We start from the raw sequence: 57,671 nt of genomic DNA, 5'->3' as shown, positions 1-57,671 counted from the left end.
GAACAGGCAGTCTGGAAGGTTCTTCCTATATTTCTCTGGATGGAAATCAGGTGACACTAATGGTAATAAATTCTTCCACAAACACTTATAATCTTAAGGTGGATCTTCCTTTTTATACCAATTCTGCGAACAGCATTACTACTTCTCAAACACAGAATATGACGTCGGCGCCGCTGACCTTTACTACCGATACATTCAGACCGCAGGTGTCTGTGGCACCGTCTAGTGTAATGACTTTTGTGTTTACGAAAAGTGGCGACCGACCTGTTTCTAACATGACCGGAACTGAAATTCATTACAACAAAATTGAAACTTTAGCGACGACAAATCCGACCTTTGGTACAGCACACCAGATTTCAGGGCAGACCGTGACGTTTTATAATTCAACACCGCTTTTCAGCCAGAATATGACGGCGGCCAACGGATATATTGCTTTGAATGATCGTTATAATAAATTGGTTTTAAATGTTTTAAGTTATACGACAACGCTTGGTCAGTCATCATCAAATACTACATTGTATTATGTTGATAATGATAATGTGGTAAGAAATTACAATTATGGAAGCGTGAATTTATCAGCACCCGGATCAGGAAGCTTTAATCTGGTCTTTGATCTTTCAAGGGCAACGCTTCCATTCGGATGCAAAGGGATTTTAGGGCTAAGAAGCGGAAATTACAGTTCGATCTTAACTTTAAACCTGGGTGATGTTTATTTTAATGTCGGAAACGAAAGAGCGGCAAAATTTACCGGAGCATATACCGAGACAGACAGCAGTCTTTTAGATGCGATGGAAAACAACCAATATACTTCATTAGATTTCCGTACGGCAACCGGCATCACGCCAACTTCAAGCTGGATCGCGGGTTCTGAGAATAAGAACAGTATTTTTTATGTTAACAGCAGTGTGGCAAATACCAATACCAATGTCATTTCAGGAACAAACTGCACGACACTGACGCTTTCAGATCAGGGCAAAGATTTCCAGGTTCCGTTTGATTTTACAGCGACTTCGGCAACCTACACCAGAAATTTCAACGGCTACGGAGTTGTTTTGTTGCCATTTCAGGCAGCAGTTCCGGCGAATGTAACGGCTTACACGATGATTCCCGGCTCAGGCAGCGTGGCATGTTCACCGATAATAGGAATGATTCCGGCCAATACTCCGGTATTGATCGCAGCGACAGGAACGGTCACTTTCACAGGAACCGGATCTGTATCAACACCAAAAGCGATTACGGTAAACCAGGTGAATGGCGTTTATCACCAAATTAAAGTTTACGCAGGGGCGTATGTTTTAAAAACGGAAAACAACGTGACCGGATTTTACAAAGTGGTTGCAGGGAGCGAACCGATGATTGATCCTTTCCAGGGATATATTACAGAAGGAAATCCGTATACTGCAGCATTTTTACCGTTGAGTTTTGCTACTTTGGCCACCTCAGAATCTGCAGTTAATGCTGATGAGGTACAGGTATATCCAAATCCTGTTAAGACAGAGTTTTTCATTGATGTTAAAAAAGGTAATGCCTTCTACACAATTTACGATGCGAAAGGAAGTATGATTATTTCGAAAAAAGAGCTTTCTTCAGGAAAAAACAAAATTGAAGCATCAAATCTGCCTTCAGGTCTGTATTTCGTAGAAGTAACGGTTGCAGGAAATACATCTGTGCATAAGTTAATCAAAAAATAAAGATTTGATTTTTCATCAACAGATTAAGTCATCAGATTTTTCTGATGGCTTTTTAGGCATAAAAAATTAAATAAATTAAGTGTTAATTATACATTTATTAATTATATTATGATATATTTGCTTTTACCGAATTGAAATATCATTTTATAGTGATTCCACAATAAAATTGATCAAAAAAAATTTTATCCCATGAAAAAACTTTTTTTCTCTCTGTCAATACTAATTTGTGCCTTTTCATCCGCACAAACTTTTAAATACCCATTCCAAAATCCCAAACTTCCGGTCGAGCAGAGAATCGAAAATCTTCTCGGATTACTAACCGTTGATGAAAAAATCGGGATGATGATGGATAATTCCAAAGCCGTTCCGAGATTGGATATTCCCGGTTACGGCTGGTGGAACGAGGCACTTCACGGTGTTGCAAGAGCAGGAACAGCCACGGTTTTTCCGCAGGCGATCGGAATGGCAGCGACTTGGGATGTCCAGGAACATCTCAAAACGTTTGAAATGATTTCCGACGAAGCCCGTGCAAAATACAATAGATCTTTTGATGAATCTCAAAAAACCGGACGTTACGAAGGTCTTACATTCTGGACGCCAAATATCAACATTTTCCGTGATCCTAGATGGGGAAGAGGGCAGGAAACTTATGGTGAAGACCCGTATCTGACTTCTGTTTTAGGCGTTGCAGCCGTAAAAGGCTTGCAGGGAAACGACCCAAAATATTTCAAAACCCACGCCTGCGCCAAACATTTCGCCGTTCACAGTGGCCCAGAATGGAACCGACATTCTTACAACGCCGAAGTTTCCAAAAGAGATTTGTACGAAACGTATCTTCCGGCTTTCAAAGCATTGGTTCTGGAAGGAAATGTAAGGGAAGTGATGTGTGCGTACAATGCTTTTGACGGTCAGCCTTGCTGTGCTAACAATACTTTATTGACAGAAATTCTTCGTGGAAAATGGAACTACGATGGAATGGTTGTTTCCGACTGTTGGGCATTGGCAGATTTCTACCAGAAACAGTACCACGGAACACATCCTGACGAAAAAACTACCGCTGCAGACGCCCTGAAACATTCTACAGATTTAGAGTGTGGCGACACGTATAATAATTTAAATAAATCTCTCGCAAGCGGATTAATCACTGAGAAAGACCTCGATATTTCGATGCGAAGAATTCTGAAAGGCTGGTTTGAATTGGGAATGCTGGATCCGAAGTCTTCCGTTCACTGGAACTCAATTCCATATTCTGTTGTGGATTCTGAAGAGCATAAAAAACAGGCGTTAAAAATGGCACAAAAATCAATTGTGCTGATGAAAAATGAGAATAATGTTTTACCTTTAAATAAAAACATCAAAAAAATCGCTGTTGTCGGTCCGAATGCTGATGACGGATTGATGCAGTTGGGAAATTATAACGGAACACCTTCTTCCATTGTAACGATTTTGGACGGAATCAAAACCAAATTTCCAAACGCAGAAATCATTTATGAAAAAGGGACCGAAGTTGCCGATCCGTCTTCCAGAACTTCGCTTTATCAAAACTTTTTAAGCCAGAAAAAAGGCGAAAAAGGAATGAAAGTTACCTTTTTTAACAATAATGAATTCAAAGGAACTCCCGCTAATGTTTCTGTAAATAAAAGCGGAATCAACTACAATAGTTTTGGCGGAACTCAGCTTGCCCCGAATGTCGGAAGAGAAAATACATCGGCTATTATTTCCGGCGTTTTCAAAAGCCCTTATACGGGCGATGTGATTCTTTCGCCATCAACTTCCGATGTTTATACACTTTTTGTTGATGGAAAAGAAATAGCAACCAGAAAAGGGCCTGATGCAAGACATCCTTCAGAATTTCCTGTGAAAATGGAAAAAGGAAAAGAATATCTGATAGAGTTACGCCACACCCAAAAAGGAAAATATGTAAGCATTACTTTTGATGTGTACAGAAAAGATCCTGTTAATTTTGCTGCAGTAAAGGAAAAAGTGAGAGATGCGGACGTTATTGTCTTCGCAGGCGGACTTTCTCCAAGTCTGGAAGGCGAAGAAATGATGGTGAATGCAGAAGGTTTCAAAGGTGGCGATAAAACGTCTATCGACCTTCCGAAAGTCCAGCGTGAATTGTTGGCTGAACTAAGAAAAACAGGAAAACCTGTCGTTTTTGTCCTTTGTACGGGAAGTTCATTGGGTTTATCGCAGGATGAAAAAAATTACGATGCACTTATCAATGCTTGGTATGGCGGGCAATCCGGAGGAACTGCCGTTGCAGACGTTTTGGCGGGAGATTACAATCCGTCCGGAAGGTTGCCGATTACATTCTATAAAAATCTGGAACAGCTTGATAATAATTTGTCTAAAACCAGCAAACATCAGGGTTTTGAAAACTATGATATGCAGGGAAGAACCTATCGTTATATGACGGAAAAACCGTTGTACGCTTTTGGACATGGGTTGAGTTATTCAAAATTTGTTTATGGAAATGCTAAGTTGGACAAAAGTACCATCAATGCTAATGAAAATCTGACGATTACAGTTCCTGTTACCAATAATTCGGAAAGAGACGGAGAGGAAGTGATTCAGGTATATGTAAAAAGAAACAATGATTCTTCTGCGCCAGTAAAGACTTTGAGAGCTTTTGAAAGGGTTTTAATTAAATCTAAGGAAACAAAAAATATCCAGTTAATGATTTCTAAAGATTCATTTAAATTTTATGATGAAAAAGTAGATGATTTGGCTCCAAAAGCAGGAAATTACACGATTTTCTACGGCGGAACTTCCGATGAATCAGGTTTGAAAAGTCTTCAATTACAGGTTAAATAATTTCTGAAACTTAATTTAATCAAAACCTTTTAAGCTTAGAATTATAAATCTGCAAAATCAAGATAATCTGCGAGAGTCTAAATGTATTCGTCTACAAAATACCAATCAATGAAAACAAAAACCAAAATATTCACAGCCGCTATTTCGCTAAGTGTTGCATTTTTTTCAGCCCAAAATAAAACTATTAAAACCCATTTCCTCGATTTGGACGGAACTTCCACCAACATCAAAATCCAGCCAACGATGTACGGAATTTTCTTTGAAGACATCAACTTTGCGGCAGACGGTGGATTATATGCTGAACTGATTAAAAACCGAAGTTTCGAGTTTGATGAACCTTTGACTAGCTGGAAACAACCCAACACAAAAACATTGTCTCCTAATTTAGATTCCGGCTTTTTGACGATTATAACCGACAAATCCAAATCCAATAAAAACTACGCAAGAATCACGGTCTGGAATGATAAAAATTATATTCTTGAGAACGAAGGTTTCAGGGGAATCGGTTTGCATCAAGGCGAGAAATATGATTTAAGCTTCAATCTGGAAAATGTGTCAGGAAATATTTCTGCCGTCAATACAAGTCTGATTGATGAAAATGGAACAGTGATTTCTTCAGTTTCAACAATCATCAAAGGCGGAGGCTGGCAAAAATACAATGCTGTTTTTGTACCTTCCAAAACCGTTGAAAAAGCTAAACTTCAAATCACTTTTACCGGAAAAGGTGTTGTGAATATGGATATGATTTCACTGTTTCCTCAAGACACCTGGAAAGGCAGAAAAGCTGGAATGCGAAAAGATTTAGTGCAGAGATTATACGATTTACAGCCGGGATTTCTTCGCTTTCCCGGCGGATGTATTGTCGAAGGAAGAACTCTGGCAGAACGTTATCAATGGAAAAAGACGATTGGTAAAGTGGAAGACCGAGAAAATTTGATTAACAAATGGAATAACGGATTTGCTCACCGTCTCACTCCGGATTATTGGCAGTCTTTCGGGCTTGGTTTTTTTGAATATTTCCAGTTGGCGGAGGATTTGGGAGCAGAACCGCTTCCGATTTTAAGCTGCGGAATGGCTTGTCAATTCAACACTGCAGAATTGGTGAAAATGGAAGATTTGGATCCATATGTCCAGGATGCTTTGGATTTGATTGAATTTGCAAACGGCGATTCCAAAACAAAATGGGGAAAAATTCGTGCTGAAATGGGACATCCAAAACCTTTTAATATGAAATTCATCGGTGTTGGAAATGAGCAATGGGGTGCAGATTACATTGAACGCTACAAAGTTTTTGAAAAAGCGATTCACGCCAAATATCCCGATATCAAAATCATTTCCGGAAGCGGACCGTCTCCCGATGGTGAATTTTTCGATTACGGCTGGAAAGAGCTTAAAAAACTGAATGCACAGATTGTTGACGAACATTACTACAATTCACCGGAATGGTTTTTAAAAAATGCTGACAGATACGATAAATACGATAGAAGAGGACCAAAAGTTTTTGCCGGAGAATATGCCGCACAATCGGTTGGTGTTGTAAAACCTGACAATAAGAACAATTGGTTGACCGCACTTTCGGAAGCCGCTTTTATGACCGGACTGGAACGCAACGCAGATGTCGTGACAATGACTTCTTATGCACCGCTTTTCGCCCACGCAGACGGTTGGCAATGGACGCCGGATTTGATTTGGTTCAATAATTTAAAATCTTATGCTACTCCAAATTATTACGTTCAGAAATTATTCTCCAACAACAAAGGAACGGATTTAATTAAAATCTCAGAAAACGGAAAACCGTTGAAAGGTGAGAATAATCTCTATGCATCGGCGGTTCGTGATCTTAAAAAAGGAGAAACCATCATTAAAATTGTTAATGCTGATCCTCAGGAAACCTCAGTTGAAATCAATCCGGAAAATAGTAAAATGGGAAGTCAATTCACCAAAATTGTACTGACTTCTGCAGGACTTTCCGATGAAAATAATTTCCAATTAGAAACCATTACACCAAAAGAAGAAACGCAGGCCATTAAAAAAGGAAAGATTTCGGTTGAAATTCCGGCAAATTCTTTAGTGATTTTAAGAATAAAATAGCTTCAAACTACCATAGATAAAGGATAATTTAAAATTAAGTGTAAATATTACATTTATTTAAAATAGAATCTTATATTTGTTTTAGCTCTTAAACAGAAAACGGGAGAATTCTTTAAGGTAAATGAAAACTTAATGAAAAATCTTTGTAGAATGTAATCCATTGCATCAATTATTTTAAAAAGAGCTAAAAACAATAATCAAAATAAATCACTTTCGTTAATGAAAAAATACGTTATCGGCTTAGACTACGGAACAGACTCTGTTCGGGCCGTTTTGATTGATACGGAAAACGGGGCAGAACTGGCAACTTCCGTAAGCTATTACCAAAGATGGAAAGAAGGAAAGTTCTGCAAGCCGGAAGAAAACCAATTTCGTCAGCATCCGCTCGACCACATCGAAGGTTTGGAAAAAACCATTTCAACCGTTGTCAAAGAAAGTGGCGTTGCGCCGGAAAATATCGCCAGTATTTGTATTGATACGACAGGTTCGTCACCGCTTCCCGTGAATAAGGATGGAATTGCCTTATCACTTTTGCCTGAATTTTCAGAAAATCCTAATGCAATGATGGTGCTGTGGAAAGACCATACTTCCATCAACGAAGCTGAGGAAATCAACCATCTGGCAAGAAACTGGGGCGGTGAAGATTATACAAAATTTGAAGGCGGAATCTATTCCTCCGAATGGTTTTGGGCAAAAATTCTTCATATTAACAGAGAAGATGAAGCGGTGAAAAATGCAGCATACAGCTGGATGGAACATTGCGATTACCTTACCTTTTTACTTTCCGATAACCAGGATTTAGCAACATTTAAAAGAAGCCGTTGTGCAGCTGGTCACAAAGCAATGTGGCACGAATCGTGGGATGGACTTCCTTCCAAAGAATTTCTCGGTCAGCTGGATTCTTCACTGGCAGAACTTCGCGACAGGTTGTACGATAAAACCTACACGTCCGATGAAGTTGCCGGAAATCTGAATGAAGAATGGGCAACAAAATTGGGCTTAACGACCAATACGGTAATTGCTGTCGGAACTTTCGACGCTCATTCCGGAGCGGTGGGAGCAAAAGTAGAGGAAAATACACTAATCAGAATTATGGGAACGTCAACCTGCGATATTATGGTCGCTCCCAACGAAATCATCGGCGACAAAACGGTTAAAGGAATCTGCGGACAGGTCGATGGTTCCGTGATTCCGGGATTGATGGGATTGGAAGCGGGGCAATCTGCATTTGGTGATGTTTTGGCGTGGTACAAAGATATTCTGACTTGGCCTACACACAATATTCTGATGAATTCCAATCTCATTGATGAAAATCAAAAGCAGTTGCTAAAAGAAGAAATAGAGAACAATCTTATTCACAATCTCACTTTGGAAGCGGAAAAAATTCCACTTTCGGAAGTTGTTCCGATTGCGTTGGATTGGATTAACGGAAGAAGAACGCCAGATGCCAATCAGGAACTGAAAATGGCGATCAGCAACCTTTCATTGGGGACAAAAGCACCGCATATTTTCAAAGCTTTGGTGAATGCGATTTGCTTCGGAGCCAAAAAAATCGTTGACCGTTTCGAAGAAGAAGGCGTAAAAATCGAAAAAGTAATCGGAATTGGTGGCGTTGCCAGAAAATCCCCTTTCATTATGCAGACGTTGGCCAACGTTCTTAATATGCCGATTGTAGTGGCGGAATCAGACCAGGCTCCGGCTTTGGGTGCAGCCATTTATGCGGCTGTTACGGCTGGAATTTACCTGACTGTTCAGGAAGCCAGTCAAAAAATGGGCTCCGATTTCGAAGCAGAATATTTTCCACAAGTGGAAAAAGTAGAAAAATATGCAGAATTTATGAAACAATATCAGATTCTCGCAGATTTCACAGAAAACAATATCAAATCAAAGAAAAAGTTGACGGTTGAAAGTTTATAGTTGATAGAAGTTAAAGCAGAAAAGCTCCGTAGGAGCGCCCTGTTAATAGCAAATATGTAAATATTATCATCACAAAGAGAGCCTTGTAGAGGCGACCTGTTAAATAATTACAATCATTTAAAAACCATCAACCAACAACTATCAACCAATAACTAAAATTATTATGGCAGCTTTATCCGTCTTCCGCTCCCAATCTTTTTTGCCAGGGCTTTTCCAATGCAAAAAAGGATTTCCGCTCAAGCCGGGCTGCAGATTCAGCGTCAAATAGGAGAAGATTATAACCAGGACGTTTGTCATTCCGTAGGAATCTAAGCAAGCTTTGTAGAGATTCCTACGGAATGACAAACGAAAGTTTAAAAATTAAATAAATGAGCATCTATAAAGAATTAAAACGAGAATGTTACGAAGCCAATATGCAGCTCGATGCATTGAAGCTGGTCGTTTACACATTCGGGAACGTAAGCGCCGTTGACCGTGACAAAGGAATCTTTGCCATCAAACCGAGCGGTGTTCCTTACGAATTATTGAAACCGGAAGACATTGTGATTTTAGATTACGATGCCAATGTGGTGGAAGGAAATTTAAGACCATCTTCCGATACCAAAACCCACGCTTATCTCTACAAAAACTGGGAAAACATCGGTGGAATCTCACATACACACGCCATCTATTCCGTAGCTTGGGCACAGGCGCAGTTGGACATTCCGATTTTTGGAACAACCCACGCAGACCATTTAACCTCAGATATTCCATGCGCACCGCCGATGCGAGACGATTTAATCGAAGGAAATTATGAATACAACACCGGAATCCAGATTCTGGATTGTTTCAAAGAAAAGAACTTGTCTTACGAAGAAGTGGAAATGGTACTCATCGGAAATCACGGACCGTTCACTTGGGGAAAAAATGCTGAAAAAGCCGTTTACAATAGCAAAGTTCTAGAAACTATCGCCGAGATGGCTTATCTCACAAGGCAAATTAATCCGAACGCACCTCGTTTGAAAGATTCATTGATCAAAAAACATTACGAACGAAAACACGGCAAAAATGCCTATTACGGACAGTAGTTTGGCTTCTGGCGAATGGCTTTTAGCTTTTGGCAATTGTCATCATTCCATAGAAGACTACGAACCCGAAGGGTTCAATATCAGTAGCCGTAGGTGAAACCTATGGAAAAAAGTTACAAAATCCTACAGAACCCGAAGGGTTCAATTTAAATAGCTTAAAAAATATAATTAAACATCAATAATCATTTATAAATCATCATTTATAACTATGTTAACACCTCTCAATACGAAAGAAATCTGGTTCATCACCGGAAGCCAGCATTTATACGGCCCTGAAACATTAGCACAGGTTGCGGAACATTCAGCGAAAATCGTAGAAGCGTTCAATGCTTCATCACAGATTCCTGTAAAAGTGGTTTTGAAGCCAACCGTAAAAACGACAGAAGAAATCTTTGAAACACTTACAGCTGCCAATTTTGCAAAAGACTGCATCGGAATCGTAACCTGGATGCATACGTTTTCACCCGCAAAAATGTGGATTCGTGGACTGACCGCATTACAAAAGCCAATGTTGCATCTTCATACGCAATTCAACCAGGATATTCCGTGGTCTACGATGGATATGGACTTTATGAACCTGAATCAGGCAGCGCACGGTGACCGTGAATTCGGATTTATGGTAAGCCGTCTGCGCAAAAACAGAAAAGTAGTCGTAGGACATTGGGCGGAAGAAAGAGTTCAGAAACAGATTGGAGAATGGACTAGAGTTGCGGCTGGTTGGGATGATTGGCAAGGTGCGAAGTTCGCCCGTTTTGGTGATAATATGAGATTTGTAGCCGTTACGGATGGCGATAAAGTAGAAGCGGAAACCAAATTTGGATTTTCGGTAAACACTTGGGGAATCGGGGATTTGGTAAGCGTTGTCAATTCGATTGGCGATGGCGAAATCAAAACCTTAATTGAAGAATATGAAGCTTCATACAAAATGGCAGAATCCCTTCTTTCCGGAGGTTCAAACAGAAAATCTCTGGAAGTTGCCGCAAGAATTGAATTAGGTTTGGAAAAATTCCTGAAAGACGGAAATTTTAAAGGTTTTTCAGATACTTTCGAAGATCTTCACGGCTTGGAACAATTGCCTGGAATTGCCGTTCAAAGATTAATGGAAAAAGGGTATGGATTTGCCGGAGAAGGCGATTGGAAAACTGCCGCTTTGGTTCGTGCGATGAAAACGATGGGACAAGGTTTGGATGGCGGAAATGCCTTTATGGAAGATTATACGTATCATTTGAATCCTTCAAATCCTTCAATTCTAGGTTCACATATGTTGGAAGTTGACCCTATTTTGGCGATTGACAAACCATCTTGTGAAATTCATCCACTGGGAATTGGCGGAAAAGCTGATCCGGTTCGTCTGGTTTTCAATTCGAGAGGAAATATCGATTCTTTAAATGCAGCCTTAATGGATTTCGGAAATCATTTCAGACTTTTAATCAACAAAACAAAAGCATTGGAAATCACCGAAGAGTTGCCGAAACTTCCTGTTGCGAGAGTTCTTTGGAAACCGCTTCCTGACCTGTACACAGCAGCTGAAGCGTGGATTTTGGCAGGTGGAGCGCATCACACGTGTTATAGTGAGAACATCAGCGTAGAACAATTGGAAGATTTTGCAGAGATTGCAGGCATCGAATCGCTTGTTATTGATGAAGATACAAAAATCCGTGATTTTAAGAACACACTTCGCTGGAATGAAATATATTATCGTTAAACTTGCAAAACTTCTAAAAAATGAGAAAAACAAGTATCAACCTGATAATTCTTTTTGCCGTTTTATGTATTTTCGGGTGCAATAAAAAAGAAAATCAATCAAAAACTCAACCGGAAACAATGGAAAACATACAGGTTTCAGATTACGGAGTCACTTCAAAAGGCGATTCCATCAAAAAATATACTTTGACCAATAAAAACGGAATGAAGCTGGAAGTCATTAACTTCGGTGGAATTATTACTTCACTTACCGCTCCCGACAAGAACGGAAAATACGAAGATGTCGTTTTAGGATTTACCAAGCCTGAAGATTATTTCAACGGAAATCCTTACTATTTTGGGGCATTGATTGGCCGTTACGGAAACAGAATTGCCAATGCCAAATTTACTTTGGAAGGTAAAACCTATGATATCGATAAAAACGACGGACCAAACAGTCTTCACGGAGGAAAAGAAGGGTTTCATACCAAATTCTGGAATATTGAACCTGTAAAAGATGCAAAATTCCCGACTTTGAAACTGACTTACACAAGCGCAGACGGTGAAGAAGGCTATCCTGGAAAATTAACGACAACTGTTTTGTATACTTTGACAGATGATAATGCTTTGGAAATTTCTTACGAAGCGGAAACCGATAAACCGACTGTGGTGAATTTGACTCAACATTCGTATTTCAATCTTTCAGGGAATTTTTCAAAAACTATTCTTGACCACGAATTGCAGATTAATGCGGATAAATTTACACCAGTTAATGAAACTCTGATTCCTACAGGTGAGCAAAAAGCGGTGAAGGGAAGTGCATTCGATTTCACAGCTTCAAAAACAATTGGAAAAGATATCAATGCAGATGACGACCAACTGAAAAAAGGAAAAGGCTACGACCACAACTGGATTCTGAACGGAAGCGGATTGAGAAGCATTGCCAAAGTTTATCATCCTGAATCAGGAAGAGTAATGGAAGTTTTGACCGATGAACCGGGCGTTCAATTCTATTCAGGAAACTTTTTAGATGGAAAATTCAATACCAAAACGGGCGGAAAAAATGAATTTAGAACAGGCTTTTGTTTAGAAACACAACATTTTCCGGATTCTCCAAATCAGGTTTCTTTCCCTTCTCCAGAACTAAAGCCGGGACAGAAGTATCATTCAAAAACAATTTATAAATTCTCAGTTAAGAAGTAGAGTATGGGAAATTTAGCAACTATAGATATCATCATATTTCTTATTTATTTTGTGGTGGTAGCGTCTTACGGAATCTGGATTTACAGAAAGAAAAAATCCGCAGCAACAGGCAGTAAAGATTATTTTCTTGCGGAAGGTTCACTCACTTGGTGGGCGATTGGAGCAAGTTTGATTGCTTCCAATATTTCTGCGGAACAGTTCATCGGGATGTCCGGCGAAGGATTTTTCGTTGGTGTAGCTGTGGCAGCTTACGAATGGATTGCTGCATTGGCGCTCATCATTATTGCCATTTGGTTCATTCCAATTTATCTTAAAAACAAAATTTATACGATGCCGCAATTTCTGGAAACCCGTTACAACAAATCGGTTTCCCTGATTATGGCGGTGTTCTGGCTGTTTTTATATGTGATTGTCAATCTTACTTCGATTCTTTATTTGGGTGCCTTGGCAATTGATACGCTGTTGGGTGGCGGTCATCTTCATATCATTATGATTGGATTGCTTCTAATGGCATTATTAATCGGTCTTGGCGGTATGAAAGTAATCGGTTACACCGACGTAATTCAGGTGGCGGTTTTGATTATCGGAGGTTTTGCTACGGTTTATATGGCACTTCAGATTGTTGACCAGAGAATCAACGGAGCGGCTGTAGGAAATGCTTTTGCAGGTTTTCAGACCTTGATGAATGAAGCACCGCAACATTTCAAATTAATGCTTGAAAAACCGGTTAAGACAACAACGACTTTAGCAATGCCTGAAAATCTTGATGTTCAGAAATATGTGGTTCTTCCAGGATTGGCAATGTATTTTGCAGGACAGTGGATTGTTAATTTAAATTATTGGGGTTGCAATCAATACATCACGCAAAGAGCTCTGGGAGCTGATTTGAAAACGGCGAGAACCGGAATTTTATTTGCAGGATTCCTTAAATTATTTATGCCGATTATCGTTATGCTTCCAGGAATTGCAGCTTACGTTTTGTATACAAAAGGTCACTTACCTGGCTTTAACGGAGTGAAAGACGGTGCCTATTCCGCAATATTAGGATTTTTGCCGATTGGTCTGAAAGGTCTTGCTGTAGCGGCTTTGACGGCGGCAATTGTTGCTTCTTTGGCAGGGAAAGTGAACAGTATCTCAACGATTTTCACATTAGACATTTATAAAAAATATTTGAAGGCTGATGCAACGGAAATCCAGATGGTGAGAACCGGGAGATGGGCGATTATCATTGCGATGTTCGTTGCTTTGGCTTTCACTTGGACAGATGCTTTGGGAATCGGCGGTGAAGGTGGATTTACCTTTATTCAGAAATATACAGGATTTATCAGTCCGGGTGTTTTTGCGATGTTCCTTTTAGGAATGTTCTGGAAAAGAACAACCGGAACTGCAGCTTTGGTAGGCGTAATTTTAGGATTCGTTCTGGCGATTTTCTTCAACAGTTTTGCTGTGGATATTTTCGGGAAAGAAACTTGGTTGTACACAGCTTTCACTTATGAAAAACTGGAAAACGGCGTAGTTCACACCATTACTGAAATTCCGTTTTTGATTAATATGGGTTGGTCATTCTTCTTCACGGTTCTGACGATGGTTGGGATAAGTCTTGCCGGTCCGAAAGTGAACCCGAAAGCATTTGCAATCGATGCATCAATGTTCAAAGTAGACAACAGAACATTGGTTTTAATTGTTGTAACGTTACTTTTATTAACTGCACTTTACGTGAGATTTTGGTAAACTTAAGGTATTATAAAAAGGATGTCATTTGAGGCATCCTTTTTTATTTTTTTTATAATTTTGATTGTATTTTGAAAACCTATTTTCTTTTCATCGATACCGAAACTACAGGAATCCCGAAACGATGGAGCCTGCCTTATTCTGAGAAAGATAACTGGCCTTCCGCAGTTCAGGTGGCCTGGGTTATTTATGACGAAAATGCTCAGGAAATTAAACGTGAAAATTTTTATATTTTTAATGAGGATTTGAAAATCAGTTCGAAGTCATTGAAAATCCACGGGATTACCAAAGAATTTCTAAGTAAAAACGGACAGGAAAGAACTTTGGTTTTAGAAAAGCTTTCAACGGATATAAAAGAATTTCAACCCTTGATTACGGGACATTTTACAGAGTTTGATATTCACACACTGAGCGCTGATTTTTACAGGGCAAACCTGAAAAATCCTTTTCTGCAGAGTCATTTCTACTGCACAATGCTTAAAAGTAAAGAGTATGTCGTTAATCCTGAAGCTGATTATTTTAAATTGCCTAAGCTTTACGAGTTTCTTTTTAATGAAAAAATGGAACATCTTCACAATGCGATGATCGATGCAGAAATAACTGCAAAATGTTTTTTTGAGATCCGGAAACGTGGAGAGATTTCAGAAGCTGACTTTCAGAATATTCATCAGAAAATCGAATCCGGTTTAAAGTTTTTAACCCATAAAATGAAATAACTATGATGCAGGAAAAAATTATTTCACTTTTAAAAATAACAGAACCTTTTCATCTTTTACCCGAAACCGTTCTTGCAGAAATCTCGGAAACATTCACAAGAACCGAGTTTTCCAAAGATACCTTGGTCTATCGCCAGGAAGTAACGGAAATGAGAGGGGTAGACATTATTGAATCCGGAGAATACGAAACATTTTTTTTCGATGCAGCGGAAAACAAAAGATGTATTTCGATACACCATTCGCCTTATTGTTTTGGGGGAATATCTGTGGTGCTGAACAGAGTACGTGCATTGAAATCGGCGATTGCCAAAAAGGGAACCGTTGTTTATACATTACCGAAAAAGGAATTTTACGAGTTGTGTAACGCGTATGAAGACTTTTTCCATTATTTTACATCAGATTTCGGCAAAAAAATGCTGGATGAGGAATTTTCTCATTTCGTAAAAACGCCCGCAACGTTTGAAGAAAGTTATTTTGCGGCCGACCAGCTTTATTCCAGAAAAATAAAAGGAATCACCTATAAAAGTATCGTTTCCTGCGAAGAAAATACTCCTGTTTTTGAGGCGGCTCAAATGATGGCCACTCATAAAGTAAGCTGCATCTTTGTGAAAAAGTCAGCAAGTGAGGAAATTATCGGCTATGCGACAGATATTACCTTGCGAGATAATGTTATCGCCCACTGCCTGGATTCCAGAATTGCAATTTCAGAGGTGATGGATAATCCCATTGTAAGTATTTCCAGCGACGCCTATCTTTATGAAGCGGTTCTGATGATGTTTAAAACCAAATCAAGATATCTTCTTGTAAAAGATAATGGCGAGTATGTAGGTTTTCTGAGCAGAAACCGCCTGTTGAGCGAGCAGGGGCAGAGCCCGCTTGTTTTTATCCAATCGGTAAAACAGGCTGAAAGTGTAGAAGAACTTAAGAAAAAATGGAAACAGGTTCCGGATATTATTACCCAATTATTGGGAAGGGGAGTGCACGGTGAAATTGCCAGTCAGGTCATCACAACAATTGCCGATACAATAACAGTAAAAGTAATAGAAAAAGTTATCAGGCAGATAGGAAAACCTCCCGCAAAATTTGCATTTATCGTGACCGGGAGCGAAGGCCGGAAAGAACAGACTCTAAGCACAGACCAGGACAACGGAATTATCTACGAGGATAAAGCCAATGAACACCGCGAAATGGTAAGGGAATATTTTCTGGATTTTGCCAAAAAAGTTTCGGATGATCTCAATACCATTGGCTTTGAATACTGCAAAGGAAATTTTATGGCAAGTAATCCCAAATGGACCCATTCTCTTTCTCACTGGAAAAGAAATTACAACCAATGGATCGAAGAATCGGTGCCGGAAACCGCAATGAAGCTTTCCACTTTTTTCGATTTCCGTTTTATTTATGGTGAAGAAAGTATTGTGAAAGACCTTAAAAACTATATCAAGGAAAAATTAGCTTCACCCAATCAGCTGTTTTTTGCTCATATTGCCAAAAATGCTTTACAGTACGAACCGCCTTTGACTTTTCTGAAAAGAATTAAAACCCAGACCATCGGGAAATCAGAGGTTTTTGATATCAAAACTGCGATGTCGCCAATTGTAGATTTGCTTCGGGTGTATGCATTGAAAAACCAGTTGGAAATAGAGAATACCGGCGAACGAATGAAAAAACTGACGGAAATAGGAGTTTTCACCCAGCAGCAATACAACGAAATGCATCAGTCTTACTATTATCTGATGGCACTTCGGCTAAAAAATCAGGCAAACCAGATTAATATTGATAAAAAGCATCCTGATAATTATATCGAAATCAGTAAACTTACCAAAATAGAGCGTGTCACTTTAATCGAAATCTTTAAAACCATTGCTAATTTCCAGCTGGGAATCAAAGTGAAATTTACAGGAAGTTTTTAAGTTTAAATCTTAAACATAAACCCTTCCGCAATTTTCTTATTGTATTTTTCTTCATCGAAAGTGTAAAGAAAAGACCCTTTTTTAGACGAACTCATATCTTTTCCTTCCGTTTTCACAAGAATATCCAGCGCATTGATTTTGCTGATGAAATTCCGCTTGTCATACTGTTCGTTAAAGATGGCTTCGTATAAAGTCTGCAGATCTTTCATCGTGAATTTTTCCGGCAGAAGCTCAAAACCGATAGGTCGTGTGGAAGCCCTTCTTCTCAGTCTCAGAACCGCATCTTTCACCATTTCATTATGGTCGAAAATCAGGCTCGGAAAATCCTGCAGATCAAACCATTTTGCGCTATATTTTTCATTGATCTGAATATTTTTTTCAATATTGATCAGTGCATAATACGAAATCGACATAATTCTCGCCGTCGGTTCGCGGTCGATTTGAGTATAGGAATTAAGCTGTTCGAGATAAATATTTTCCAGCCCGGTAAGTGTGTTCAGGACACGCTGTGCCGCTTCATCAGAGGTTTCTTCGTCCCCGATAAAACCACCCATTAATGACCATTCTCCCATTTTCGGTTCAAAATTCCTTTGTACCAGAAGGATCTTGAGATTTTCACCATCGAACCCGAAAATAATGCAGTCAACAGCTACCAGATGTCGTGGAAAATGAGAATAGTCTTGTGTCATCGATTATAATTTTTATGCAAAGTTAATGCTTTTAGGCTTTGATTCTACAGTTGAAACCATATAAATGTATTTTATACACTTTATTTTATTTTTTATTTTTAAAAAATCCAAATTTCATCATTTACCTTAATATTTTGGGAGCAATTAATAGCTCTGAAGCTTATATTTTATTCATTAAAAACATTAAAAACAGATGAACTCAACGTTAAAAATATGTTAAAATTAAGTTTCCTTTCATTTTAAATTTACCCAAAAACTATAGTTGAGGCTTAGTCTTAAAAATACGATAAGTTATTTATATAAATTACGGACGCCTTCACTCGGTATTCCGTATTCATTTTTATACAAGCGATTTAGCCGTATGGTTCTGATTATCGCGATTTTTAATAATCTTAATTTTTATGATAAGTCCTTGCCGTTTTCAGCTTTTTTCTAAGACTTTAAAATATACTTTTTTTTGATTCCATCGGCTTATTCTGCAAAATTCTTTGTCATATTGATTCTTTCTTTTATTTTTAGAAATGTTGAATAGACATTTATTAATGAATAAAAAATCGCTGATAGTATTTTTAGGTTTAGGTACGCTTGCTTTTGGGCAGGTGAGCAAAACGGTCAGTTATTTTCCGCTGAATAAGGTTGCTTTGTCTGAAAGTGTTTTCAGCAGGGCGATGCAGACGGATAAGAACTACATTATGTCGATGGATGCCGACCGTTTACTGGCGCCTTATCTGAAAGAAGCAGGACTTAATCCTAAAAAAACAAATTATCCCAACTGGGAAAATACAGGATTGGATGGTCACATTGGCGGCCATTATATTTCAGCTTTGGCGTTGATGTACGCTTCAACAGGCGATGCCAAAGTAAAACAGCGCCTCGATTATATGATCGATGAGCTGGAGCGTTGCCAGAATCTTTCAGGAAACGGCTATATTTCCGGCGTTCCGAATGGCAAAAAAATCTGGAAAGAAATCTCTGATGGCAATATCCGCGCATCGGCTTTCGGATTGAATGACCGTTGGGTTCCTTTATATAATATTCACAAAATATATTCAGGTTTACGAGATGCTTATTGGTATGCAGACAGTGAAAAGGCAAAGAAAATGCTCATCAAGCTAACTGATTGGATGGCGGATGAAGTTTCCGGACTTTCCGATGAGCAGATTCAGGAGATGCTGAGAAGCGAACACGGCGGTCTGAACGAGGTTTTTGCCGATGTTTATGACATTACCAAAAATGAAAAATATCTCAAGCTTGCGCATCGTTTTTCACATCTGGCCATTTTAAATCCTTTGCTGATTCACGAAGATAAACTGACAGGAATTCACGCCAATACACAAATTCCTAAAGTAATTGGCTTCAAAAGGATTGCCGATTTGGAACATAATAAAGAGTGGAGCAGTGCGGCAGATTTTTTCTGGACTAATGTTACCCAAAAACGTTCTGCAATTATTGGTGGAAACAGTGTCAGCGAACATTTCAATCCAACAACCGATTTCAGCGGAATGATTAAAAGTATTGAAGGTCCCGAAACCTGTAATACCTACAATATGCTGAAACTGACCAAAGAACTTTTTGCCACAAACCAGAAGTCGTCTTATCTGGATTATTATGAAAGAGCTTTATACAATCATATTCTTTCCACGCAAAATCCTGAAAAGGGTGGTTTTGTGTACTTCACACCGATGCGTCCCGGTCATTACAGGGTGTATTCTCAGCCGGAAACCAGTTTCTGGTGTTGCGTAGGTTCAGGAATGGAAAACCACGCGAAGTATGGCGAAATGATTTATGCACATTCGAATAACGATTTGTATATCAATCTGTTTATTCCGTCTGTTTTAAAATGGTCGGAGAAAAAATTAGTTTTAAGACAGGAAAATAATTTCCCACAGACACCTTCCACAAAATTAATTTTTGACCTTGCCCCAAAATCCGAAATCAATTTAAAATTAAGAGCTCCGGAATGGACGAATGCTTCACAGATAAGCGTTTCCATTAATTCAAAAAATATCAGTATTCCTGTCGATTCCGAAGGTTATATCAATATTAAAAGGAAATGGAAAAAAGGCGATGTCATCGAGATGAAAATGCCGATGCATCTTTCCGCAGAACAGCTTCCCGACAATTCAGATTATTATGCATTCAGATACGGACCCATCGTTTTGGCAGCCAAATATGGCAAAGAAAATCAGCAGGGATTATTTGCCGATGACAGCCGTGGCGGACATATTGCGCACGGCCCACAGATTCCTCTGAATGATATTCCGACGATTTTGGGATCTTCGACAACTGTTTTGAATCATTTAAAGCCTGTTAATGAAAAAGATTTGACATTTAAAATTAATGGTCTTTATCCTCAGAATAAATTCAGTACTGGATTGGAACTTGTTCCTTTTTATAAGGTTAAGGAAGAGCGTTACATCATCTATTTTCCTCAGGCAACTCAGGATAAAATCGAAATCATTCAGCAGAAAAAAGCTCAGGAAGAAGAAGCTGTCCGAAAACTGGATAATATCACAACAGATAAAATTCAGTTAGGCGAGCAACAGCCGGAATCTGACCACTTTTTTGACAGCAAAGATGCTTACGATGGCTATATGGAAGACCGTCATTTTAGAGATGCCAAAGGTTGGTTCAGCTATCAGATGAGAAATAAGGATAAAAATGCAAAATATCTTTACCTATTGTATTTCGATGCCAATAACAATCGTACATTGAATGCCGAAATCAATGGAATTAAAACATTTTCAAAAGATTTTGAAGGGAAAATGGGAAGTTCACCACAAACATTGTTAATCCCGGTTCCCGAATCGGAAAAGAATAAAGAGACACTCACCGTAAAATTTATTTCAGGCGAAAAATCTCTGACTCCAAAAATTATTGAAGTGAGGTTACTGAACGAATTACCAAAATAAAAACTAATATGTCAAATAATATTTTCACTAAAATTCTGGGCTTATTCCTCTTGATTTGCAGTCTTTGTGTTGAAGCTAAAATCAAGCTTCCTGCATTGGTTTCAGACGGAATGGTTTTACAGCGCAACCAGAAATTAAATATTTGGGGAAAAGCCGATGCCAATGAAAAAGTGGAAGTTAAATTCCTCAACAAAAGCTACAAAACCACTGCAGACCAAAACGGTAACTGGAAAATCGTGCTTCCGGAGCAAAAAGCAGGCGGTCCATACACAATGACCATCAACGAAATTACTCTTAAAGATATTCTGATTGGCGACGTTTGGCTGGCTTCAGGACAATCGAATATGGAATTGCCGATGCAAAGACTGACACCTTTGTATGCTAATGAAATTAAAAACGCAAATAATCAGAATATCAGGTTTTTCACAGTTCCTCAAAAATATAATTTCAAATCGCCACAAACCGAATTAGACGGTGGAAAATGGGAAGTGACAAATCCTCAAACCATTCTGAATTTCTCTGGTGTTGCTTATTTTTTTGCTAAAGATATAAGTGAAAAAAATAAAGTTCCTGTAGGAATCATTCACTCCAGTTTAGGAGGTTCGCCAATTCAGGCTTGGATGGATGAAAATTCTTTGAAAAAATATCCTGAATATTTGGAAGAAGCCAAAAAATGGCAGAATGATGATTTGATAAAATCTACAGAATCTTCAGAACAGGCGCTTAGCAAGGCTTGGTATGCGGAATTAGACCAAAGCGATATTGGGCTCAATCAACATTGGGAAAAATTTGATTTAAATGATTCCGACTGGAAAACGATGCAGATTCCCGGTTCTTGGGAAGACAAAGAAGGTTCTTTCGATGGTTCTGTTTGGTTCAGAAAAGAAATTACTTTAACCAAAAATCAGGCAGGAAAATCAGCATTTTTAAATCTTGGAAGAATCAAAGATGCAGATGTAACGTACATCAACGGAACAAAAGTCGGAAACGTAACCTATGAATATCCGCCACGTTGGTATGACGTTCCAGCAGGAATTTTGAAAGAAGGTAAAAATATAATTGCCGTAAGAGTTTCCAACGGGAGCGGAAAAGGGCAGTTTATTGCAGACAAGCCGTATTACCTTGAAATCGACGGACAAAAAATAGATTTAAAATCCGAATGGAAATATAAAATAGGGGCAAAAGTCGACAGAATGGCTCCCGGACAAACCTTTATACGTTGGAAACCGACGGGATTGTACAACGCGATGATTAATCCTTTAATTAATTATAATATCACAGGTGCACTTTGGTATCAGGGCGAAAGCAACACCGGAAAACCAAAAGAATACGGCGATTTATTAACAACGATGATTACAGACTGGAGAAATAAATTCAATAACAAAGAAATGCCGTTCATCACCGTTCAATTAGCCAATTTTATGGAGTCAAAAGCACAGCCGATAGAAAGTAACTGGGCGGAACTAAGAAACCAGCAGCGTAAAGTTTCATTACAAGTTCCGAATGCCGGACTTGCCGTAATCATCGACATCGGCGAGTGGAATGACATTCATCCGCTGGATAAAAAAACAGTGGGAGACAGGCTGGCTTTGCAGGCGATGAAACTGGCTTACGGAAAAAACATCGTTGCAGACGGCCCGGTTTATCAGTCGATGAAAGTTGACGGAAATAAAATCGTTCTTACTTTCAAAAAAGAAACCGATGATTTTGCGCCAGTTTCAGAATTGAAAGGTTTTGCCATCAAAAATGCCGATGGAAACTGGTCTTGGGCAAAAGCAAAAATCGAAGGTAAAACAATTGTAGTTTGGAATGATTCGGTAACAAATCCTGTTGCAGTCCGTTACGACTGGGCAGACAATCCCGATGGAAACCTGAAAAATAAAACCGGACTTCCCGCATCACCTTTCACAACGGAATAACTCAAGGCTTAAATTCCTTAATTTAAATAAACTTGTTTATTTCTAATTTATTTAAACATTAAGGATTTAAGAAATTTAATAATAAGTAAAAATTTTAAGAAATTAACAAGTCAATTTTATTTAAGAAAAATTAAGCCTCTTAAATTCTTAATGTTTAAAAAATCTTTCATCTATCAGTCTATTATCTATTTATCTAAAAAACAACCATAAACTATATGAACAATCCATCTCAGAAAATATCTGTCGTTGAAAAAATCGGCTACAGTTTGGGAGATTTAGCGGCCAATCTGGTTTTCCAGACTTTGGTGACTTACTTAGCTTATTTTTACACCGATATCTACGGATTAAAGCCGGAAGACGCCTCCATCATTACTTTGATCGTCGGGCTCATTGCCGGTTTCGGGTTCAATCCGCTGGTCGGCGCTTTGGCAGACAGAACACGAACCAAATGGGGGAAATTCCGTCCTTGGATTTTATTTTCTGCCGTTCCGTTGGGTGCAGCAGCACTTTTTGCATTCAGCACGCCCAATTTTTCGTATCAGGGAAAAATGGTTTATGCAGCAGCAACTTACACAATTTTATTACTCTTGTACGCCGCTAATAATTTACCTTACGCAGCACTGAGCGGCGTGATTACAGGCGATATGGGCGAGCGAAACAGCATTTCCTCTTACCGTTTTGTGGCGGTGATGTTTGCACAGTTTTTTGTTCAGGTATTTATGTTGCCTATTATTTTATCGGCAGGGCAAGGCGACAAAGCAGCCGGAATCGAAATTGTAATGACGTGGTTAGCCATTATCGGAACGATTATGTTGCTCATCACATTTTTCACCACCAAAGAAAGAGTCATTCCAAAACCGGAACAGGAATCCTCTTTGGGAGCCGATTTAAAAGATTTAAAGAAAAACAAGCCGTGGATAATAATGTTGGTAGTTACAACCTTGATTTTCATTACTTTAGCAATGAAAGGCGGTTCGTACGTTTATTATTTCAACAATTATGTCGATGAAACTTCTTTGAAAAATTTCATTTCGCCGATTACCGCTTTTTTCAGTTCAATCGGAATGAATTTCTTCGGTGAAGACCCTCGTTCAGCAGGTTTCGGGCTCTTCAATGCCGGCGGAATCATTATGATGATTGTTGGGATTACCTTCTCAAAAAGATTTGCCGACAAATACGGGAAAAGAGATGCGTTCATCGCTTCCCTGTTTATTTCAACTTTATTTATTGTTGCATTCATCTTTTATCCGCCAAAATCGGTAGGATTAATGTTCCTTTCCCAGATTTTACACGGCTTTTTCTACGGAATCAGTACACCGTTGCTTTGGGCAATGATTGCCGATGTAGCCGACTATTCCGAGTGGAAAAACAACAGACGCGCCACAGCAATTATTTTTTCCGCAATGATGGTGGGATTAAAAGTTGGGTTGAGCATCGGAAGTTCGTTGGTTTCTTCCATCATTGGTCATTACGGCTATATTTCATCCGAAGGAACCGAAAATGTTATCCAGCCGGATTCCGTTGCAAACGGCGCTCAGATGCTGGTCAGTATTTTTCCGGCCATTCCGTTCTTTGCGGCGTGTGGATTATTAATGTTCTACGAAATCAATAAAAAAATGGAAACCCAAATCGAACAGGAACTCAAAGAAAGAAGGAAAAAAGAAGATTAGTATTGGTTTATTGTTTGAGCAGCTTAATCCGTCTTCCACTCCCGCTTTTTTGTTCCGCTTTGCTCCACAAAAAGAGCTCCGTTCAAGCCGGGCTGCGAGATTCAGCATAAAAACAAATTTTACCCTTAAAGACAATATGGGTCATTCTTTAGATTTAGAATTTTAATAAAGAAAAGCAAAATAGCAAAAGCTCCGTAGGAGCGAACTGTTAATAGCCAATATATCAGATAAGCCATCAAGCCTCGTAGAGGCGACCTGTTAAAGTTTCAGGATAATTAATAAAAAAATTAACAATGAAAAAAATAGCCGCATTATTAGGAATTTTAGCCTTGACCGTTTCCTGCAAAACAGCAAGTTCGGCATCACCAAAAGATTCCCTGAAAGATGCCTACAAAAATAAATTCTACATCGGAACCGCAATGAGCCTTCCGCAAATTGACGGAACTGATGTAAAATCGGATGAAATCATCAAGAAGCAATTCAGCTCCATTGTTGCGGAAAACTGTATGAAATCAATGTTTATCCAACCTCAGGAAGGACAGTTTTTCTTTGGTGATGCCGATAAATTCGTAGAATTCGGGGAGAAAAATAAAATGTTTATCATCGGTCATACCTTGATTTGGCATTCTCAATTACCAAGATGGTTTTTCGTAGACAAAGACGGAAAAGATGTTTCGCCTGAAGTTCTGAAACAGAGAATGAAAAGTCATATTTCAAAGTTGGTCGGCAGATACAAAGGCCGTGTAAAAGGTTGGGATGTCGTAAACGAAGCGATTATGGAAGACGGAACGTACCGCAAAAGCAAATTTTACGAAATTCTGGGTGAAGAATTTATTCCGCTTGCTTTCCAATATGCGCAGGAAGCTGACCCGAATGCCGAACTTTATTACAACGATTACAACGAATGGTTTCCGGAAAAAGTAAAAACCGTTACCAAAATTGTTAAAAATCTAAAATCCAGGGGAATTAGAATTGATGGGGTTGGAATGCAAACCCACGTAGGATTAGACAATCCAAAACTGGAAGAATACGAAAAAGCAATCACCGATTACGCAGCGGCCGGAGTAAAAATCAACGTTTCCGAAATGGAAATCAGCGCACTGCCTTCACCGTGGGGAACTTCAGCCAACGTTTCCGACAAAGTAGAGTATGAAACCAAAATGAATCCTTACACCAAAGGATTACCTGAAAATGTGACAAAAGAATGGGAAAACCGTTATCTGGATTTCTTCAGACTGTTCCTGAAACATCAGGATAAAATCAGACGAGTGACTTTGTGGGGCGTTACCGACAATCAATCCTGGAAAAACGATTTCCCTGTAAAAGGAAGAACCGATTATCCGTTGCCATTCGACAGAAATTACCAGGCAAAACCAGTTGTAGAGAAATTAATTCAATTAACGAAAGAAAAATAATTATTAAACCACAAAAGTAACAAAAGACATACTTTATAGCTAAGAACATCAAAAGAACAAAAAAGCAAAACGTCTACTGCAGCTTCCTTTTTTGAACTTTTGATTAGCTAAAATTTTCATTCATTTCTTTTGTGACTTTTGTGGTTAAAAAATAAAATCTATTACCTAAAAATCTAAACTCTAAAATGAACAAAGCAAAATACCTTTTCCCGAAAGATTATATGGCAGACCCTTCCGTACACGTTTTTGAAGGGAAACTTTACATTTATCCATCTCACGACCGTGAAAGCGGCATTGAAGAAAACGACAACGGCGACCATTTCGATATGAACGATTACCACGTTTTCTCCCTTGATGATGTGGAAAATGGCGAAGTGACGGATCACGGTGTTGTTCTTTCGGTGAAGGATATTCCTTGGTCGGGAAGACAGTTATGGGATTGCGATGTAGCTTTCAAAAATGGCAAATATTATATGTATTTTCCACTGAAGGACAAAAACGATATTTTCAGAATCGGGGTTGCGGTGAGCGATAAACCTTATGGACCATTCATTCCTGAAAAACATCCGATGATGGGAAGTTACAGCATCGATCCTTGTCTTTTTGAGGATAACGGAAAGCATTATATGTATTTCGGAGGAATCTGGGGTGGACAATTGCAACGTTACAGAAATAACAAGGCCTTCGAATCTGCCATTCTTCCTGCCGATAATGAACCTGCCATTTCATCAAAAGTGGTAGCTTTAAGGGATGATATGCTGGAATTTGGTGAAGAACCGAAAGATGTTGTGATTTTGGACGAAAACGGAAATCCTTTGCTTCACGGCGATAAGCATCGTTTTTTTGAAGCATCCTGGATGCATAAATACGACGGAAAATATTACTTCTCTTATTCCACTGGAGACACGCATTTGATTTGTTACGCAACAGGCGATAATCCTTACGGTCCGTTCACTTTCGAGGGTGAAATTTTGACGCCTGTTGTGGGTTGGACCACCCATCACAGCATTGTAGAATTTAAAGGAAAATGGTATCTGTTCTTCCACGATTCTGTTCCGAGTGGTGGAAGAACGTGGCTGAGAAGTATGAAGGTTGTGGAAATTGAATATGATAACGACGGTAAAATTAAAACCATTGAAGGGCTGGAAGACAATAAGTAAATCTTTTTGTTATTTATGCTTAAATTGTTTTCATTAAAGGGAACCCGAAGGGTTCAACAAAAGTAGCCGTAGGTGAAACCTATGGAATTTAAAGCAAAAATTTAAAATAATGCAACATTTCCGACATTACATATTACTGTTTCTAATCATTCCGTTAATGGCTTTTGCTGAAGACGGAAGTCAGTTATGGCTGAGATATCCGGTCAATCCGAAGCCAAGAAATATTGTGAATTCAAACAGTAAAAGTCCGACTATTGAAATCGCCAAAAAAGAACTGAACCAACATTGGGCAGGACAAGCTATTGATTTAAAGATTGACAGATTGCCGGAAAATTTTAAAGACGGATATAAAATCGTTTCTACTCCGAAAAAAATTAGCATTTTGGCGAAAACAGATTTAGGATTGTTATACGGAAGCTATCACCTGTTGAATTTACAGCAGCAGAAAGCCGATTTTTCTAATCTGAAACTTGAAGAAAAACCTTCCTATGATGTAAGAATTCTTAACCATTGGGACAATCTCGACGGAACCATTGAACGGGGGTATGCCGGTCATTCGCTTTGGAAGTGGGAAGACTTACCTAATAAAATTTCGCCGAGATACGAAGAATATGCAAGAGCCAACGCATCCATCGGAATCAATGCAACAGTATTGAATAATGTGAATGCTTCACCAAATATGCTTCGTGAAGACTATCTTAAAAAAGTCAAAGTTTTAGCTGATATTTTCAGACCTTACGGAATCAAAGTTTACCTGTCTGTCAATTTTTCTTCACCAAAAGTTTTGGGTGGATTACAGAATTCTGACCCGTTGAATCAGGATGTTCAGAAATGGTGGAAAGATAAAGCGGCAGAAATTTACAAACTGATTCCTGATTTCGGAGGTTTTTTGGTAAAAGCCAATTCCGAAGGCCAGCCCGGACCGCAGGATTACGGAAGAACGCATGCAGATGGAGCGAATATGATGGCAGATGTCCTGAAACCTTACGGTGGAATTGTGATGTGGAGGGCATTCGTGTACAGCCCGAGCAAAGATGACCGCGCAAAACAGGCGCATCTGGAATTTGTTCCTTTAGACGGAAAATTCAGGGATAATGTGATTATTCAGATTAAAAATGGACCTATAGATTTTCAACCTAGAGAAGCCTTCAACCCGCTTTTCGGAGCGTTGAGAAAAACTTCTGAAATGGTCGAATTTCAAATTACCCAGGAATATTTGGGACAGGCCAATCATCTGGTTTATCTGGCGCCGTTATTCAAAGAAACGTTGGACAGCGATACTTTTTCGGATGGAAAAGGTTCTACGATTGCTAAAATCACGGACGGAACGTTACGACCTGCAAAACTGACGGCCATTTCAGCAGTTGCCAATATCGGGGAAGATAAAAACTGGACGGGACATCACTTCGCACAGGCCAATTGGTACGCTTTCGGACGTCTGGCCTGGAATCACAATTTGTCATCAGAACAGATTGCAGATGAATGGATTAAAATGACTTTTACGGATGATAAAAACTTCATAAATCCGGTCAAAGAAATAATGCTTACTTCACGTGAAACTGCCGTAGATTATATGATGCCGCTAGGTCTTCACCACATTTTTGCCGGCGGACACCATTACGGTCCGGAACCGTGGGGCGATTACAAAGGCGGAAGACCCGACTGGTCGCCGGTGTATTATCATCAGGCCAATGCAGAAGGAATCGGATTCGACAGAACAAAAACCGGAAGCAATGCCGTTTCGCAATATTTTCCACCGCTTAACGAAATATATAATAATATTAAAACAACTCCAGAAAATTTGATTCTATGGTTTCACCACGTTCCTTGGGATTATAAAATGAAAGACGGAAAAACACTTTGGGATGAGTTGTGTTACAAATATGATTTAGGTGTTCACAAAGTGAGAGATTATCAGAAAACCTGGGACAAAATGCAAGCTTATATTGATCAGCAAAGGTTTTCTGAGGTTCAGGATAAGCTGAAAATTCAGGCAAAAGATGCCGTTTGGTGGAAAGATGCGTGTCTCTTGTATTTTCAGACCTTTTCCAAAAGACCAATTCCGTCTGATATCGAAAAACCTGTTCACGAGCTGGAAGATTTAAAAAAAATCAAGCTCAATATGGGACATCACAATTAATCAATCTATTTAAACTTAAACAAATAACTTTCTGAATCTTTTTAAGACAGGAAGTTGTTTGTTTTGTAAATTAAGTGTAAATTTAACACTTAAATAAAATTAATAATATAATCTATGAAATTTTTTATTGACACTGCCAATCTTGATCAGATAAGAGAAGCTCAGGATCTGGGAATTCTTGATGGCGTTACCACCAATCCGTCCCTGATGGCAAAAGAAGGAATCAGCGGAAAAGAAGCTATTTTGAAGCATTACAAAGACATTTGTGAAATTGTAGACGGCGATATTTCGGCAGAAGTCCTTTCCACAACTTATGAAGAAATGATAAAAGAAGGCGAGGAATTGGCAGCTATTCATCCGAATATCGTGGTAAAAGTTCCGATCATCAAAGACGGAATCAAGGCGATCAAATATTTTTCCCAAAAAGGAATCCGCACCAATTGCACCCTAATTTTCTCAGCCGGACAGGCTCTTTTAGCGGCAAAAGCAGGAGCAACTTACGTTTCTCCGTTCTTAGGAAGGCTGGATGATGTTTCCACAGACGGTCTTCATTTAATCCAGGAAATCAGAACCATTTTCGATAATTATGGATATGAAACTGAGATTTTGGCAGCATCTGTTCGCCATTCTATGCATATCATCAACTGTGCAAAAATTGGCGCCGATGTCGTAACTTGTCCTTTGCCTCCGATTTTGTCATTGCTTAATCATCCTTTAACAGCAAGCGGTCTGGAGCAGTTCATCAAAGATTCACAGAAAATGCAGTAATCTAAAATCATCAAATTTAAATATTATATCAAAGCAATATATTTCAGGTTGCTGTTAACTTGAAGAATTTGATAACCAAATTGGGAGATAATAATATATTTGAACAATTAATAAATAAAAAATATATCGTTATCTTTACGAATCAATCAAAAAGAACAATGCAGTTATTGATATGCAGGAGAAATTAATCAATTATACCAAAGAGGCTTTTCAAGCAGCTTTCAGCTCAGACCCAGAACGGATTTTTCTTGCTCCGGGAAGAATTAATATCATTGGCGAACACGTAGATTATAGTGACGGTTTTGTGCTTCCGGCTGCCATTGATAAACATATTTGCTTTGCGGTAAAAAAAACGGATGATTCCAAAATCACTTTTTTTGCGAAAGATTTTAATGATTCTTTTAGCTTTGATGTTAATAAAAAACAGTTTCCGGTTTCACAGACCTGGGTCAATTATTTGTTGGGCGTTTTTAATGTCATTCAGGAATCAGGAAAAGTGGTCGGAGGTCTGCAGATTGCTTTCAGCAGTACGATTCCGATGGGTTCCGGTTTATCATCATCGGCAGCTTTGGAATGTGGTTTTGCTTATATTCTCAACGAAATTTTTGATTTACATTTAAATAAAAAAGAAATAGCAGTCATTGGTCAGAAGTCCGAGCATACTTTTGTAGGCGTAAAATGCGGCATTATGGACCAATTTTCGTCAGTCTTCGGAAAAGAGCATAAAGTGATCATGCTCGATTGCAATTCTTTGGAACATCAGTATTTTGAAGCCAATATCGATGGATACAGCTTGGTTCTTTTTGACAGTTGCATGAAACATACTCATCTTACTTCCGGTTACAATGAGCGAAGGAGGGATGTTGACAACGGCAAAAAAATATTGTGGGAAAAGTTTTCTGAAATACAAAAATTCAGGGATTTTAGTTTTGAAATGCTTGACGAAGTAAGAACAGAAATGGGTGAGATTTCCTATAAAAGATGCTTTTATCTTCTCAAAGAAATCAAGAGGGTGGAAAAAGCCGCAAAAGCTTTGTCAGAAGGTGATGTCGAATATCTTGGTCAACTTTTGAATGAAACCCATTCCGGACTTTCTACTGAATTTGAAGTAAGCTGTGATGAGCTCGACTTTATGGTTGAGGAAACTTTAAAAGAAAATGGTGTTTTAGGGTCAAGGATTATGGGTGGCGGCTTCGGAGGCTGCAGCATTAACCTTATTAAAGATGAAAATGTAGATGATGTGATTTCAACAATTACAGATAAATATAAAAAGGCTTTTGACATCGAAATGAAAGTCTACAGAGTAAAAATATCGGACGGAATTAATGAATACAAAGAAAATGAATTCGTCATTTAATCAAAAAAATCATCCTCACAGAAGATATAATCCGCTTTTGGACGAGTGGATTCTTGTTTCTCCACAAAGAGCAAAACGACCTTGGCAGGGGCAAACAGAAAAAACATCAGAAGAACAGCTTCCTGCTCATGATCCGGATTGCTATTTGTGCTCAGGAAATGTTCGTGTTAACGGCGAGAAAAATCCTGATTATAATGGTGTTTACGTGTTTGATAACGATTTCGGTTCATTGATGAAAGATGAAGTTGATTTTTCTGAGCAACCGTCGGATTTTTTTACGTTGAAACCCGAAAGAGGAATCAATCGTGTAATCTGTTTCTCTGAAAATCACAGTCTTACGTTGCCAGAAATGGAGGTTGATGATATTAAAAAAGTTGTTGATGTTTGGCAAAATCAATATAAAGAACTGGGAGCATTGGATTACATCAACCACGTTCAGATTTTTGAGAATAAAGGTCAGGTGATGGGTTGCAGCAATCCGCATCCACACGGACAGATCTGGGCGCAGTCTTCTATTCCGTCCAGTGTTCTTAAAACCCAGGAAAACCTTAAAAAATATTTTGACGAAAAAGGAAAGTCTCTTTTGGAAGATTATGTGAAAAAAGAGCTGGAAATCAATGAAAGAATCATTCTTGAAAATGAGGATTTTGTCGCATTAATTCCGTTCTGGGCAATCTGGCCTTACGAAACAATGATCGTGAGCAAAAGAAAAATTGAAAATCTGATTGAATTTTCTGAAGGAGAAAAGCTTTCTTTAGCTTCAATTTTAAAAGATTTAACCACAAAATACGACAATCTTTTTGAGGTTTCATTTCCATACTCGGCAGGAATCCATCAATCTCCAACCGACGGAAAACCACATCAGGAATGGCATTTTCACATGCATTTTTATCCGCCGTTGCTGAGAAGTGCGGAAGTGAAAAAATTCATGGTTGGTTATGAAATGCTGGCAGAACCGCAACGTGATATTACACCGGAGCAGAGTGCAGAGATATTGAAAGGTCTTTCGAATATTCATTACAAATTATAATAAAGATCTTGAGGAAAAGGATTCAGTTTTTAATGGATCTTTAGGTAATTTTAACAAAATAATGTGAATCATTTGATGAAGGTTTTATCTGTACATTACCATATCAGAGATGAAGGTAGTCCGTCTTTTTAAGTGCAAATTTCGCAAGGTAATTGGATAGCACTGTCTGGAATCTTGTTACTGTTTTTCCCTGACAGATGGTTGCTACGATTTATAAACTATCTTTTATAGAACCTAACGGAATATTCTAAAATAGAATAGAAAATAGAAAATATGATTTCATAATTCAACTCATCTCAATTTTCATCATATTTTAGCTTAGTTATAAAGTTCTTTCTTAGATAGTCTCTTCGGGTGGAGAAATATGGACCGCTCATTGACTTCATGTTCAAAATAGCCGTAAGATTATGTTTCAATAGATAGTCTTCATGCATAAATATCACAAACTCTTTTCAGCAAACTGTAAATTACTCCTTTCAATACTGTGGAGAGGCTTTATAAAAACCGGTGATCCATTGTTGTGATCCTACTTTGTTTTGCCATACAGCATATGGCCTGATTTTATTTTCTTCAACACAACCTTATAAAAATATCTTGTGAATTTGTCTTCTCCAGCTACTATGTTATAGGAACTTTGCAAGTGGTAAGATTGGGTAACGGATATTTTGGCATTTCAAATCCAATTTTTCTTGAAAAGCTCCGTAATACTTTTGTTATGGTTGTTTTCTCCATGCTTTAATGTTTATAAAAAATTAGTTTACGCAGCCTGAATTATTAAATATTGAAAGTACCATGAATTTACATTTTCGTAATTCTGTGCTAATCATTCGCTGAAATGGGCTACTCGTTCCTTCTTTGCATCTGTAATTTTGCTTCAGGAAATAACAAAAAAATAAAAACAATTAAAAATGTTTACTTATGAAAACACTAATAAACTTAGCAGCTAAAACGCCAACACAATACATTATTGTAAACGGAACTACTTATGCATACCGCAGATTTGGAAATAAAACAGGAATTCCTGTTATAGGATTTCAACATTTTACCGGAACATTGGATAATTGGGATCCTGTAATTATTAATGGTTTAGCAGAGCATCGTGAAATCATTATTTTCGACAACAAGGGAATAGGAAACAGTGATGGAGAAACTCCGGATAATGTTCTTGATATGACGAAAGATGCGATAGAATTTATAAAAGCGTTAGGGGTTGAAAAGTTTGATGTGTTGGGGTTTTCTCTGGGAGGATTTATAGCACAGTATCTTGGAGTACACTATAGTGAGATGGTAAGAAAAATCATTATGGTAGGAACGGCACCACAAGGGGCGAAGGTGCTGGAAGGATTTTATGATTTAATAGCACGAGGTTCACAATTAAGTCCGGCAGAATTGTTTTTATACATATTTTTTACAAAATCCGAAAACAGCAGATCAAAAGGTAGAGAAGCCTTACAGCGTTTGTTTGAAAGATCTGAGGACAGAGATAAAGATACTGCTGAAAAAGCCGTAGTAGCACAGGCAAAGGCTATTACCGGTTGGGGAGTAACTTCCGATATTGATGTAGCGGAGATTAAGCATCCTGTTCTTATCATTCAAGGGAGCAATGATGAGATGATGGATTCTGATACTTCTTATGAATTATTCAAGACTATCCCCAATGCTATTTTGAGTTATTATCCGGATTCTGCACATGGATCCTTCTTTCAGTATCCTGAGATATTTGTACAACAGGCAAATGACTTTTTAGACAAATTTGAATAAGTAAAACTATTATAATTCCCAAAATTCTTTCCTAAATTTCTTATAGGGTATTTATTGAAGGTTTTGTGGTAAAAATCAATTTATACTAATCTTGTGGAGATGATCTTGAAATAGAATCTTAGCAAAAGTTTCAACACTTAATAAACAATGTTGGCTGAAGTCTCACATACAAAATTAAGAACCTGTTTAAATTTTAATCAATAATAATTTTTTGCAGATAATTTGATTATATTTTCAGCAATCTCCATAAGAAATTCACAATTTCTACAGAGTCTTCTGCGGCTCTCAAACCAAGAAAAAGTACGTTCAATAATCCATCTTTTATGAATTGGCTCAAACCCATTTTTTTATTATTTCGCATAATAACTTGGATTACATATCCGAACTTTATTTTTATTTTATCTTATTAAATATTTTTTATAATTGAAGTTTCTGGCAATTTACCTTTAATAATTTAAATAATGAATACTAGGTTTCTAAGTCTTTACTTGTCCATAAATTGTCTTGCTCCATAACTTAATAAAACTCTATAAAGTTATTTTTCGGATTTTTTGAAGTAGATCGTTGAGGTCAAAAGGTTTAGAAATGTAATCATCAGGCATACAAAGTTTTCTTGTTTGATCAATTTTTACATTAGCACTCATAATGATAACCGGAACCTTGTTATTGCTTTGACTCTTTATTTCATTGCAAAGATCAATTCCAGAGCCATCAGGAAGCATTACATCAAATAAATAAAGGTCGGGGAAGATTTCTGTATTTCTTTTTTTGAATTCTTTTACGTTTCCAAAGGCTAGCACACGATAGCCCTCTGCTGTAAGAAAAATAGTTAATATTTCTCTTATATCCTGATTGTCTTCAACCATAAAGATGTTTCTCATAATCTTACTAAGCAATATTGGAACCAATTAACTTTCAATTTATTAGTTAATCACAAAAAGTACTCTGATAGCTTTATTTAAATGAATAATATTTTTATAAATATAGAATAATCAGATATATTTCTCTGCCTTCTCATTTAATGGATTAAAATCTCTTGAAAATTAGATTAAATGTAATTATAAACTAATTGCTATCTTCTAAATAAATGGTATTAAGTATTTGAGGAAAATTTATAATGTAAAATAATAAAGTATAAGTCAATTTTCGGCACAACTTTTAATCTATTACTATTTAAGATTGATTAATAAAAATATTGATATGAATAGGAATTATATACTAATTATGGGGATTATAGGGCTTCTTTTTCCGTTAAAAGGATCAAGACAGCAAATAGTGCAAAAAAAATATTCATTATTTAATCCGGTTCCAAAAGAACAGATGCGAGAAATGGAGACCGACCGTCCTGATGTAACTGAATCGCCATATACTGTAGATGCAGGGCATTTTCAGCTGGAAACCGATTTAATCAGAACAATCAGTGAAAAAAGTGAATCCATAAAAACAAAGACCTTACTCATCAATCAGATGAACCTTAAAGTGGGACTGACAGGTTCTACTGCAGTACAAATTGGATTTCAAGCATATGGCTGGCAACGTGAGACCGAGTTAGATTCGGGTAATAAAACAGTAAATGACGGTCACGGCGATCTCACATTTAGAATTAAACAAAATCTAATCGGAAATGACAAAGGCAACTTTATAATGGCTTTGTTACCTTATGTGAAGATTCCGACGTCAAAATATGAAGAAAGTCGGTTTGAAGGCGGCTTGATCGTTCCGATGCAGTACAAATTTTCCGGAGAATGGAATTTAGGATTTCAGGTAGAATTGGATAGACTTAAAGATCAGAATGATAACGCAATGCATACTGAGTTTCTGCAGACCTTAACTGTTAGTCATCCGATTACTAAAGGCTTGGACGGTATCGCCGAAACTTATTATACCTATGATTTTAAGGCACATCAATTCTCAAATTACATCAATGCGGCCATTCAGATTGATGCAGCTAAAGATTTTAAGTTGGATGCCGGATTGAATATCGGATTACAGCATACAGCAGCGAAACATTTTTTTATTGGCGCGTCATACAGGCTTTAGAGTTTATCATTTTGATATTATTCTGAAATTCCTGCAAAACTAAAAGACTTTCCTGATGGACGTGTCTTTTCAGGCTTTTGGGATCTGGAATGTCCCAAAGGCCGCTGTGGTGCCAGATGTCGGGAAAATCCCAGTCCGGACGATCGATGATAGGGTTGATGCAGGAACCGTACAATGGCAAATCACTTTCAAGAATTGCTAAGCACTCCTCCGTGATCATCTTCAGCCAATCATATCTGTCATTTTCAGGAATGCTGGTCTCCGATAAGACAATTGGTCTTCCATACTTAACAAATACCTCTTCCATCAAGGAGTGCAGACTTTGCCAATATGGATTTGGGGGCGTTTCGTTCCACGGTATGAATTGCTGTTCAGGATATGTCCACTGGTTATTGAAATAAAAATTAATACCAAGAATATCAAGATATTCTGGTTTTCCTCTCAGTTCGGGACACAGTTTCCCTGTTAAAATTTCTAAAACCTGAAATTGTTCCTGATGCTTTTCATTAGCTTCCAAAACTAAAATTGGATTTGATGGATCTTGCGTAGTAATATTGATCAAAGGCTCGGTTGTCATAATTTTGACTGTCGGATCTATTTCCTTCATCATTTCAATGCCTTCGATATAGGCTTTCATCAGCATATATTTCACTTCCCATCCCTGATCTACACAGTAGGGACTCGTTCCCCTGACCTCCCCACCCAGCCAGGATAAAAAGCTGACCTCATTGATGGGCGTGATGATTAATTCGCCTTCGGGAACCAAGCTTCGATATTTTATAACAAAAGCCCTGCATAAATGGGAGAATCTTCTTGCAAACATCGGATGTAAAGGCGTCAGATCATCCGGGAATCCAAAATGGCATATATCCCAGATAACCTGGATGTCATTGTTTTTTGCATTAAAGATGATTTCTTCAACTTGTGACCAATCGTAGTTGAATGGCATTTTTTCTACAAAACTCCAGCGAATTCCTTCTCGAACTGTTGTAATTCCGATTTCCGTTAATCTTTGATAATCTTCATTAATGAAACGATCGTGGCCGGTTAATCTGATGAGGTCCACACGTTCACCGAATGCATTCTGCTGATCTGCACATTCAAAACCTGCCATCAGAAAAGACTGGAATGGGTTTTTAAAATTGAAATAATTACTGTTGTACTGCATTTTCTTCTTTGATAATCTTTCGGAATAATGCCAACGACTGTGCTACAACCTGATCCATATTGTAATATTTATAAGTTCCCAAACGGCCTGTAAAATAGACGTCCGGTGTTTCTTCAGCCAATTTTTTGTATTGATTGTAAACTTCCTGATTTTCTTTACGCGGGATCGGATAATAGGGATCGCCTTCTGCAGTAGGATATTCGTAAACTATTGCCGTTTTGTGATGCTTTTGTCCTGTCAAATGTTTGAACTCCGTGATTCTTGTGTAAAGATTAGAGGTCGGGTAATTGATCGTTCCGGTTTCCTGATAATTTTCCTGATCCAGAGTTTCAAATTTAAAATCGATTGAACGATAAGGCAGTTTGCCAAATTGATAATCAAAATAACCGTCGATTGGTCCTGTGTAGATCAGTTTTTTATGAGGAATAATACCCTCTATGTCTTTATAGTTGGTGTTCAGCATAATGTGAATGTTCTCGTGAGAAAGCATTCTCTGAAACATTTCAGTATACCCGTTTTTTGGCATCGCCTGCAAAGTATCGGTGAAATATCGGTCATCACTGTTCGTTCTGGTCGGAACCCGTGCGGTTACCGAAGCGTCCAATTCTGATGGGTCCAAATCCCATTGTTTTTTGGTATAACCACGAAAGAATTTTTCATAAAGTTCTTTTCCGACAACATTTAGAACAACATCTTCCGAGGTCAAAACGATTTTACGGGCTTCAGCTTTTGAGGCTAAGAAATCAACCACTTCATCAGATGTCAGATTTTTTCCATAGAGTTTATTGATCGTGGTTAGATTGATCGGAATCGGGACCAATTGACCGTCAACACTTCCCAAAACCCGGTGTTCATAGGGGCGCCATTTCGTGAATTTACTCAGATATTTAAAAACATCTTCCGAGTTGGTATGAAAAATATGAGGACCATATTTATGGATCAATATTCCTTCTTTGTTGTAATAATCGTAAGCATTTCCTGCAATGTGATTTCGTTTATCAACAATCAGAATCTTTTTTCCTTCATTAGCCAATCTTTCTGCCAGGACAGCTCCTGCAAAACCGCAGCCTATAATTAAAAAATCATACATAGATCCCGTTGGTTTTTTTAACGTTATTAATTAATAAGTTCATCTTTTCAAAAGTGTTGTCCCAGGATTCATTCGCAAGGAAATTATCAACTTTTTTCATCCAGTCTTTACGGGATGTTTTCGCAAGTTCTTCTTCTCCGTATTTAATAAAACTTTCAGCGTCTTTGGCGATGTAAACAAGGTTTTCCTCACCATACGGTCTTACCACATCTTTGATAGGTGTGGAAATAACAGGAAGTCCGGCTGCGAGATACTCCGGTGTTTTTGTGGGACTTATAAATTCCGTGGACTCATTGATAGCAAACATCACCATTGCAATATCCCATTGGCTGATGTATTTCGGAAGTTCGTCATATTTCTTAGAACCGAGATAATGAATGTTGGTTCCTCTCGGAAGTTCATTGGCATCAATTTTCACCACTGGACCAATGATTACAAACTGCCAGTCCGGCTTTTTTGCTGAAACCTCTCTTAATAATTTGATATCGAATCTTTCATCAATGACGCCAAAAAAGCCAAACCTTGGAGTAGGGATGTGTTCCTGATCTTCAGGATCTTCGGTGTAATATCGGGAAGCCTTAAAATGATGCTTATCAATACTGCTTGGAAAAGGATGAATATTGTGGTGGCGGTTCTTCTTTGCCTGATAAAGGGTATAACCGCCTGTAAAAACCACATCGGCTTTTTTAAACAATTGCTCTTCTAATTCCAATAATTGCGGCGGCGCAAAACGAAACGCAGAGAGCTCATCCATAGAATCATAAATCGTTACCTGAGGCGTGAGATGTGAAGTGTACTCCAAAGCCATTGGTGTATAATACCAGCAGGAATAGATGCTGATGTTTAAATCTGTTAAAACTTTGCTTACTAAGCTTTCAAGTCTGGAATTGCGGGCTTCAGGTATATCATTAATGAATATTTTAACGATAAAAATAGCGTCCTGTACATCGATTTCGTAGAAATCAGAATCACTATTACGAGGTTCTTCAAAGTAAAAGACCTGATTTTTTTTGGCAAATCTTGTTAATAGATGCTGTGGACGCTGGTACACGAAGTCCCAGTGTAAATGGCTGAAACATAAAATATTTTGCATAAATTTTGGTCACAAATTGAAATGGAAAGTTTTTCCAGGCTCTGCTAAAAGAAATGATCTAATCGGATTTATGAGCGGTTGTGAATGGTAAAGCTAATCGTATTAAAATGGTTGAAATATGATTCCAATCATAAGGTAATAGATTGATACAGATATATTTTGTTAACTGTGTTCTATACTAACTGACGTTAATTGATTGAAGTGATCCGGGATTCTGCGCTTCACAGCTTAATGCCTACAGATGCAGGCTAATAAAAAATTTTACCTTTTGTAATCACAAGAAGACCTTCATTTTCCAACTGCTTGATTGTTCTTATGACAGTTTCGACTCTTAAACCGGTAAGTGAGGCGATCTCCTGTCTTGTAAGTAATACTTCATCCGGATTGGTTGAAGCATTTGATACTTTTAAATATCGAAGTAAATTAATAGTTTTCTCTGCGGGATTCTCTAAAGCAAATCCCCTCATCATGTAGGTATAGTGCAAGCTTTCGGCAATACTTTCATAGAGATCTCGTAAAATCGTTGGATAATCCTTTAGCATTAGATCAAAATCCGACTTTTGCAAGATGAAAATCCGACAATCCTCCATTGCAATAGCACTTACAGAATACTGATGTTTTAAGAACAGGAACAATTCACCCAAGCAATCTCCCTGATTAGACACATGGTGAATAAACTCACGACCGGGCTTTTTCTGGCTAACAATTTTTACTCTTCCGGTTAGAAGCTGAAAGTAGGAAATTGCTTCTGTATTTTCCTGAAATACAAACTGATTTTTGGTATAATTTACAATTTTAGCACCAGAACTCATCAGAAGGTCTTCGTTTATCAGCATACGTCACAGCTCTAATCATTCAGGTCAAGCTTCCTGATTTCTAGCTGATAAAGCTAAGAACAAATTTTCTGTAGCTTTATGACTGGGAGCATAAGCCGTTATAGCTTAAGATTTATCAAGACCATTTATCGTTGCGGTCATCCCTTTTAATTTCTCTATCTACCTCGTCTACATATGGCAGTGGCAGAAGATAGGTTTCATCAATATACTGTAAAATGCTCTGATTGGTGTCATTGTCAATCTTTCTGATAAAGAGCTGGTTGCTGTTTTTTAATGATTCAATAAAAGAAGTATGGTAAGAATTTTTATTAAAGATTATTTTTTCAATAGATGCCCTTTTATCATCATTTACCACAATATCTTTAAAAACAGTATTCATAAGAACCGTCTGAAAAAATGATTCTGCCGGTAAAAGTGTATGCAGGTAATAATCTTCAAAGTCCATCACCCGTTTATTGTTGGTCAAAAAAGAACAGGTTTCTCTTGTGAAAATAAACCATTTGCCTCCGATGTACGGTGTTACCCCTTCCATAAATGTCCTTCTATAAATTAATGACGATATTTTATGGCTTAGTTCGGTAAAATGATTCTGTATTCTCTTAAGCGTATCAGGTCTGTAAAATTTTTGGTCGTAATAGAACAAATAATTCCTGCCGTTATTAGCGGTAAGAAACTGGCGAATAATATTCTGCGATTTTAGCGGATAATCTTCGCCACTTAAGTTGATGAAATAATCCCATTCCGCAGTTACATTGAGTAAATATTCCATAGCATTGAGCTCTGCCTGAATAATACTGAAGCCTCCTGCCACAATATTCATACTCTCAAGAATATAGACATTGGGAAAATGGATGAGATATTGTTGAATTTCCTCAGTAAACTCTTCTTTGGCTTTTCTGTCTATATGAATAAGATAAAACTGATCACGGGTGTAGATTTTCTCAAACATTGCCTTAAAAACATCGGGTTTATGATGGATCATGATAAAATAAGCAATTCGGATCTGAGAAGACGGTGGACTGTCTGACTTTCTTGTAAGGGGCTGGATTTGGGATGCTAAAGTTTGCATAGGCTGGAATTTTAAAATCATCCGCACTTTGCAAACAATTAGATTATGTGCGTAAGCTACGAATATATTTTTGATAATCAATCAATTATATTGTATTGTTATTGGGTTGTTTTATTATACATTTGCAAAGTATCAATAAAAAAGGTTCCTGCCTCTGCTACTCTGCAATAATTTAAATCAGATTTTTATCATTCAGTTTTGCTTTTTCAGATTCCCGATTGTCAACTGATTTCTGTAAGGAAGGCTTTTATTTTTTAGCTTTCAATAAGGAAAAAGTTTAAAGTAATGAAAAGCATATAGAATTAGTATTAATTCTTATCAATACAAATAATTCATTAAAAATGCACCTGCCGGAAAAAAGATCGGAAACTGCAAAAATTTATGATAAGTTTCAAGAATCTACAATTAATTAACCCCATAATCCGAGCGATTACAGAGTCGGGATATTCCCAACCCACTGAGATACAGAATACTATAATTCCAAGTGTTTTAAAAAGAAAAGATGTTCTGGTTTCTGCACCCAAAGGAAGTGGAAAAAAATTAGCTTTTACGGTGCCGATATTACAATTGTTGGGAAGAAACCCTACTGAACACACTAATATCCGGGTACTGATCATTGTTCCTACAGATGAAATCGGAGCTCAGACCGAAGAAAAGATTAAACAGTGCAGTAAATATCTTTCTCTTTTAACGTTTAGAATTAATGATGGAGAGTCAACTGAGAATCAGCTTGCTGCTTTCAGAAAGAGAATGGATATACTGATCGCAACTCCTGAAGGGCTTTTAGAGATTGCCGAAAAAAGACCTGTCAATTTTTCCAAGTTAGAAATTCTGGTTTTATATGATGCGGATAAAATGATTGAGAAAACATCAATCAACAGAATAAAAAATATTCAGAAACTAATTCCTAATCATATACAAGCTTTAATCTTTTGTACAGAAACTTCAGATTATCTAAAAAAATCTGTTTCTTCTTTTCTCAGAAATCCAGTAGAGATTTTAATAGATGCAAGGTTGGCTTCAATAGAAAGTATTTCCCAGTGTGTATATTTTATTGAAAAAAGAGATAAGTCAGGATTTTTGATTGATCTTCTCAGAAAAAGCAATATAAAAGGATTTATGGTTTTTACGCGCAGTAAATACATAGCCGATGAGTTGGTACAGCAGCTGGAAAATGCCGGTGTCAATATTGGATGGATTCATGGAAACAGATCAAAAGCTGTGAGGAATAATGTCGTGGATGACTTCAAAAGCGGAAAAATTCAGGCTTTAGTCACTACAGATATTGCAGCAAAGGGAATCGATCTGGATAAGATATTTCATATCATCAACTTCGATCTTCCTTCTATTCCTCAAACGTATATACAAAGGATTGAGAGGATACGAAGGTTAGGAAGTGACGGTTCTTTAATATCATTTTGTACGGCAGATGAACACATGGATTTAAAAAACATCCAGAGTCTGATAGGTTTTACGATGCCTGTCGGCACATTTTAAAAATAAAGCTGTAAAGTTTACAGATTATACATACAATTTTAATAATAATTACAATGCAACAAGGCACAGTAAAGTTTTTCAATGAAGCAAAAGGCTTCGGATTTATTTCTCCTGCAGATGGGAGTAAGGACATATTTGTACATTCTTCAGGGTTGGTTTCAGGATCAATTCGTGAAAATGATAAAGTGAATTTTAATATTCAGCAAGGCGACAGAGGTTTAAATGCTGTCAATGTGAAATTAGCATAAGGTGAAACAACTTCTTGCTTACAAAAGTTAAAGCATTTTTTTCTCATCTTTAGTAGAATAGACTGTTTTTAATATATGTTTGAATGAAATATGGATATAACAACATCCGTTTTTTCATGTTCATCCGACCTCTTGCAATTTTGCGAGAGGTTTTTAAATGATTTAATGGTACAATACTTTTAATCTATTATTTTTTATATGATTATTATCAACAATTTTGACGAATATAAATTGCTGGAGGGCACTCTGGTCGGAGCGTCATCTTGGCATAGGATCGATCAGAACCAAATTAACCTTTTTGCAGATGCCACTTTGGATCATCAGTGGATTCATACCGATGAGAAGAAAGCAACAGAAGAAAGCCCTTATCATTCTACTATTGCTCATGGCTATTTAACCCTTTCGCTGATTCCTTATCTCTGGAAGCAGATTGCTGAGGTAAGAAATATCAGTATGGAAATCAATTACGGAATAGAAAATCTTAGATTTGGTCAGCCGGTAAAAGCGAATGATGAAGTAAGTCTTGAGGCAACTATTAAAACGGTAAATAATCTTAAAGGAACCGTAAAAGTAGTGGTGGGCGCTAAACTGATTATTAAAAATCAGATAAAACCTGTTTATACCGGCGATGTGGTTTTTCTATATCATTTTTTATAATCATGAAAATCGGGTAAATGTAAGCATGAGTAAAATAAAATATAAGCAGGTGATCAAAAAAAAATATCTTTCCGGTTGGACCGTTCTTATCCCGGTTCTGGCCTGGATCTTCTATTTTGCAAGTGCGGTATTTTCTTCAGGGTTTTATTCGCTGATCCTTAGTGTATTACTTTTGGGAAGTGTTCTGGCGGCAGTCTACCATTCTGAAGTTATAGCCCACAGATTGGGCGAACCTTTCGGAACCCTGCTTCTTGCATTTGCCATTACGGTTATAGAGGTGGGGCTGATAATTTCTATAATGATGGGCGCAGAAGGCCTTGAGACCGTAACGCTTGCACGGGATACTGTTTTTGCAGCAGTAATGATTATCCTTACCGGGATCATCGGTATCTGTATTGTTATAGGATCAGTAAGATACAGAGAGCAGACATTTACACTACAGGGGGTAAGCACAGCTTTAATAACGCTGACAGCAGTTGTGGTTTTTGTTCTTATCCTGCCGAATTATACAGTAAGCCACACAGGGGGCGAATATACTTCTTTCCAATTGCTTTTTATTGCTTTGGTTTCCTTGGCACTCTACCTTGGGTTTACTATGGTCCAGACCATGAGACACCGCAGCTTCTTTATATCGCCGCAGAACAAACTGCTGGCAGATCAAATGGAGCAAAGCAGTAATGAGTTGCTTTCCCGGAAAAAAATGCTTGTCAGTTGCTTTATGTTGGTTGTATGCCTCGGAATCGTTGTTTTGATGGCAAAACTTCTTTCTAAGGATGTCGAACACATTGTTCTTTCATTTGGAGCACCAAAATCGGTAGTCGGCGTCATTATTGCGGGAATCGTTCTTCTGCCCGAGGGTCTTGCTGCATTCAGGGCGGCAAAGAATGATCAGATACAGACATCTTTAAACCTAGCATTTGGTTCTGCATTGGCAAGTATCGGATTAAGTATTCCTGCAATTGCTATCATATCCGTTATTTTCGGAATACGAATGACACTGGGCATAGATATTAAGTCAACTGTGCTTTTAGGACTCTCTTTGTTTATCATTACGGTGTCACTTGCAACAGGTAAAACCAATATTATGCAGGGGGTTGTTTTAGTAGGAATTTTTTTGATTTATCTTTTTATATCCATAGTTCCTTAGTTCATTCGAATTTTAAGAAAATTGGTTATTATCCCTGTAGCTTATCAGAAAGGATTCAACAATTTTAAAGAAAATTAAAACCAATTCACAGGTATTGTAGTATCTTATAAAGGATATTGCAGAATAAAAATAAACTTTCGCGTGAATAGAGGCTCATCAATAAAGCATAATTTTTCTTTGCCTTCCGTAATACTTCAGCGAATCAACTTTCATTTTAATTTATTTATACAATTATGGCAATATTCATTTTTATACTCATCCATTGGTATGCATCACTTTTTTTTCAGTCGGTTTTTCATCACCGGTATGCGGCACACAATCTTTTTACAATGTCAAAATTCTGGGAAAGAATGTTTTATATAGGCTGCTTCTTTACACAGGGATCATCCTATATCAGCGCTTATACTTACGGTTTAATGCACCGTCTGCATCACGCACATACCGATAAAACAGAAGATCCGCACTCACCACATAATGATCCGAATCCTTTTATGATGATGTGGACAACACGAAACAACTATTTTAATCTTTATATAGGAAAGACAGATGCTGCAGAAAAATACAAAAAGAATCTTCCTGATTGGGAGAGATTTGATAAAATTGCACATAATTATATTACCAGATTCTGCTGGATTGCGATATACATCATTATATATGCTTTATTGGCAACAGCATGGTGGCAGTGGCTTTTTCTTCCTGCAACTATCATAATGGGTTCCTTACAAGGGATGGCGGTTAACTGGTGGGCTCACAAATTCGGCTATGAAAATTATAAGTTAACCAACACTTCAAAAAATATTTTGCCTTTTGACTTTATTTTCTGGGGAGAGGCATATCATAATAATCATCATAAACATCCTCAAAATCCGAATAATGCAACGAGGTGGTTTGAATGGGATATGGGCTTCCAAACAATGGTCTTTTTGCAAAAACTTAGGGTTATCAAAATAAAATAATAAGAGAAGCTTTTTTATACATTGATAACATATGATTTAATCACAAAGATTAAAAAAAATCTATAAGATATTAATAATAAGGAGCTGTTGCCGTCTGTAATTTTGAAAGCCTCGACTGGTATGAGTTTCTGCCACTTTTGGGAATAATACCGTTTCTTCCGTACCTTTCGGCAGTTATACTTGTGCCCAAATTTGTGATAAATGGCTTTTTCGGGAATAATGAGTACAAATGATAACAACAATAAATGACTTTATTAATTAACGGTTCAGAAGCAAATCAAGTATTTTCATCGCCTTTAATTCGAATAACTTTTATGATTTGCATAAACCGATGCATGAAACTCATTAAGTTTTTTCAGGAGTGAAAGAAATTCTTTTTTCTCATCATCATTTAAACTTCCTGAAAGTATGAGTGAAGTTTGATTTACTTTTTTTACAGACTCATGAAACTTTTTTTCTCCAAGCTCTGTAAGATTTAAGCGTTTGCTTCGCTTATCGTTTTCATCATTTTTCTCCTCTACAAGTCCTGCTTCAAGAAGTCTTTTGATGATTTGAGTTCCTGTCTGTTTTTCGTGACCGTTTTTTTCGATAAGCTGAATTTTGCTTAAAAAAGGTTCATCTTTAAGACGGTATAAATACGTAAATTCTTCGTTGGCTAATTCGGGAAAATTACTTAAACCTTTTCGGATTAACAGTTTAGAATAACGTCCAAGCAATAGGACCTGTTTACAAATCTCATTTTCTGTAAATGAAACCTGATGATTTTCATTTTTAAAAAGCTTGGTCGGGCTTTCCTCGGTATATTTCTTTTCATTCATCCACATCCTGAAATCTTCCACACTGCAGTTGGGTTTGCAGGCAGAAGAATTTTCAAATTCTTTTACATGATGAAGCAAATCTATGATAAAATCAGTTTTCATAATCTTAAAATACAAAGATAAAAATTAGTTTTTTGAATTAAAGCTTCACACTTCCCATTCCACCGTCGATCCCGATGATTTGTCCTGTAATCCATGAGGCGTTGTCAGACAACAGGAACTCCGTCATTTTTGCCATTTCATCGGCAGTTCCAACTCTTTGCAGAGGATGTCTTTTGCCTGAAGCTTCCCTTTTTTCCGGTGTCGAAAGAAGTTGAGAAGCTAAATTCGTATCCGTGAGAGAAGGTGCTATACAGTTCACTCTTATTTTTTGTGCAGAAAGTTCTCCGGCAAGGCTTTTCGTTAAACCTTCCAGCGCACTTTTACTGGCCGAAATCGAAGCGTGGAAAGGCATTCCCAACTTTGAAGCTACCGAACTGTATAATACGAGAGAAGCACTTTCGGATTTCTTCATATTGGGCAATAATTTCTGAATGGTTTTTACTGCTCCCAAAACATTAATTTCAAAATCATTTTTAAAATCGTCGAGGGAAAGTCTGTTGAAGGGTTTCAAATTGATACTTCCCGGTGCATAAACCAGTCCATCGATGACTTCCGGGAAAGTGATTTCATCCAGATTTCCGGAAAGAATATCCATTTGATGAAAATCAATATTCAGATTTTGAACTTCTGAATTTTTGCTTCTCGAAATGCCAATTACATGATGATTCTCTGACAGTATTTTTGCAGCGGCAAACCCAATTCCCTGCCCACAACCGATGATGACGATGTTTTTCATATTTTAATGTTTTTAAAGATTAAAAATAAACTTCAAATAGTATTGTTTGTTGACCACGAATGTGCGAATTAAAAATCAAAATTTATTATTCGTGCATTCATGGAATCTTATTATCGCTTAGAAATTTTATTATGACTGATGGTTCGCTGTCTGCTGCATTTGAAACGGTCAATTTCCTGATTTCTCTTCTTCAAATGTTTTTGGCTCACGCCGGAATTTACCCTTTTTCGCCACAGTTTAAAACTTGAGAGTTTCAGTTCACTCCGCATGATTTCAATCACTTCCGCCTCACTGGTTCCAAACTGAAATTCAATGGCTTCAAAAGGAGTCCGGTCTTCCCACGCCATTTCGATGATGCGGTCGGTTTGTTCTGCGTTAAATTGTTTTATCATTGTTAAAGGTTTTTTATGGTTTGTTTGGCCAGTTTCAGATAGGCTTCTTTTTTCTCGTCCGTCATCTTATCAAAAGTCCGGATCATCATTCCCAGCCTCGGATTCTTATCGAAAAAAGCACGGTTATCATTCACAAAATTCCAGAAAAGAGCATCCCATTTTTCAGTCCAGCCACCGTCAGAATAATCGCTCATTTTTTTCACATAATTGCTCCCGCTGATGTAAGGTTTTGTGCTCATTTTACCGCCGTCAGAAAAACTGCTCATCCCATAAACATTCGGTACCATCACCCAATCGTACGAATCGATGAACATTTCCATAAACCATTGATAAACATCATCAGGATTGAGTTTCATCAGATTCATGAAGTTGGCAAAAATCATCAGTCTTTCGATGTGATGGGCGTATCCTGTTTCTAAAACTTTTAAAATCGTGCTGTCAATAGGTTTAATTCCGGTTTTTCCGGTGTAAAATGATTCCGGAAGCGGATTTTTATGTTTCCAGTAATTTTTATTTCTCTGATAAGTTCCCTGATACAAATAAATTCCTCTCACGAACTCACGCCAACCTAAAATCTGGCGGACAAATCCTTCCAGAGAATTGATAGGAACATCAAAATCTTCTGCATATTGTATTGCCTGTTCTAAAACAAAATCCGGCGTTAGCAGTCCGACGTTGATGAGAGGGGAAAGTATGCTGTGGTGCAGGAAGTGTTCACGTTCCACAATGCTGTCTTCATACACTCCAAATTCTGCAAAACGCAGTTCTAAAAACTGATCGAGCCATTTCTCAGCATCCTCAAAAGTGGTTGGATAAAGCTGATACGAAGTGAGATTTCCATAATTTTTACCAAAATATTTTTCAGTGTATGTTTTTGCTTCTTCGTAAAACGCTGAGTTATCTGGAAATGAAATGGAAGGCGCTTTTTTATTTTTAGGATATTTTTTGCGGTTTTCGGTATCAAAAGTCCATTTTCCGCCCAATGGTTTTCCTGCTTTCATCAGGATATTTCGGGAAATTCTCTGCTGTTTGTAAAAATCAGTTTGATGATAAAATTCTTTGCCATCAAAATACTCCTTCAAATCTTCTTTTGTATTGATGAAAATCGGATTGTTAGCAATTTTTATATTTAATTTTGTGTTGTTAATTCTTTTTTCCAACCAGTTATCGCAGACTTCAACTATGAGAATATCTGTAAACTTTTCCTTTTCTAAGTGTTTGATTAATTTCCGGACATCCGATAATTGGTCATTGGCTTCGATATAATTTACCTTGAAACCGGCCTTCAGCAAAAACTGTTCATAAAACTTCATACTTGCGCGATGAAACGCAATTTTCTGCTTATGAAATTTATACTGTTTAAAAAACAGAAATTCTTCAACCAGATAAACAGGCTGTTTATGGTCTAAATGATCAGTATCCTTTAAAAGCTGATGCGGAAAAATCAACTGGGCAACGGAAGTTTTTACTGTAGCCATAAATTTATGAATTGGTGATTGTTATCATATTGTTCTGCCTGTTTTTCGGGATTGAAAGTCCGGCTTCTGGGGTCATTTCCAACGCCGGCGAGGTACATCCAGTTGCCATAATTGCTGTGAACATCGTAATCTATGAGCATTTCTTCAAAGTAATGCGCTCCAATCCGCCAATCCTGATTAAGGATTTTACAGAAATAGGATGCTACATTCTGTCGGCCGCGGTTGCTCATCCAGCCTGTTTGCTTGATTTCAAGCATATTTGCATTGATAAAATCTGAGTTTGTTTTTCCCTGAATCCAGTCCTGAATTACATTTTCATCATGTTTAAACGGATATTCTTTGCCTAAAATTCCTTTTAACCTAAAAGTTTTATCTTGATGTTCCCTCGAAACATATTTAAAAAATTCACGCCATAACAGTTCAAAAACAAGCCAGTATGTTGATTCGTTACTTCCGAATTCTGCTTCGTATTTTTTGATTTCGTGATACACGGAAACGGGCGACAAACTTCCGTTGGCAAGCCACGCAGAAAACTTACTGCTGTAATCCAAACCTGTCATTCCGTTGCGGGTTTCTTTATAAGTGCTGAGATTTTTAGTTTCAGAGAAATAGGCATTTAGCCGTTTCAAAGCTACTGTCTCACCACCGAAAAATGGAAAGGCTGATGATGGATGAATTTCAAAATCTTCAAAACCTAGCATTTTTAAATTGATGTCATCGCTTTTAATTTTTGATTCGAAACTTTGCTTTTTCTCAGTTTTATCTGATTTAAATTCTTCCCGAATTGTAAAATTCTTCTCAACTTTCTGACGGAAAGTAGTGAATTGAATCGGAATTTTTTCTATCAGACTGTCGATAAAATCAGGTTGCAGTAATAGTTGAGAATAAGATTTAGACCAAACCGTTGTGGGTAAAACCTTTGTAACCTTTTGTTGTAAAATATTTTCGTCTCTCGTCCATTCTTCCTGGCAGAAAATGGTTTCAATATCAAAATGTTCAGCTATTTTCTGAAATATTTCAGCGGTTTTTCCAATCTTTTTGACAAATGGAACTCCAATCTCATTTAGATTTTTTTCCAGATCCAAAACAGTTTCGAGTAAAAATCTAGCCCGAAATTTTCCAATTTTTTTGAATCCGGATTGTTTCTGCTGGAAAAATTCACTGTCAAAAACATACAATGCGAGAAAAGGCAGACTTTCCTGCTGAATTTTCAGGAGTGATTCGTTATCTCTGATTCTTAAATTGTTGGTGAACCAGAGGATGTTGATTTTCTGTTTTTCCGACATTTTTCACTGCAATATTTCACTTCGTCCCAGTTTTTCTTCCACTTTTTCCGCCAGTTGAACGGCAGTCCGCAGACCTCACAGATTTTGGAAGGTAAATTAGCAGGCATTTTATGGGATGAAGTTTTTGTAATTATTGATTTTAATATCTTTCGCTCTCACATCATGCATCATATTGTACAGCCCGAAAAATGTTCTGTTCAGATAGATAAAGTGCTTCGAACCACGATTGACATTCATGCCTTTCATATCATTCAGTTTCGCGTAACGCTGGCCGAGTTCGGCGATTTCCTGGAAGAAACCTTCATCAGAAAAATCAAAAAATTCAAGGTTAAATGGTCTTGTGAACAGTTCCAAAAGCTCATAAAACAGCTTGCTGAAAAATTCCTGTTCTTCCGGCGTATCATCATGTCGGAGAATTTCCAGCTGATACAGCTTTAGCTTAAAAGTTTCAGGATTTTTAAGATTTTCCATCTTTGCCAGTTCAAAATAAGGTGTATAAAATTCATTGGGTATCTCTTTAATACAGCCAAAATCGATGACCAGCAACTCATTATTTTCTGAAACCAAAAAATTGCCGGGATGCGGATCTGCGTGAACCTGCTTTAGGACGTGCATCTGATACATGTAAAAATCCCAAAGAGTCTGTCCGATCGTGTTAAGATTTTCCTGAGAATGAGTTTGCTTTGTAAATTCTGAAAAATGTTTTCCGTTCATCCAGTCCATGGTGATGATTTTCTCGCAAGATAAATCAGGATAATAGGTGGGAAATCTCAGGTTGGGCAAATGACTGCATTCTTCTGAGATTTGCTGACTTCTTTTCAGTTCCAGATTATAGTCGGTCTCTTCAAATAATTTGCTCTCAACTTCCTGAAAGTACGATTCAGAGCCTTCTTTTTGGATATTAAACATCTTCATGGCAATTGGTTTTACCATTTTCAGATCGCTGGAAATACTTTCGCGAACGCCGGGATACTGAATTTTCACTGCCAACTCATTACCGTCCTTTTTTGCTTTATGAACCTGTCCTATGCTCGCCGCATTCACCGATTCCTGAGAAAACTCATCAAACATCGCTTCCGGATTTTTCCCGAAATATTTTCTGAAAGTTTTCTTCACCAAAGCGCCTGATAATGGAGGAACCGAGAACTGCGACAGCGAAAATTTCTCCACATAAGCCTGCGGAAGAATATTTTTTTCCATACTCAGCATCTGGGCAACTTTTAATGCAGAACCTTTTAATTCTTTTAATGAATCATAGATATCCGTGGCATTTTCTTCGTTTAGAATCTGCCTTGCTTGTTCTTCGTCTTTGGTGATTTTATTTCCGTAATATTTAATGTAATTGACACCGATTTTGGCACCCGCTTTCAGCAAACTTCCTGTTCTTTCTATTTTTCCGGTAGGAATTTTATTCAGTGTTTTCATTTTTAGTGTTTCTTAAATGTTTCTTTAAATAAAAACTTACCGAGGTCTGCGAGTTTTCTCAATGGTTCATTATCCATCAGTTCAAAACCGGTGTCAATCGTTTTCTCAATGAAAATATCAGTCTTTTCGAAAGAGGGCGAGGTATCTTTTTTCCAAAACTCAATTGCTGAAACCAAATGTAACCAGAGTGCTTCTTCACGGGCTTTTTGATGCGCATTTTTAATATCATCTTTTGCTTTTTGGATGATCTCCCAATCATTGAAATCAAGCGTTTTGATATACTCGCAGTGAACATCTTTCAGCTGACTGAGAATCTTAGCAGATTGCATTTTGGTATTTCCTAAAATCATTAAAACCAAAGAACGGTTCATTGTCATATTTTCAAAAAATATATAATAAACGTTTAAGAGTTTTTCTTTTGAAGTAATTTCTTCTGCTTCATTTACTTCAGCCGCAAGTTCAACAGATTTAACAAACAAGTTAACGAGCATTTGTTTCTCAATCTGCTCAAAGCTGGCAAAGTAATCGTAGAAGTCTTTTTCTTCAAATTCATTGTCTTTGGCAAAACGGTAAATGTTTTTTGGCTTTTCACCATGATTGAGGATATAGTCGCCGTACCATTCGAATATTTTTTCTTCTGAGATTTGATTTTCTTTTTCCATGATACAATTTATTATAACAAAATTAGTAATTAATTTTACTAAAATATAAATATTAGTAATATATATTAAATGTAAATAATTGAAGAAAACGATCGAACTCTTTTTACCATATGATAATTGAAAAAATCGAACAGTGCGCTATCTTTATACTATGGAAGCAATGATAAATCTTATCCTGCAATTTGGTGACCTGAATAAACAGCAAATTGATTTTTTGCTGAGTAAAGTAGAAGTACTCGAGCTCAAAAGAAATGATTATCTGTCTGAAGCCGGTAAGGTTCCGCGTTACGTGGCTTTCGTGTTGGAAGGAGTATTCCGCTTTTGTTATTATAACAACAAGAGTGAAGAGATAACCCATTATTTTGTAGATGAAGGCAATTTTGTAGTAGATAACGAAAAGTTCGAATCTCAGATTGCGGCCTCAGAATATATACAGGCTGTTACCGACTCTAAAGTGCTTGTGTTTAATAAAAAAGATTGGGACGAAATCTCAAATACCATCTTAGACTGGGAAATGATCAAGGCAAAGATCGTGAAAAAATGCCTTACACTTGCTATGGAGCGACGCAGTCCACTGGTCTCAGAAGATGCTACAACACGTTACCTGTCGTTTATTGATGCGTTTCCCAATCTTATCAACCGCATTCCGCTGTCCTACGTGGCCTCGTATCTTGGTGTTACCCAACAGTCGTTAAGCCGTATACGCCGTAATATCCGTTAACAATGCTTTTTACCATTTGGTAAATGTCTTTTTGTATGAGAAACCGAAATTTGTATTATTAATTTAAATGACAAAAAATGGACAAAAAAATAGTATTAATTACAGGTACAAATAGCGGATTCGGATGGCTTACTGCCAAAAGCGTTGCAGCCTTAGGACATACAGTATATGCTACCATGAGAGATACAGACGGAAAAAATACAGATAAAGCAAAAGCCTTGGCACAGGTAGAAAATATAACCGTTTTGGATGTTGCACTTACCGATGAGACAAGCGTAAGAAATGCAATAGACACCGTTATAGCTAAAGAAGGTACCATTGATGTCTTAGTAAACAATGCAGGTATCTCAATGTTTGGTGTGGCAGAAAGCTCCACTCCTGAAGATTTGCAGCGAATCATCGATGTGAATGTGATTGCTCCATGGAGACTGATGAAACTGGCATTACCTTTTATGCGTAAACAATCGGAAGGTTTAATTATCAACGTTTCGAGTGGGTGGGGTAGGTTCTCAGCTCCTTTCTTTGCAATGTACGGTGCTTCAAAATTCGCCCTGGAAGGTTTAAGCGAGAGTTTACATTATGAATTACGACCATTTGGAGTTGATGTAGCCATTATTCAGCCAGGCTCTTTTCCTACCGAGATGTCTCAAAAGGTTCAATTCGGCTCTGATGCATCCGTTGTTGATGATTATAAAAAGATCGCTGATATTCCAGATAAAATATTTGGGGCCGTTGGTCAAATGTTTGAAACGGTAAAACCTAATCCGCAGGAAGTTGCAGATGCAGTGGTAAACCTGATCAATCTACCCAAAGGACAAAGACCGCTAAGAACAGTTGCTGATCCCACGACGGGCGAAATTGTAAGGACAGCTAATAAAGCTGTAGCTGCTGAATACGCAAAAGTTTTAGAAGCATTTGGATTGAAAGATTTGCTTGTTTAAGCTTATTATACTATAAACTGAACATATTTAATGATATTTAATGAAAAGGCAGGAGTCAAGGCTCCTGCCGTTTTTTTTGTTAATATTTAAACAATTCGTTTGAGGTACATTTCAAAGATTGAAGAAATCCAACTGGGAAACGATATGATTATACTCCAAAGCTTTTTACACAGTTTAGAGTCAAATCCTTCCATTGCGGAGGATTTTTATTTTGTAAATCTGTGCTATTCTTCCCCCGAAATGTATTATTTATTCAGCCGGAATGCTTCTACCTTTGGCTTATCGAAATCATCGAAAATCAATTTAAAATGAAAACGAAAGCAATTATACTGAGTTTATTTTTAACCCTAGCAATCTCTGCTAAATCACAACTACAGAAAGTAGCTATTTCCCATACTGTTTGGAATGGTGTTACAACAAGTTCAGACGGAAGAGTCTTTGTTAATTTCCCAAGAATTGAGGGCGATAAAGGAATGAGAATCGGAGAAGTTCTGAAAAACGGAAAAATCATTCCCTATCCAAATGAAGACTGGAACAATTGGGAATCGGGAGCAGACGTAAATGAGAAATTCGTAAGAACCAATTCTCTGAGAATCGGACCGGACGGTTTGCTTTGGATTGTCGATACGGGAACGCCTTCAATGGGACAAAATCCATTATCAGAAAATGCTTTGAAACTGGTTTCTATCAATACTAAAACCAATACCGTTCAGCAGATTATTCCACTTTCCGGAATTGCAAAACCTTCAACTTTTATTGACGACTTAAGGATTTCAGGAAACACCATTTACCTGACCGACGCGGGCGAACCGGCTTTAATTATTTTGGATAAAACGACGGGAAAAGGCAGAAGAGTTTTAGAAAATCACCCTTCAACCACCGATAATTTACCCATAAAAGCAGAAGGAAAAATTATGAAAGATGAAAAAGGAAATGAAGTGAGAATCCACGCAGACCAATTGGAACTTTCTCCCGATGGAAAATGGCTCTATTTCCAGCCTGCAAGCGGCCCGCTTTGGAGAGTGGAAACGCAATATCTGAATGATGAAAATCTATCCGAAAAAGATTTGGCTTCCAAAGTAGAATTATTCTACAAAACCCCTTCAACAGGAGGAACAGCCATCGATGCAGGTGGAAATATCTATGTAAGCGACGTCAATACCAGTGAAATCATCAAAATATCACCGGAAGGAAAAGAAAGTCTGGTCATAAAAGACAAAAGATTGCTCTGGGCAGACGCTTTATGGATTGATGATGACGGATATCTGTGGATACCTACAGGTCAGCTGAACCGTTTGGCGGCATTTCAGAACGGAAAAAGCAAAGTGAAATTCCCGGTCGTGATTTACAAATTGAAAATCAATGCAAAACCGCAACGAAATTAAGTTCAAACTCATTGTCAGAAAAGTAAAACTCTGTGAGCTTCTATAAGTGAAACGGCTTTGTGAAACTTTGATGCAGTTAATAATTAAAAAAAACTTAGTGCACTTTGTGTTAAAATCAGGCAGAATAACAAATAATCAAAAATAAATAACATTAAAAAATACCAACATTATGAAAGCAATTGTATTAAAAGAAGCCGGAAATGTAGAAAATTTAGAATACGTAGAATTGGCAAAACCAACCATTAACGAAGGCGAAGTACTAATAAAAGTAAAAGCCATAAGCATTAATCCGGTAGATGTGAAAAGCCGTGCCGGAAAAGGTGTTTACGGAAGAATCAAAACAGAAAATCCATTAATTTTGGGTTGGGATATTTCCGGAATTATAGAAGAAACTAAAAGTTCCGATTTTAAAGTGGGCGATGAGGTTTTCGGAATGGTCAACTTTCCCGGACACGGAAAAACATATGCAGAATATGTAGCAGCTCCGGCCAATCAACTGGCTTTAAAACCTAAAAATATCTCTTTTGAAGACGCTGCAGCTTCCACTTTGGTTGCGCTTACGGCGTATCAGGCTTTGGTTCACAATGCGAATATTCAGGAAGGGCAAAACGTTTTGGTTCACGCAGCTTCAGGTGGAGTGGGGCATATCGCGGCACAGATCGCCAAACATTTAGGAGCGAAAGTGACGGGAACTTCTTCCGCGAAAAATAAGGATTTTGTCTTGAGTTTAGGCGCAGATTCACATATTGATTATCACGGTTTCGACTGGAAATCAGCAGGCAGGACTTTTGATTTTGTGTTGGATACGATTGGTGGGGATAATATCGACCATTCTCTTGAAGTGACGAAAGAAGGCGGTTCCATCATCAGTATTCCGACAGGTTTGAATGAGCAGGTGACATCAAAAGCAGAATCCAAAGGTGTAAAAGGCTATTTCATTCTCGTGCAATCCAGCGGCGAAGATATGAAACAGATTGCCTCTTTGTTGGAAAGCGGTGCTGTAAAACCTCACGTTTCAAAAATATTTCCTTTCGCGCAAATGAGAGAAGCACATCTGGAACAGGAAACGGGCAGAACGGTTGGTAAAATCGTGGTGACTTTGTAAGGCCATAATTTTTATTTGACTACGTCGAACCACTTTGTTAGGTTTGGGCAACTAATCCGCCTTCCACTCCCGCTTTTTTCTTTTTTCAAAAGAAAAAGAGCTCCGTTCAAGTCGGGTTGCTGCAATTCGACGTTTTAAAAATTAACAATAAAATCATCAAAAATGAACTTAAAAAATATAGCACTACTGGCAATGGCATTGGTTTCCTTGGCCGCCTGCAAAAAATCTCCGAATCAGGCTAATACAAAGTCTGAGAATGAAATTTCAACAGAAAAAAATGCACAGTTAGAAGAGGCTTTCTCAGACAGCACGTATCAGTTAACGGGTGTTGCCGTGGCAAAAGATAACAGGGTCTTTGTGAATTATCCTTATTGGCTGGACACGCATTCTTATTCGGTTGTTGAGGTGAAAGACGGAAAGCCGGTTCCGTATCCTGATGCGGAATGGAACAGCTTCAAAAAAGGCGAAGACGGACAGAATAAATTTGTCACCGTACAGTCTGTAGTTACCGATGACAAAGGATTTCTTTGGGTAGTAGATGCGGCAGGAATCGGGCTTGGAAAAGTGTATCAACACAGCAGTAAAGTGGTGAAAATCAATTTAGCCAACAATAAAATTGAGAAAATCTACAGATTTCCTGAAAATGTGGTGAGCGAAGATGTTTACATCAATGATATCCGGGTAGATAATGAAAATGGTTTTGCGTATTTAAGCAATTCAAATACCGGCGGAATCGTGGTTTTGAATATCAATACAGGTGAATCAAGATTGGTTTTAGCTAATTCTTCATCAATGAAGTCTGACCCGAATTATCATTTTTCACCTTTGGGAACTGAACTTAAAAAAGGCGACGGTTCCTTGCTGAAAGTGAATTCTGACGGTATTGCGCTGACTCCCGATAATCAATATCTATACTACAAACCGCTTACAGATAACCGCTTGTACAGAATTAAAACCGATTTGTTGAGAGATTTTAAAACCAATGAAGCTGTCTTAAACAAAAGTGTAGAAGATTTAGGGAAATTCATCACGACAGACGGGATGATTTTCGATAAAAAAGGAAACCTGTATTTAGGAGATTTGGAGAAAAATTCAATCGTGAAAATTACTCCGGATCTGAAAATGCAGACGATTGTAAAGGACGATGAAAAACTGATCTGGCCGGACAG

General features: G+C 37.7%; 46 protein-coding genes and 1 pseudogene (1 of these 47 running past the window's edge). 31 read left to right on the top strand and 16 right to left on the bottom strand.

The window, feature by feature from the left end; translation table 11 throughout:
- The 10 genes from BUA89_RS16980 to BUA89_RS16935 all read left to right on the top strand — a co-directional run.
- A protein-coding gene (locus BUA89_RS16980; RefSeq protein ID WP_072961009.1) for a T9SS type A sorting domain-containing protein crosses the window boundary here: on the top strand, positions 1-1,691 show its 3' portion. 1,054 nt of this gene lie to the left of the window's left edge; only the last 1,691 of its 2,745 coding nucleotides appear in the window; its start codon lies off the left edge, out of view; the stop codon is at positions 1,689-1,691.
- A gap of 189 nt (positions 1,692-1,880) precedes the next feature.
- Positions 1,881-4,508: a beta-glucosidase gene (locus tag BUA89_RS16975; protein ID WP_072961007.1), complete on the top strand. Its 2,628-nt coding sequence runs from the start codon at positions 1,881-1,883 to the stop codon at positions 4,506-4,508.
- A 108-nt stretch (positions 4,509-4,616) separates the two neighbouring features.
- Entirely contained in the window at positions 4,617-6,599 is a 1,983-nt protein-coding gene (locus BUA89_RS16970) for an alpha-L-arabinofuranosidase C-terminal domain-containing protein (protein WP_072961005.1), read from the top strand.
- A gap of 219 nt (positions 6,600-6,818) precedes the next feature.
- Entirely contained in the window at positions 6,819-8,516 is a 1,698-nt protein-coding gene (locus tag BUA89_RS16965; RefSeq protein WP_072961002.1) for a ribulokinase, read from the top strand.
- 368 nt (positions 8,517-8,884) lie between these two features.
- Positions 8,885-9,583 (top strand): L-ribulose-5-phosphate 4-epimerase, encoded by a 699-nt coding sequence (locus BUA89_RS16960; RefSeq protein WP_072961000.1) that lies wholly within the window; start codon positions 8,885-8,887, stop codon positions 9,581-9,583.
- A gap of 208 nt (positions 9,584-9,791) precedes the next feature.
- Positions 9,792-11,288 carry an L-arabinose isomerase gene (gene araA / locus BUA89_RS16955; protein WP_072960997.1) on the top strand — a complete coding sequence of 499 codons (1,497 nt, stop codon included), beginning with the start codon at positions 9,792-9,794 and terminating at the stop codon, positions 11,286-11,288.
- 20 nt (positions 11,289-11,308) lie between these two features.
- A complete protein-coding gene (locus tag BUA89_RS16950; protein ID WP_072960995.1) occupies positions 11,309-12,469 on the top strand; it encodes an aldose epimerase family protein in 1,161 nt (386 codons plus the stop codon).
- A gap of 3 nt (positions 12,470-12,472) precedes the next feature.
- Entirely contained in the window at positions 12,473-14,200 is a 1,728-nt protein-coding gene (locus tag BUA89_RS16945) for a sodium:solute symporter family transporter (protein ID WP_072960993.1), read from the top strand.
- A 71-nt stretch (positions 14,201-14,271) separates the two neighbouring features.
- A complete protein-coding gene (locus tag BUA89_RS16940; protein WP_072960990.1) occupies positions 14,272-14,916 on the top strand; it encodes a 3'-5' exonuclease in 645 nt (214 codons plus the stop codon).
- A gap of 2 nt (positions 14,917-14,918) precedes the next feature.
- Complete coding sequence (locus BUA89_RS16935; RefSeq protein WP_228420597.1) at positions 14,919-16,829, top strand: DUF294 nucleotidyltransferase-like domain-containing protein; 1,911 nt, start codon at positions 14,919-14,921, stop codon at positions 16,827-16,829.
- Between the two features lie 2 nt (positions 16,830-16,831).
- Here BUA89_RS16935 and BUA89_RS16930 read toward each other — a convergent pair whose 3' ends face one another.
- Positions 16,832-17,518: an NUDIX hydrolase gene (locus tag BUA89_RS16930; protein ID WP_072960988.1), complete on the bottom strand. Its 687-nt coding sequence runs from the start codon at positions 17,516-17,518 to the stop codon at positions 16,832-16,834.
- A 542-nt stretch (positions 17,519-18,060) separates the two neighbouring features.
- Between BUA89_RS16930 and BUA89_RS16925 the strand changes: the two genes are divergently transcribed.
- From BUA89_RS16925 to BUA89_RS16880, 10 genes are all read left to right on the top strand, one after another.
- Positions 18,061-20,430, top strand: a complete 2,370-nt coding sequence (locus tag BUA89_RS16925) for a glycoside hydrolase family 127 protein (RefSeq protein WP_072960985.1) — start codon at positions 18,061-18,063, stop codon at positions 20,428-20,430.
- A gap of 8 nt (positions 20,431-20,438) precedes the next feature.
- Positions 20,439-22,349, top strand: coding sequence for a sialate O-acetylesterase (locus BUA89_RS16920; protein ID WP_083531707.1), 1,911 nt, complete (start codon positions 20,439-20,441; stop codon positions 22,347-22,349).
- Positions 22,350-22,564: 215 nt separating this feature from the next.
- Positions 22,565-24,019: an MFS transporter gene (locus tag BUA89_RS16915; RefSeq protein ID WP_072960983.1), complete on the top strand. Its 1,455-nt coding sequence runs from the start codon at positions 22,565-22,567 to the stop codon at positions 24,017-24,019.
- 293 nt (positions 24,020-24,312) lie between these two features.
- Complete coding sequence (locus tag BUA89_RS16910; protein ID WP_072960981.1) at positions 24,313-25,434, top strand: endo-1,4-beta-xylanase; 1,122 nt, start codon at positions 24,313-24,315, stop codon at positions 25,432-25,434.
- Positions 25,435-25,619: 185 nt separating this feature from the next.
- Positions 25,620-26,594 (top strand): glycoside hydrolase family 43 protein, encoded by a 975-nt coding sequence (locus tag BUA89_RS16905; protein WP_072960978.1) that lies wholly within the window; start codon positions 25,620-25,622, stop codon positions 26,592-26,594.
- Positions 26,595-26,703: 109 nt separating this feature from the next.
- Positions 26,704-28,734: an alpha-glucuronidase gene (locus BUA89_RS16900; RefSeq protein WP_072960975.1), complete on the top strand. Its 2,031-nt coding sequence runs from the start codon at positions 26,704-26,706 to the stop codon at positions 28,732-28,734.
- A 114-nt stretch (positions 28,735-28,848) separates the two neighbouring features.
- A complete protein-coding gene (fsa, locus tag BUA89_RS16895) occupies positions 28,849-29,502 on the top strand; it encodes a fructose-6-phosphate aldolase (RefSeq protein WP_072960972.1) in 654 nt (217 codons plus the stop codon).
- Between the two features lie 172 nt (positions 29,503-29,674).
- Positions 29,675-30,859 carry a galactokinase gene (gene galK, locus BUA89_RS16890; RefSeq protein ID WP_072960968.1) on the top strand — a complete coding sequence of 395 codons (1,185 nt, stop codon included), beginning with the start codon at positions 29,675-29,677 and terminating at the stop codon, positions 30,857-30,859.
- Complete coding sequence (locus BUA89_RS16885; protein ID WP_228420595.1) at positions 30,828-31,889, top strand: UDP-glucose--hexose-1-phosphate uridylyltransferase; 1,062 nt, start codon at positions 30,828-30,830, stop codon at positions 31,887-31,889. Before galK ends, BUA89_RS16885 begins: the two co-directional genes overlap by 32 nt.
- Before the next feature lie 918 nt (positions 31,890-32,807).
- Positions 32,808-33,650: an alpha/beta fold hydrolase gene (locus tag BUA89_RS16880; protein ID WP_072960965.1), complete on the top strand. Its 843-nt coding sequence runs from the start codon at positions 32,808-32,810 to the stop codon at positions 33,648-33,650.
- Between the two features lie 527 nt (positions 33,651-34,177).
- Here BUA89_RS16880 and BUA89_RS16870 read toward each other — a convergent pair.
- Positions 34,178-34,516, bottom strand: a complete 339-nt coding sequence (locus BUA89_RS16870) for a response regulator transcription factor (RefSeq protein WP_228420593.1) — start codon at positions 34,514-34,516, stop codon at positions 34,178-34,180.
- Positions 34,517-34,850: 334 nt separating this feature from the next.
- On the opposite strand from BUA89_RS16870, the gene BUA89_RS16865 reads away from it, so the two are divergent.
- Positions 34,851-35,690 carry a transporter gene (locus BUA89_RS16865; protein ID WP_072960962.1) on the top strand — a complete coding sequence of 280 codons (840 nt, stop codon included), beginning with the start codon at positions 34,851-34,853 and terminating at the stop codon, positions 35,688-35,690.
- Here the strand turns inward: BUA89_RS16865 and BUA89_RS16860 are convergent.
- The 5 genes from BUA89_RS16860 to BUA89_RS16840 all read right to left on the bottom strand — a co-directional run bounded on the left by BUA89_RS16860 (position 35,665) and on the right by BUA89_RS16840 (position 40,946).
- Positions 35,665-36,858 (bottom strand): amine oxidase, encoded by a 1,194-nt coding sequence (locus BUA89_RS16860; protein ID WP_072960959.1) that lies wholly within the window; start codon positions 36,856-36,858, stop codon positions 35,665-35,667. The genes BUA89_RS16865 and BUA89_RS16860 overlap by 26 nt on opposite strands.
- Positions 36,842-37,948, bottom strand: a complete 1,107-nt coding sequence (gene glf / locus BUA89_RS16855) for a UDP-galactopyranose mutase (RefSeq protein WP_072960956.1) — start codon at positions 37,946-37,948, stop codon at positions 36,842-36,844. Before glf ends, BUA89_RS16860 begins: the two co-directional genes overlap by 17 nt.
- Positions 37,941-39,041 (bottom strand): glycosyltransferase, encoded by a 1,101-nt coding sequence (locus BUA89_RS16850; RefSeq protein WP_072960952.1) that lies wholly within the window; start codon positions 39,039-39,041, stop codon positions 37,941-37,943. Before BUA89_RS16850 ends, glf begins: the two co-directional genes overlap by 8 nt.
- Positions 39,042-39,289: 248 nt before the next feature.
- Positions 39,290-39,877 carry a Crp/Fnr family transcriptional regulator gene (locus tag BUA89_RS16845; protein WP_072960949.1) on the bottom strand — a complete coding sequence of 196 codons (588 nt, stop codon included), beginning with the start codon at positions 39,875-39,877 and terminating at the stop codon, positions 39,290-39,292.
- Between the two features lie 115 nt (positions 39,878-39,992).
- Positions 39,993-40,946, bottom strand: a complete 954-nt coding sequence (locus BUA89_RS16840; protein ID WP_072961265.1) for a beta-1,6-N-acetylglucosaminyltransferase — start codon at positions 40,944-40,946, stop codon at positions 39,993-39,995.
- A gap of 381 nt (positions 40,947-41,327) precedes the next feature.
- Between BUA89_RS16840 and BUA89_RS16835 the strand changes: the two genes are divergently transcribed.
- The 5 genes from BUA89_RS16835 to BUA89_RS16815 all read left to right on the top strand — a co-directional run bounded on the left by BUA89_RS16835 (position 41,328) and on the right by BUA89_RS16815 (position 45,451).
- Positions 41,328-42,443, top strand: a complete 1,116-nt coding sequence (locus tag BUA89_RS16835) for a DEAD/DEAH box helicase (protein ID WP_083531705.1) — start codon at positions 41,328-41,330, stop codon at positions 42,441-42,443.
- A 53-nt stretch (positions 42,444-42,496) separates the two neighbouring features.
- Positions 42,497-42,691 carry a cold-shock protein gene (locus BUA89_RS16830; protein WP_072960946.1) on the top strand — a complete coding sequence of 65 codons (195 nt, stop codon included), beginning with the start codon at positions 42,497-42,499 and terminating at the stop codon, positions 42,689-42,691.
- Positions 42,692-42,889: 198 nt separating this feature from the next.
- Positions 42,890-43,348 (top strand): MaoC family dehydratase, encoded by a 459-nt coding sequence (locus tag BUA89_RS16825; RefSeq protein ID WP_072960942.1) that lies wholly within the window; start codon positions 42,890-42,892, stop codon positions 43,346-43,348.
- A 25-nt stretch (positions 43,349-43,373) separates the two neighbouring features.
- On the top strand, positions 43,374-44,495 hold the full coding sequence (locus BUA89_RS16820; protein WP_072961260.1) for a calcium:cation antiporter: 1,122 nt from the start codon (positions 43,374-43,376) through the stop codon (positions 44,493-44,495).
- Positions 44,496-44,728: 233 nt separating this feature from the next.
- Entirely contained in the window at positions 44,729-45,451 is a 723-nt protein-coding gene (locus BUA89_RS16815) for a fatty acid desaturase (RefSeq protein ID WP_072960940.1), read from the top strand.
- A gap of 102 nt (positions 45,452-45,553) precedes the next feature.
- Here the strand turns inward: BUA89_RS16815 and BUA89_RS23520 are convergent.
- From BUA89_RS23520 to BUA89_RS16775, 9 genes and pseudogenes are all read right to left on the bottom strand, one after another.
- Positions 45,554-45,682, bottom strand: a pseudogene (locus BUA89_RS23520) (protein-tyrosine-phosphatase); the annotation flags it as partial.
- A 65-nt stretch (positions 45,683-45,747) separates the two neighbouring features.
- Complete coding sequence (locus tag BUA89_RS16810; RefSeq protein ID WP_072960939.1) at positions 45,748-46,371, bottom strand: MarR family winged helix-turn-helix transcriptional regulator; 624 nt, start codon at positions 46,369-46,371, stop codon at positions 45,748-45,750.
- Between the two features lie 37 nt (positions 46,372-46,408).
- Positions 46,409-47,107 carry an SDR family NAD(P)-dependent oxidoreductase gene (locus BUA89_RS16805; RefSeq protein WP_072960936.1) on the bottom strand — a complete coding sequence of 233 codons (699 nt, stop codon included), beginning with the start codon at positions 47,105-47,107 and terminating at the stop codon, positions 46,409-46,411.
- A 110-nt stretch (positions 47,108-47,217) separates the two neighbouring features.
- On the bottom strand, positions 47,218-47,499 hold the full coding sequence (locus tag BUA89_RS16800; RefSeq protein ID WP_072960933.1) for a TIGR03643 family protein: 282 nt from the start codon (positions 47,497-47,499) through the stop codon (positions 47,218-47,220).
- Positions 47,500-47,501: 2 nt separating this feature from the next.
- On the bottom strand, positions 47,502-48,977 hold the full coding sequence (locus tag BUA89_RS16795) for a cryptochrome/photolyase family protein (protein ID WP_072960931.1): 1,476 nt from the start codon (positions 48,975-48,977) through the stop codon (positions 47,502-47,504).
- A complete protein-coding gene (locus BUA89_RS16790) occupies positions 48,965-50,263 on the bottom strand; it encodes a DASH family cryptochrome (RefSeq protein ID WP_072960928.1) in 1,299 nt (432 codons plus the stop codon). Before BUA89_RS16790 ends, BUA89_RS16795 begins: the two co-directional genes overlap by 13 nt.
- A complete protein-coding gene (locus BUA89_RS16785) occupies positions 50,215-50,370 on the bottom strand; it encodes a DUF2256 domain-containing protein (protein ID WP_072960926.1) in 156 nt (51 codons plus the stop codon). The genes BUA89_RS16790 and BUA89_RS16785 overlap by 49 nt, the downstream gene beginning before the upstream one ends.
- A 1-nt stretch (position 50,371) precedes the next feature.
- Positions 50,372-51,688, bottom strand: coding sequence for an ABC1 kinase family protein (locus BUA89_RS16780; RefSeq protein WP_072960923.1), 1,317 nt, complete (start codon positions 51,686-51,688; stop codon positions 50,372-50,374).
- Between the two features lie 2 nt (positions 51,689-51,690).
- On the bottom strand, positions 51,691-52,350 hold the full coding sequence (locus tag BUA89_RS16775) for a TetR family transcriptional regulator C-terminal domain-containing protein (protein WP_072960920.1): 660 nt from the start codon (positions 52,348-52,350) through the stop codon (positions 51,691-51,693).
- Between the two features lie 151 nt (positions 52,351-52,501).
- Between BUA89_RS16775 and BUA89_RS16770 the strand changes: the two genes are divergently transcribed.
- The 5 genes from BUA89_RS16770 to BUA89_RS16745 form a co-directional block, all read left to right on the top strand.
- Complete coding sequence (locus tag BUA89_RS16770; RefSeq protein ID WP_072960917.1) at positions 52,502-53,071, top strand: Crp/Fnr family transcriptional regulator; 570 nt, start codon at positions 52,502-52,504, stop codon at positions 53,069-53,071.
- A 77-nt stretch (positions 53,072-53,148) separates the two neighbouring features.
- Positions 53,149-54,012: an SDR family oxidoreductase gene (locus tag BUA89_RS16765; protein ID WP_072960914.1), complete on the top strand. Its 864-nt coding sequence runs from the start codon at positions 53,149-53,151 to the stop codon at positions 54,010-54,012.
- Between the two features lie 308 nt (positions 54,013-54,320).
- Complete coding sequence (locus tag BUA89_RS16755; protein ID WP_072960907.1) at positions 54,321-55,397, top strand: L-dopachrome tautomerase-related protein; 1,077 nt, start codon at positions 54,321-54,323, stop codon at positions 55,395-55,397.
- 169 nt (positions 55,398-55,566) lie between these two features.
- The gene (locus BUA89_RS16750) at positions 55,567-56,502 is read left to right on the top strand and encodes an NADP-dependent oxidoreductase (RefSeq protein ID WP_072960904.1); all 936 of its coding nucleotides are present in this window, start codon (positions 55,567-55,569) and stop codon (positions 56,500-56,502) included.
- Positions 56,503-56,664: 162 nt separating this feature from the next.
- A partial coding sequence (locus BUA89_RS16745) for an L-dopachrome tautomerase-related protein (RefSeq protein WP_072960901.1) occupies positions 56,665-57,671 on the top strand: 1,007 nt, incomplete at its 3' end.

This window comes from Chryseobacterium arachidis (genome assembly GCF_900129245.1).
Classification (GTDB): Bacteria; Bacteroidota; Bacteroidia; order Flavobacteriales; family Weeksellaceae; genus Chryseobacterium; species Chryseobacterium arachidis.
This window is presented reverse-complemented; position numbering and strand designations above follow the sequence as displayed.

What these genes read in the sequence shown, in the direction of transcription:
- BUA89_RS16770 (WP_072960917.1), top strand. Translation starts at nt 52,502, where the DNA reads ATGGAAGCAATGATAAATCTTATCCTGCAATTTGGTGACCTGAATAAA.
- BUA89_RS16925 (WP_072960985.1), top strand. Translation starts at nt 18,061, where the DNA reads ATGAATAAAAAATCGCTGATAGTATTTTTAGGTTTAGGTACGCTTGCT.
- BUA89_RS16810 (WP_072960939.1), bottom strand. Translation starts at nt 46,371, where the DNA reads ATGAAAACTGATTTTATCATAGATTTGCTTCATCATGTAAAAGAATTT.
- BUA89_RS16945 (WP_072960993.1), top strand. Translation starts at nt 12,473, where the DNA reads ATGGGAAATTTAGCAACTATAGATATCATCATATTTCTTATTTATTTT.
- BUA89_RS16950 (WP_072960995.1), top strand. Translation starts at nt 11,309, where the DNA reads ATGAGAAAAACAAGTATCAACCTGATAATTCTTTTTGCCGTTTTATGT.
- BUA89_RS16750 (WP_072960904.1), top strand. Translation starts at nt 55,567, where the DNA reads ATGAAAGCAATTGTATTAAAAGAAGCCGGAAATGTAGAAAATTTAGAA.
- BUA89_RS16790 (WP_072960928.1), bottom strand. Translation starts at nt 50,263, where the DNA reads ATGTCGGAAAAACAGAAAATCAACATCCTCTGGTTCACCAACAATTTA.
- BUA89_RS16865 (WP_072960962.1), top strand. Translation starts at nt 34,851, where the DNA reads ATGAATAGGAATTATATACTAATTATGGGGATTATAGGGCTTCTTTTT.
- BUA89_RS16975 (WP_072961007.1), top strand. Translation starts at nt 1,881, where the DNA reads ATGAAAAAACTTTTTTTCTCTCTGTCAATACTAATTTGTGCCTTTTCA.
- BUA89_RS16785 (WP_072960926.1), bottom strand. Translation starts at nt 50,370, where the DNA reads ATGCCTGCTAATTTACCTTCCAAAATCTGTGAGGTCTGCGGACTGCCG.
- BUA89_RS16910 (WP_072960981.1), top strand. Translation starts at nt 24,313, where the DNA reads ATGAAAAAAATAGCCGCATTATTAGGAATTTTAGCCTTGACCGTTTCC.
- araA (WP_072960997.1), top strand. Translation starts at nt 9,792, where the DNA reads ATGTTAACACCTCTCAATACGAAAGAAATCTGGTTCATCACCGGAAGC.
- BUA89_RS16870 (WP_228420593.1), bottom strand. Translation starts at nt 34,516, where the DNA reads ATGGTTGAAGACAATCAGGATATAAGAGAAATATTAACTATTTTTCTT.
- BUA89_RS16900 (WP_072960975.1), top strand. Translation starts at nt 26,704, where the DNA reads ATGCAACATTTCCGACATTACATATTACTGTTTCTAATCATTCCGTTA.
- BUA89_RS16820 (WP_072961260.1), top strand. Translation starts at nt 43,374, where the DNA reads ATGAGTAAAATAAAATATAAGCAGGTGATCAAAAAAAAATATCTTTCC.
- BUA89_RS16850 (WP_072960952.1), bottom strand. Translation starts at nt 39,041, where the DNA reads ATGCAAAATATTTTATGTTTCAGCCATTTACACTGGGACTTCGTGTAC.
- BUA89_RS16775 (WP_072960920.1), bottom strand. Translation starts at nt 52,350, where the DNA reads ATGGAAAAAGAAAATCAAATCTCAGAAGAAAAAATATTCGAATGGTAC.
- BUA89_RS16915 (WP_072960983.1), top strand. Translation starts at nt 22,565, where the DNA reads ATGAACAATCCATCTCAGAAAATATCTGTCGTTGAAAAAATCGGCTAC.
- BUA89_RS16935 (WP_228420597.1), top strand. Translation starts at nt 14,919, where the DNA reads ATGATGCAGGAAAAAATTATTTCACTTTTAAAAATAACAGAACCTTTT.
- BUA89_RS16970 (WP_072961005.1), top strand. Translation starts at nt 4,617, where the DNA reads ATGAAAACAAAAACCAAAATATTCACAGCCGCTATTTCGCTAAGTGTT.
- BUA89_RS16795 (WP_072960931.1), bottom strand. Translation starts at nt 48,977, where the DNA reads ATGGCTACAGTAAAAACTTCCGTTGCCCAGTTGATTTTTCCGCATCAG.
- BUA89_RS16840 (WP_072961265.1), bottom strand. Translation starts at nt 40,946, where the DNA reads ATGCAAACTTTAGCATCCCAAATCCAGCCCCTTACAAGAAAGTCAGAC.
- BUA89_RS16815 (WP_072960940.1), top strand. Translation starts at nt 44,729, where the DNA reads ATGGCAATATTCATTTTTATACTCATCCATTGGTATGCATCACTTTTT.
- BUA89_RS16965 (WP_072961002.1), top strand. Translation starts at nt 6,819, where the DNA reads ATGAAAAAATACGTTATCGGCTTAGACTACGGAACAGACTCTGTTCGG.
- BUA89_RS16780 (WP_072960923.1), bottom strand. Translation starts at nt 51,688, where the DNA reads ATGAAAACACTGAATAAAATTCCTACCGGAAAAATAGAAAGAACAGGA.
- glf (WP_072960956.1), bottom strand. Translation starts at nt 37,948, where the DNA reads ATGTATGATTTTTTAATTATAGGCTGCGGTTTTGCAGGAGCTGTCCTG.
- BUA89_RS16825 (WP_072960942.1), top strand. Translation starts at nt 42,890, where the DNA reads ATGATTATTATCAACAATTTTGACGAATATAAATTGCTGGAGGGCACT.
- BUA89_RS16880 (WP_072960965.1), top strand. Translation starts at nt 32,808, where the DNA reads ATGAAAACACTAATAAACTTAGCAGCTAAAACGCCAACACAATACATT.
- galK (WP_072960968.1), top strand. Translation starts at nt 29,675, where the DNA reads ATGCAGGAGAAATTAATCAATTATACCAAAGAGGCTTTTCAAGCAGCT.
- BUA89_RS16800 (WP_072960933.1), bottom strand. Translation starts at nt 47,499, where the DNA reads ATGATAAAACAATTTAACGCAGAACAAACCGACCGCATCATCGAAATG.
- BUA89_RS16930 (WP_072960988.1), bottom strand. Translation starts at nt 17,518, where the DNA reads ATGACACAAGACTATTCTCATTTTCCACGACATCTGGTAGCTGTTGAC.
- BUA89_RS16830 (WP_072960946.1), top strand. Translation starts at nt 42,497, where the DNA reads ATGCAACAAGGCACAGTAAAGTTTTTCAATGAAGCAAAAGGCTTCGGA.
- fsa (WP_072960972.1), top strand. Translation starts at nt 28,849, where the DNA reads ATGAAATTTTTTATTGACACTGCCAATCTTGATCAGATAAGAGAAGCT.
- BUA89_RS16920 (WP_083531707.1), top strand. Translation starts at nt 20,439, where the DNA reads ATGTCAAATAATATTTTCACTAAAATTCTGGGCTTATTCCTCTTGATT.
- BUA89_RS16860 (WP_072960959.1), bottom strand. Translation starts at nt 36,858, where the DNA reads ATGCAGTACAACAGTAATTATTTCAATTTTAAAAACCCATTCCAGTCT.
- BUA89_RS16885 (WP_228420595.1), top strand. Translation starts at nt 30,828, where the DNA reads ATGAATACAAAGAAAATGAATTCGTCATTTAATCAAAAAAATCATCCT.
- BUA89_RS16835 (WP_083531705.1), top strand. Translation starts at nt 41,328, where the DNA reads ATGATAAGTTTCAAGAATCTACAATTAATTAACCCCATAATCCGAGCG.
- BUA89_RS16845 (WP_072960949.1), bottom strand. Translation starts at nt 39,877, where the DNA reads ATGCTGATAAACGAAGACCTTCTGATGAGTTCTGGTGCTAAAATTGTA.
- BUA89_RS16805 (WP_072960936.1), bottom strand. Translation starts at nt 47,107, where the DNA reads ATGAAAAACATCGTCATCATCGGTTGTGGGCAGGGAATTGGGTTTGCC.
- BUA89_RS16755 (WP_072960907.1), top strand. Translation starts at nt 54,321, where the DNA reads ATGAAAACGAAAGCAATTATACTGAGTTTATTTTTAACCCTAGCAATC.
- BUA89_RS16960 (WP_072961000.1), top strand. Translation starts at nt 8,885, where the DNA reads ATGAGCATCTATAAAGAATTAAAACGAGAATGTTACGAAGCCAATATG.
- BUA89_RS16905 (WP_072960978.1), top strand. Translation starts at nt 25,620, where the DNA reads ATGAACAAAGCAAAATACCTTTTCCCGAAAGATTATATGGCAGACCCT.
- BUA89_RS16765 (WP_072960914.1), top strand. Translation starts at nt 53,149, where the DNA reads ATGGACAAAAAAATAGTATTAATTACAGGTACAAATAGCGGATTCGGA.